This window comes from Microcoleus sp. Pol8_D6 (assembly GCF_036700965.1).
GTDB lineage: Bacteria > Cyanobacteriota > Cyanobacteriia > Cyanobacteriales > Microcoleaceae > Microcoleus.
The window spans coordinates 57672-115342 of the sequence record NZ_JAUBPW010000006.1; the positions used below are offsets into that span (position 1 = coordinate 57672).

General features: G+C 45.8%; 44 protein-coding genes and 1 pseudogene (1 of these 45 only partly in view). 29 read left to right on the forward strand and 16 right to left on the reverse strand.

All coding sequences use genetic code 11. From position 1 onward, the window contains the following. From QUA10_RS04195 to QUA10_RS04205, 3 genes are all read left to right on the forward strand, one after another. Positions 1-1003 carry the 3' portion of an ATP-binding SpoIIE family protein phosphatase gene (locus QUA10_RS04195; RefSeq protein WP_333081359.1) on the forward strand. The gene continues 17 nt to the left of window position 1, outside the view, so only the last 1003 of its 1020 coding nucleotides appear in the window; its start codon lies off the left edge, out of view; its stop codon occupies positions 1001-1003. Further along, entirely contained in the window at positions 1000-2583 is a 1584-nt protein-coding gene (locus QUA10_RS04200) for an ATP-binding protein (protein ID WP_333081360.1), read from the forward strand. The genes QUA10_RS04195 and QUA10_RS04200 overlap by 4 nt, the downstream gene beginning before the upstream one ends. A 556-nt stretch (positions 2584-3139) precedes the next feature. Continuing rightward, positions 3140-4612: an MBOAT family protein gene (locus tag QUA10_RS04205; protein WP_333081361.1), complete on the forward strand. Its 1473-nt coding sequence runs from the start codon at positions 3140-3142 to the stop codon at positions 4610-4612. A gap of 264 nt (positions 4613-4876) precedes the next feature. Here the strand turns inward: QUA10_RS04205 and QUA10_RS04210 are convergent, their stop codons facing one another. Together QUA10_RS04210 and QUA10_RS04215 are read right to left on the reverse strand one after the other, a co-directional pair. Continuing rightward, positions 4877-5701, reverse strand: a complete 825-nt coding sequence (locus QUA10_RS04210) for a sulfurtransferase (RefSeq protein WP_333081362.1) — start codon at positions 5699-5701, stop codon at positions 4877-4879. Between the two features lie 26 nt (positions 5702-5727). Continuing rightward, a complete protein-coding gene (locus QUA10_RS04215) occupies positions 5728-6693 on the reverse strand; it encodes a hypothetical protein (protein WP_333081363.1) in 966 nt (321 codons plus the stop codon). A 485-nt stretch (positions 6694-7178) separates the two neighbouring features. On the opposite strand from QUA10_RS04215, the gene glmU reads away from it, so the two are divergent. Then, the gene (gene glmU / locus QUA10_RS04220; RefSeq protein WP_333081364.1) at positions 7179-8567 is read left to right on the forward strand and encodes a bifunctional UDP-N-acetylglucosamine diphosphorylase/glucosamine-1-phosphate N-acetyltransferase GlmU; all 1389 of its coding nucleotides are present in this window, start codon (positions 7179-7181) and stop codon (positions 8565-8567) included. Between the two features lie 174 nt (positions 8568-8741). On the opposite strand, the gene QUA10_RS04225 is transcribed toward glmU, so the two are convergent. Beyond that, positions 8742-9494 (reverse strand): hypothetical protein, encoded by a 753-nt coding sequence (locus tag QUA10_RS04225; protein WP_333081365.1) that lies wholly within the window; start codon positions 9492-9494, stop codon positions 8742-8744. Positions 9495-9959: 465 nt separating this feature from the next. On the opposite strand from QUA10_RS04225, the pseudogene QUA10_RS04230 reads away from it, so the two are divergent. Further along, positions 9960-10730 (forward strand): annotated as a pseudogene (locus QUA10_RS04230) (IS1 family transposase). Here the strand turns inward: QUA10_RS04230 and QUA10_RS04235 are convergent. The 3 genes from QUA10_RS04235 to QUA10_RS04245 all read right to left on the reverse strand — a co-directional run bounded on the left by QUA10_RS04235 (position 10694) and on the right by QUA10_RS04245 (position 12417). Next, positions 10694-11020, reverse strand: a complete 327-nt coding sequence (locus QUA10_RS04235) for a hypothetical protein (RefSeq protein WP_333081366.1) — start codon at positions 11018-11020, stop codon at positions 10694-10696. The pseudogene QUA10_RS04230 and the gene QUA10_RS04235 overlap by 37 nt on opposite strands. A gap of 233 nt (positions 11021-11253) precedes the next feature. Next, on the reverse strand, positions 11254-12189 hold the full coding sequence (locus tag QUA10_RS04240; protein ID WP_333081367.1) for an isoaspartyl peptidase/L-asparaginase: 936 nt from the start codon (positions 12187-12189) through the stop codon (positions 11254-11256). 72 nt (positions 12190-12261) lie between these two features. Beyond that, positions 12262-12417 carry a DUF2256 domain-containing protein gene (locus QUA10_RS04245; protein ID WP_333081368.1) on the reverse strand — a complete coding sequence of 52 codons (156 nt, stop codon included), beginning with the start codon at positions 12415-12417 and terminating at the stop codon, positions 12262-12264. A 158-nt stretch (positions 12418-12575) separates the two neighbouring features. On the opposite strand from QUA10_RS04245, the gene QUA10_RS04250 reads away from it, so the two are divergent. The 7 genes from QUA10_RS04250 to QUA10_RS04280 all read left to right on the forward strand — a co-directional run bounded on the left by QUA10_RS04250 (position 12576) and on the right by QUA10_RS04280 (position 17681). Continuing rightward, positions 12576-13568: an RNA methyltransferase gene (locus QUA10_RS04250; protein ID WP_333081369.1), complete on the forward strand. Its 993-nt coding sequence runs from the start codon at positions 12576-12578 to the stop codon at positions 13566-13568. Positions 13569-13880: 312 nt separating this feature from the next. Continuing rightward, positions 13881-15467 carry a serine hydrolase gene (locus QUA10_RS04255; RefSeq protein ID WP_333081370.1) on the forward strand — a complete coding sequence of 529 codons (1587 nt, stop codon included), beginning with the start codon at positions 13881-13883 and terminating at the stop codon, positions 15465-15467. A gap of 65 nt (positions 15468-15532) precedes the next feature. Then, positions 15533-15934: a hypothetical protein gene (locus QUA10_RS04260; RefSeq protein WP_333081372.1), complete on the forward strand. Its 402-nt coding sequence runs from the start codon at positions 15533-15535 to the stop codon at positions 15932-15934. Between the two features lie 113 nt (positions 15935-16047). Next, positions 16048-16404, forward strand: a complete 357-nt coding sequence (locus QUA10_RS04265; protein ID WP_333081373.1) for a hypothetical protein — start codon at positions 16048-16050, stop codon at positions 16402-16404. Next, on the forward strand, positions 16401-16829 hold the full coding sequence (locus QUA10_RS04270; protein WP_333081374.1) for an HNH endonuclease signature motif containing protein: 429 nt from the start codon (positions 16401-16403) through the stop codon (positions 16827-16829). Before QUA10_RS04265 ends, QUA10_RS04270 begins: the two co-directional genes overlap by 4 nt. Positions 16830-16922: 93 nt before the next feature. Beyond that, positions 16923-17183 (forward strand): hypothetical protein, encoded by a 261-nt coding sequence (locus tag QUA10_RS04275; protein ID WP_333086177.1) that lies wholly within the window; start codon positions 16923-16925, stop codon positions 17181-17183. 255 nt (positions 17184-17438) lie between these two features. Further along, the gene (locus tag QUA10_RS04280; protein ID WP_333081427.1) at positions 17439-17681 is read left to right on the forward strand and encodes an HNH endonuclease; all 243 of its coding nucleotides are present in this window, start codon (positions 17439-17441) and stop codon (positions 17679-17681) included. 139 nt (positions 17682-17820) lie between these two features. On the opposite strand, the gene obgE is transcribed toward QUA10_RS04280, so the two are convergent. The 4 genes from obgE to QUA10_RS04300 form a co-directional block, all read right to left on the reverse strand. Next, on the reverse strand, positions 17821-18861 hold the full coding sequence (gene obgE / locus QUA10_RS04285) for a GTPase ObgE (RefSeq protein ID WP_333081375.1): 1041 nt from the start codon (positions 18859-18861) through the stop codon (positions 17821-17823). A gap of 517 nt (positions 18862-19378) precedes the next feature. Then, positions 19379-20113: a Mo-dependent nitrogenase C-terminal domain-containing protein gene (locus QUA10_RS04290; protein ID WP_333081428.1), complete on the reverse strand. Its 735-nt coding sequence runs from the start codon at positions 20111-20113 to the stop codon at positions 19379-19381. Positions 20114-20688: 575 nt separating this feature from the next. Continuing rightward, positions 20689-21828: a class I SAM-dependent methyltransferase gene (locus tag QUA10_RS04295; RefSeq protein WP_333081376.1), complete on the reverse strand. Its 1140-nt coding sequence runs from the start codon at positions 21826-21828 to the stop codon at positions 20689-20691. A gap of 419 nt (positions 21829-22247) precedes the next feature. After that, complete coding sequence (locus QUA10_RS04300) at positions 22248-22559, reverse strand: 30S ribosomal protein PSRP-3 (protein WP_333037125.1); 312 nt, start codon at positions 22557-22559, stop codon at positions 22248-22250. Positions 22560-22736: 177 nt separating this feature from the next. Between QUA10_RS04300 and QUA10_RS04305 the strand changes: the two genes are divergently transcribed. Both QUA10_RS04305 and QUA10_RS04310 read left to right on the forward strand, forming a co-directional pair. Next, positions 22737-23537, forward strand: coding sequence for a TIGR01548 family HAD-type hydrolase (locus QUA10_RS04305; RefSeq protein ID WP_333081377.1), 801 nt, complete (start codon positions 22737-22739; stop codon positions 23535-23537). Positions 23538-23996: 459 nt separating this feature from the next. Then, positions 23997-24233 (forward strand): hypothetical protein, encoded by a 237-nt coding sequence (locus tag QUA10_RS04310; RefSeq protein WP_333081378.1) that lies wholly within the window; start codon positions 23997-23999, stop codon positions 24231-24233. A 314-nt stretch (positions 24234-24547) separates the two neighbouring features. On the opposite strand, the gene QUA10_RS04315 is transcribed toward QUA10_RS04310, so the two are convergent. Further along, positions 24548-25366 (reverse strand): tetratricopeptide repeat protein, encoded by an 819-nt coding sequence (locus QUA10_RS04315; protein WP_333081379.1) that lies wholly within the window; start codon positions 25364-25366, stop codon positions 24548-24550. 81 nt (positions 25367-25447) lie between these two features. Here QUA10_RS04315 and QUA10_RS04320 point away from each other — a divergent pair, with 81 nt between their 5' ends. Continuing rightward, positions 25448-26227 (forward strand): cobalt-precorrin-6A reductase, encoded by a 780-nt coding sequence (locus QUA10_RS04320; RefSeq protein ID WP_333081380.1) that lies wholly within the window; start codon positions 25448-25450, stop codon positions 26225-26227. Positions 26228-26517: 290 nt separating this feature from the next. Here QUA10_RS04320 and QUA10_RS04325 read toward each other — a convergent pair whose 3' ends face one another. From QUA10_RS04325 to hpsA, 4 genes are all read right to left on the reverse strand, one after another. Beyond that, on the reverse strand, positions 26518-27150 hold the full coding sequence (locus QUA10_RS04325) for a prepilin-type N-terminal cleavage/methylation domain-containing protein (protein ID WP_333081381.1): 633 nt from the start codon (positions 27148-27150) through the stop codon (positions 26518-26520). A 58-nt stretch (positions 27151-27208) separates the two neighbouring features. Beyond that, positions 27209-28246, reverse strand: coding sequence for a hormogonium polysaccharide secretion pseudopilin HpsC (gene hpsC, locus QUA10_RS04330; RefSeq protein WP_333081383.1), 1038 nt, complete (start codon positions 28244-28246; stop codon positions 27209-27211). Between the two features lie 63 nt (positions 28247-28309). Beyond that, positions 28310-28921 carry a prepilin-type N-terminal cleavage/methylation domain-containing protein gene (locus QUA10_RS04335; RefSeq protein ID WP_333081384.1) on the reverse strand — a complete coding sequence of 204 codons (612 nt, stop codon included), beginning with the start codon at positions 28919-28921 and terminating at the stop codon, positions 28310-28312. Positions 28922-28961: 40 nt separating this feature from the next. Continuing rightward, entirely contained in the window at positions 28962-34022 is a 5061-nt protein-coding gene (gene hpsA, locus QUA10_RS04340) for a hormogonium polysaccharide biosynthesis protein HpsA (RefSeq protein WP_333081385.1), read from the reverse strand. 351 nt (positions 34023-34373) lie between these two features. Here hpsA and QUA10_RS04345 point away from each other — a divergent pair, with 351 nt between their 5' ends. Together QUA10_RS04345 and QUA10_RS04350 are read left to right on the forward strand one after the other, a co-directional pair. Beyond that, positions 34374-34514, forward strand: a complete 141-nt coding sequence (locus QUA10_RS04345) for a hypothetical protein (RefSeq protein ID WP_333081386.1) — start codon at positions 34374-34376, stop codon at positions 34512-34514. Between the two features lie 108 nt (positions 34515-34622). Next, on the forward strand, positions 34623-35387 hold the full coding sequence (locus QUA10_RS04350) for a sulfotransferase domain-containing protein (RefSeq protein ID WP_333081387.1): 765 nt from the start codon (positions 34623-34625) through the stop codon (positions 35385-35387). 139 nt (positions 35388-35526) lie between these two features. On the opposite strand, the gene QUA10_RS04355 is transcribed toward QUA10_RS04350, so the two are convergent. Then, complete coding sequence (locus QUA10_RS04355) at positions 35527-36675, reverse strand: succinylglutamate desuccinylase/aspartoacylase family protein (RefSeq protein WP_333081388.1); 1149 nt, start codon at positions 36673-36675, stop codon at positions 35527-35529. A gap of 59 nt (positions 36676-36734) precedes the next feature. Between QUA10_RS04355 and QUA10_RS04360 the strand changes: the two genes are divergently transcribed. The 12 genes from QUA10_RS04360 (at position 36735) to QUA10_RS04415 (ending at position 57612) form a co-directional block, all read left to right on the forward strand. Then, positions 36735-36944 (forward strand): hypothetical protein, encoded by a 210-nt coding sequence (locus QUA10_RS04360; protein ID WP_333081389.1) that lies wholly within the window; start codon positions 36735-36737, stop codon positions 36942-36944. 76 nt (positions 36945-37020) lie between these two features. Then, complete coding sequence (locus tag QUA10_RS04365) at positions 37021-39759, forward strand: DEAD/DEAH box helicase (RefSeq protein ID WP_333081390.1); 2739 nt, start codon at positions 37021-37023, stop codon at positions 39757-39759. Between the two features lie 368 nt (positions 39760-40127). Continuing rightward, positions 40128-42869 (forward strand): family 10 glycosylhydrolase, encoded by a 2742-nt coding sequence (locus QUA10_RS04370; RefSeq protein ID WP_445243555.1) that lies wholly within the window; start codon positions 40128-40130, stop codon positions 42867-42869. A 450-nt stretch (positions 42870-43319) separates the two neighbouring features. After that, a complete protein-coding gene (locus QUA10_RS04375; RefSeq protein WP_333081392.1) occupies positions 43320-47264 on the forward strand; it encodes a PAS domain S-box protein in 3945 nt (1314 codons plus the stop codon). A gap of 7 nt (positions 47265-47271) precedes the next feature. Next, complete coding sequence (locus QUA10_RS04380) at positions 47272-48696, forward strand: response regulator (protein ID WP_333081394.1); 1425 nt, start codon at positions 47272-47274, stop codon at positions 48694-48696. A 380-nt stretch (positions 48697-49076) separates the two neighbouring features. Beyond that, positions 49077-49469, forward strand: a complete 393-nt coding sequence (locus QUA10_RS04385; protein ID WP_333081395.1) for a response regulator — start codon at positions 49077-49079, stop codon at positions 49467-49469. Then, a complete protein-coding gene (locus QUA10_RS04390; protein ID WP_333081396.1) occupies positions 49466-52024 on the forward strand; it encodes a response regulator in 2559 nt (852 codons plus the stop codon). The genes QUA10_RS04385 and QUA10_RS04390 overlap by 4 nt, the downstream gene beginning before the upstream one ends. After that, positions 51999-53657 carry an adenylate/guanylate cyclase domain-containing protein gene (locus QUA10_RS04395; RefSeq protein WP_333081397.1) on the forward strand — a complete coding sequence of 553 codons (1659 nt, stop codon included), beginning with the start codon at positions 51999-52001 and terminating at the stop codon, positions 53655-53657. Before QUA10_RS04390 ends, QUA10_RS04395 begins: the two co-directional genes overlap by 26 nt. A gap of 188 nt (positions 53658-53845) precedes the next feature. Next, positions 53846-54361 carry a DUF1499 domain-containing protein gene (locus tag QUA10_RS04400; protein WP_333081398.1) on the forward strand — a complete coding sequence of 172 codons (516 nt, stop codon included), beginning with the start codon at positions 53846-53848 and terminating at the stop codon, positions 54359-54361. A gap of 395 nt (positions 54362-54756) precedes the next feature. Next, the gene (locus QUA10_RS04405; RefSeq protein ID WP_333081399.1) at positions 54757-55620 is read left to right on the forward strand and encodes a DUF2382 domain-containing protein; all 864 of its coding nucleotides are present in this window, start codon (positions 54757-54759) and stop codon (positions 55618-55620) included. A 221-nt stretch (positions 55621-55841) separates the two neighbouring features. Next, positions 55842-56735: a DUF2382 domain-containing protein gene (locus QUA10_RS04410; protein WP_333081400.1), complete on the forward strand. Its 894-nt coding sequence runs from the start codon at positions 55842-55844 to the stop codon at positions 56733-56735. Positions 56736-57126: 391 nt separating this feature from the next. Continuing rightward, positions 57127-57612 carry a glutathione peroxidase gene (locus QUA10_RS04415; RefSeq protein ID WP_333081401.1) on the forward strand — a complete coding sequence of 162 codons (486 nt, stop codon included), beginning with the start codon at positions 57127-57129 and terminating at the stop codon, positions 57610-57612. Positions 57613-57671 lie beyond the last annotated feature (59 nt).

A 57671-nucleotide genomic window follows, 5' to 3' on the forward strand; every position in this document is an offset into this window, starting at 1 on the left:
CTTGCCCGTAACAGAAGAAAGTCAAGTCGGAGAAGCGCGGCGAATCGCAGTCGCCCTGGCGGCCGAAGTCGAATTTAACGATACCGATCGCGGTAAAGTAGCAATTGTTACCACCGAAGCAGCAAAAAACGTGGTCAAACACGCCCGCGAAGGAGAAATTTTGCTGCGAACATTAAAAACAGCGGCAGGATATAGCATTGAAATAGTAGCGCTAGACCGGGGGCAGGGCATGGCAAATGTCGCGCTGTGTCTGCGGGACGGTTTTTCTACAGCGGGAAGCCCTGGAACTGGATTGGGGGCAATTAAACGCCTCTCTACTTTTTTTGATATTCATTCTGTACCAAAACTCGGGACAGCCTTATTAGCGCGGCTGGAACCGACCCAAAATAGCCGGGAAGCCTTCCAAAACAGCAATTACTTGGAATTTGGGGTCATCCACTTGCCCAAAGTAGGAGAGCAAATTTGCGGGGATTCCTGGGCGGCGGTAAATCACCTTGACAAAAACCTGATTTTAGTTGCAGACGGGCTCGGCTACGGGGATTTGGCGGAGGAAGCGTCTCGCGAAGCAGTGCGGGTATTTCAAGAAAACGCCAAACTCGGGCCGAAAGCAATTTTAGAGAAGGCGCACACTGCTTTAAAAAATACCAGAGGAGCGGCTGCGGCGATCGCCCAAATAGATCCTACCCAACAAACAATTTGTTTTGCCGGAATTGGCAACATCAGCGGTGTAGTTGTCACAGATAACCAAAACCGCAGCATGGTTTCCTACAACGGCACAGTTGGACATATGATGCGAAAAGTAGCAGAATTTGTCTATCCTTGGTCGCAGCAGTCCCTACTCATCATGCACTCCGACGGTTTGGCGGCGCAGTGGAATTTAAACCGCTACCCGGGTTTAGCCTCCAGACATCCTGCTTTAATCGCAGCCGTGCTCTACCGGGACTTCAAACGCACTCGCGATGACATGACAGTTATAGTAGCCAAGGTGAGAGAAGCAGCGTGAGTTACCCAATCCTGACGACGGAAGTCCGCTTTGAACAAGACATCGTACAAGTACGCCAAAGAGCTCGCCAAATTGCTAAAGGGCTGGGATTCGATTCCCAAGTACAAACCCGCATCGCCACAGCAGTTTCCGAAATTGCCCGCAATGCTTTCAAATATGCAGGCGGTGGCAAAGTAGAATTCATTGTGGAAGGGGAATCGCCCCAAATTTTTCGGACTCGGATTTCTGACACCGGGCCGGGAATTGCTGATTTACCGGCTGTGTTAAGCCCCAATTTTCGATCGCAAACCGGCGCGGGACTTGGTTTAGCTGCAGCGAAACGGTTGATGGACGAAGTGAAAATCGACTCTGGGCACGATCGCGGAACGGCTGTACAATTAATTAAACAGTTTTCCAAAAATATGCCTGCGCTGAGTGCGATCGAACTAAATCAATTAGTTGACAAACTAGCGCGCCAAATTCCCGAAGATCCCTATGCCGAAATTCAGCAGCAAAATCAAGAATTACTACGCACTTTAGACGAACTCCGCCAGCGTCAAGAAGAACTCGTACAATTAAATCAACAACTAGAAGATACCAATCGCGGAGTTCTGGCACTCTATGCTGAATTGAACGACAAAGCCGAATCTCTCCGGCGCGCCAGCGAACTCAAAACCAGCTTTCTCTCCAATATGAGCCACGAGTTTCGCACTCCGCTAACGGCAATTATGAGCCTTTCCGAAATATTGTTAAATCGTCTCGACGGAGAACTTTCAGCCGAACAGGACAAGCAAGTAAATTACATTTACAAATCCGCCGAGTCTCTCGCAGAACTTGTCAACGACTCGTTAGATTTAGCCAAAGTGGAAGCCGGAAAACTAACTGTTCGCGTGGCTGATTTTGAAGTCGAAGATTTGTTCAGCGCCCTGCGAGGAATGATGCGCCCCCTGCTTCCCCCAAACTCTGCCGTTTCTATAATTTTTGAAGATCCTATCGAACTTCCAATCCTTACAACCGACGAGGGAAAAGTTTCTCAGATTTTGCGAAATCTGATTTCTAATGCCCTCAAATTTACCGAAGCAGGTGAAGTTCGAGTTGCTGCGGAAATAGGAGAGGAGGAAACAGTTACTTTTTCAGTAGCAGATACCGGCATCGGCGTTGCCCCAGCCGATCAAAGGCGGATTTTTGAAGAATTTGTCCAACTCGAAAATCCCTTGCAGAAGGGCGTCAAAGGCACGGGATTGGGATTGTCTTTGTGCAAAAAACTGGCGGAATTTCTAGGGGGAAGCATTGAAATCACAAGTTCACCCGGAGTGGGTTCGACTTTTTTTGTTACACTGCCGATTCTGTATCCTGGAGAGGAAGAAAACCCTTTGGAAATGTCGGCTGCTAAGGGAGATGAAATATCGCTGGCAAGCTCAAATTCTCGTAGCTTGCGGGGTTCCGGGCGCTCGCCAGCGGCAGATTCAGCAGCAAAAGTTTTGATTGGGGATGATGAAGATAGTTTTTCGGTATTTGCTGAAAAACTTGCTGGCAGAAATTCATTGTACTGCGATATAAACACCCACGGTGCTGCAAATTTGCGCTCGGCAGCTCTTTGAGCAACCGCCAGCAATTTTTATCGACATTATGATACTGACTCTGACCGAATTTGAGGTTTGAGAAGGGTTGAAATGCGATCGAACTACTTGTCAAATACCTGCTATCGTGATGAATTCAAAACATTTTGGGTTACATCACTTTTTTGCTGTACGGGATACTAGGCTTGCACGGTGAAAAATATTATTCCGATGCGAAGGGAAACGATATCAGGAATTGTAGCTTTTGAGAACTGAAGTCGGATGCTGCGAACGTAATTATATTTTTTTCACCAAATTTTATATTGTTCGTAACAGAGTTAATTTATAGCAAGCAAGATTTATTTAATTTGCAACAGAATTTAACTTTGTGCTGTAAAATGTAGCAGTTCTCAGTTGCAGACTATATAGTAGGGACTTACCGAGGGCCTATTTTCGTGTCGGCGATCGGCTAAAATCCCTGATAAATCTCGTTCTTAGCAAAGTCTCGATTAATAAAAATAATGCCACAGTAGACCCGTAATCCAAACCCATACAAAATAAGCCATTCCCAATTCTAAAATCTAAAATCTAAAATGGTATGACTTTCATCTCCCTTCAATATGCCCTGTTTCTGTTAGTTTTGTTCGCGGCTTACTGGTTGGTTCCGGTGCGGTGGTGGCGGCTGTTTATCATGCTGGCGGGTAGTTTAATTTTTTACGCTTCGCTGCAAATTTGGTATATTCCTCTGCTGTTAGTCGGGGCTTTGTTTAATTACTGCTTGGCGATGGCGATTGGGGAACCTCTGGATTGGCGGATTGCTAATGAATCTTGGAACCGCCGCCGTTTGTTGCTGCTGTGGATAGGTATCTGCCTGAATGTGTTGCTGCTTCTGGGCTTTAAGTATGTGCCTTTTTTATTGAGTTCGATCGGCACTTTGTTCAATTGGCCTGTAGCTATCGACGGGGCTGACTGGGTGAAAAGTCACGTCATTGCACCTTTGGGATTGAGTTTCTTTTGCTTTGAGTGCATTGCTTATTTGATTGATGTGTACCGAGGCGCGCCTGCTGCTACTTCGCTGCTGCACTTTGCGGCTTACAAATTGTTTTTTCCCAAGTTGATTTCCGGCCCGATTACTCGGTATCACAACTTGATCTATCAACTGAAAACCCAGCAATTTCCGACGCCCGATCGCATTTCTGAGGGGCTTTGGACGATCGCCTTTGGTGCAGTAAAAAAAGGTCTTTTCGCAGATAACTTAGGAATCTATGTCGATTTAAGTTTTACCAACTTGCAGCGGGCGGGTAGCGAGGATTTGTGGCTGGCTATTTTTGCTTACGGGCTGCAACTTTATCTCGATTTTAGCGGCTATGTTGACATGGCGCGCGGTACTGCTTTGCTGCTGGGTTGGTATTTGCCACCAAATTTTGATTTTCCTTATTTTAGTGCCAGCATAGCTGATTTTTGGCGACGCTGGCACATGACTTTAGGCGATTGGCTACGCAATTATTTGTATTTTCCTTTGGGCGGTTCGCGAGTCGGTTTGTGGCGCACTTGTCTGAATTTGTCGATCGTCATGTTAATTGCGGGAATTTGGCACGGGGCAGCTTGGGGATTTATTGTGTGGGGGGGTTTACACGGTTTGGCTTTGGCAGTTCACAGGCTGACTGATGTGCTGTTTAAGCGGTTGCGGATCGAGTTTTTGTGGGAAAATCCGATCGGTATTGCGATCGGTTGGCTGTTGACTCAGGCGATGGTTTTTGGTAGTTGGATATTTTTCCGTCTTCCAGATTTAAAGGATTCTGGATGGGCGATTTCGCATTTATGGGGACACACTGCTGACGTGCAGTTTGCTGAGAAAGTTTATGGCGAAGCTTTGGGTTTGGAAAGAGTGCATTTAACTTGGATGTTGGCGGCTTTGGCTGCAGCGATGCTGGGGAATTATGCGTTGAGTCGGGGTTTAAAATTGGAGTTAAATTGGCCGCTGAAATTGGTGTTAGTGCCGCTTTTTTTGTATGCCGTTTGGGTGTTGGCTCCCGAAGGGGGTTTACCTTATATTTATTTTGATTTTTAGGGTATTATAGCCGCAGGAAGAAGGAAGAAGGAAGAAGGAAGAAGCAATAAAATCAATCGTTTCAGGCATTAACAACGTCCTAACGGTCTTGGCGGTTGCTATATTTGATTTTCCTTTTATTGCCCGTAAAGTGCGCTAGGCGCACCATACAACTACATTGAGGAGCGCCGAAGTGATTCCCCGCTTTGGTGCTCGGTGCCCACCCTACAACTCACAGTCAACAGTCAACTGTCAACTGTCAACAATCATCTCGATAAGTGCACCCTATAACTGATAAGAGCACCAGTCGCTCCAGCTACCCACATAAAGTTTAGCATTGGGAATCCCAGTGATTTCTAAAGACAGTAAATTAACGCAAGCCGTCACCCCGGAACCGCAATAAACGATGATTTCTTCCGCTTTTTCTAATTCCGTCCACCGGTGTTTTTGTTCCGAGGTCGATCGCACTTTTCCAGTTTCATCCGTCACCCCTTGCCAAGGATAGTTAACCGCACCCGGAATGTGACCTGCAATGGGGTCAATCGGCTCCCGCAAACCTTCATATCTCTCGCTTTCTCGCGAATCAACCAAAACCTTTCCCGGCAAGTCTTTACGCTCTTTTACCGCCTCAATATCTACCGCCAAATCCGGCTGCAAGTGAGCAACAAATAGACCCTCGCGGGGGTCTGGCAAAATATTTGTTACCGGATAGCCCGCCGCTTTCCATGCGTTGAAACCGCCGTCTAACAAAGCGACGTTGCTGTGTCCCATATATCGCAGCAGCCACCACAAACGAGCGGCAAAAGCCAGCCGCGAATCGTCATAAGCTACGACTAAAGTTTCTTGTGAATTAATACCGATCGCGCTCAATTTCTCAGCTAATTCTTCAATATTTGGCAGCGGATGTCTACCGCCATGTTTGCCAACTGAACTGGCAAGATCGCGGTTTAAATCTAAATAGAAAGCTCCCGGAATGTGACTTTCTTGATATTGTTTTTGTCCCAATTCAGGGTCGGCAAGGGAAAACCGACAGTCAATAATTACAACTTGCGGATTGTCGGTATTGGTGGCTAACCATTCAGGAGAAACGATTAAAGTATTGTCAGTCATGATTTTTCACATCTATCTTTTAACATTTATCGGGAAGGAGCTTTTTTATCTGGTTCTGCTTTGTCGGTACGAGATTTTTTAGAATTTGCTTTCTCCGAAGCTCTTTTTTCAGAATTTGATTTTTTAGGAGTTGCTTTTTCCGAAGGTGATTTTTCGATGGGTGCGGGAGTTGGAGTTGGCAGAGGGGGAGTTACGGCTGCTTCTTGAGCGTAAAGCAGATATTTCTGATACTCGATTACTTTTGATTGAGCTAGTTGATGGTTGGGGCTAGAAACTGGTACTCTTCTCATTAATGAGACGGCTTCTTGCCAACGATCAATAACTGTAGTCCAATCGGCCTTGGTTTTTGCCGATCGCCCTAACTCTGCTGCTTTGAGTGCGCTGTTAACGGCTTCTCGAAAAGTATCTGGTGCAGCATCCGGTGCAGTTGCTAAATTTGCTGTTTCATCGGGATTATTCCCCGCAGTTGCTGTCGGCTCGTTTAAAATCTTACCGACAAACGCCGCCACGGCGATCGCCAACATACCCGTTACTAGCCCGACTACAATGAAAGTCGATCGTAGCCGATTCTCAAATGCAGCAAGTTCCGGCGGTTTTTCCTCCTCAAAATTGTTCTCCATCTCTGTGCGATCGTCCATATTAGCAACAGCAGTATTTTGTACAGATTCTCCTGCAAAGCTCTGTGGTTCAAAAGTGCTATTCTCCAAACTAAACTCTTGACTCCAAGCAGCAGCAATCTGACCGCTTTCTCGCCCCTCAACCTTCACTTTACGAATCGAATCCGGCTGCAAATTCGTCAGCTCGGTGCGAAAAAAATCAACTAATGTATCTTCTTTCGGTACTTGCTCGGCCTCAAAAATTACATCCAAACAGTCGCCGTCGAGATTCGCCGAGGCTGTGATGCCTTCAGATTGCAACTGGCTATTGAGCCAAGATGCGATAGCCTGCGGATTTCCCTGCTTGGCAAGTTCCTGAAAATTAAGCTCTGTCATAGCTCGACACCTGATAACACAGAAGATAGAAGGTAGAAGGAAGAAAAAATGAAAAAGTCAGAAATAGTTTTTTGGAGTTTAAAACACAATAACTGAAATTCAACAAATAGTATAATGTATCGTGGCAAATCCCAGCCCACAGATGCAAATTATCACTCTCGCTAGGCCTGGCATCCCTTGGGGCAGGACTTGCATTCCTTGCTAAAAACCGAATTCAGGTTTTTGGTGATGAATCCAAGTTCTCTCCCTCAGCCGTCAAATACTGCTGCTGCAACCAGGTTTTTGATACCGGGCGCGCCAGTCCAGATATTGCAAGCATCGCCCCTAAAACCAGCATCCGCCTGGAAAAATTCTTGATCGCGCGGATGCGAGATGGGAAATTTTAGATTAAAAAATTGTGCGATCGCAGTGCCATCGGCGGACAGCGAGTGATATCATCAGTTAGTCAATATTCAAGTTTTTATAGCAAATAACTCGATCGTACAATGGTAGCAATAGCAATTTTAGCGGCTGGACGCGGCACGCGCATGAAATCTGACTTGCCTAAAGTTCTACACGAATTAGGCGGTCGATCGCTGGTTGAGCGAGTCCTCCAAAGTTGTCAAGAAATTCAAATTACGAGGCGACTTGTCATCGTCGGTTATCGAGGTGAACTCGTTAAAGAATCCCTGATTCGAGGTCAAGAAAGATCAGGAAAAAATATTCAATCTCCTCCCCTAGAATTTGTCGAACAAACCGAACAATTGGGAACAGGTCATGCCATTCAACAATTGCTGCCTCACTTAGAAGGATTTCAAGGAGACTTGCTGGTATTAAATGGGGATGTACCTTTGCTGAGGGCAGAAACTCTTAAACAATTGATGGTAATTCACAAACAGCACCAAAACTCTGCTACTTTATTGACAGCTAATTTGCCTAATCCTCAAGGGTACGGCCGAGTATTTACCGACAGTCAAAACTTAGTCCAGCAAATTGTAGAAGACCGCGACTGCACACAAGCTCAAAAGCAAAATCACCGAATTAATGCAGGTGTTTACTGTTTTCACTGGCCGGATTTAGAGAAAATTTTGCCAGAATTGAAGGCAGACAATGACCAAAAAGAATATTACCTAACTGACACGGTAAATTTTCTCAATCCGGTGATGGCGGTGGATGTGGAAGATTATCAAGAAATATTGGGAATTAACGATCGCAAACATTTAGCTACAGCTTGCGATATTTTGCAAACGCGGGTAAAGGACAAGTGGATGAAGGGGGGAGTGACGCTGCTAGATCCCAACAGCATTACGATCGACGATACCGTAGAGTTGCAGCCCGATGTGGTAATTGAACCGCAAACTCACTTGCGGGGAAATACTTCGATCGCCTCTGGGAGTCGCATCGGCCCCGGCAGCTTGATCGAAAACAGTCAGATTGCAGAAAATGTGACTGTGCTTTATTCGGTAGTTTCTGACAGTATGGTTGCTGAAAATTCCCGCATTGGCCCTTACGCCCACTTGCGGGGACACGCAGAAATTGGGGCGAACTGCCGCGTCGGCAATTTTGTAGAATTGAAAAATACTCAAATCGGCGATCGAACTAATGTAGCTCACTTGTCTTATTTAGGCGACGCGACTTTGGGAGAAAAAGTCAACATCGGTGCTGGGACAATTACGGCGAATTATGACGGAAAAAACAAGTACAAAACTCAAATAGGCGATCGAAGTAAAACTGGTTCTAACAGCGTGCTGGTTGCACCGATAACTGTGGGGGAAGATGTTACTGTAGCGGCGGGTTCTGTGGTGACAGAAGATGTGCCGAATGATTGTTTAGTAGTGGCCCGTTCCCGGCAAGTTGTCAAACCAGGTTGGAAGTTGAAAGAACCTAAAAAGTGAACCATTGTTCACTTTTTAGATGATCAGTTTCCACCCAATCGCGAGTTTCGCACTGGATACCAAAGAAACCGGGTTTTTATACCGGAAGCGATGCCAATCTAGAAGAGATTTTGGTGAAAAACCCGGTTTCTGCGTAAGTCCGCCACCTTGAGAAATCGGGTTGATCGCGATCAGCTATTTTTGGTTATTTTGCTGGTGCAAATAGTTGTTAATCGCTTTAGCGATTTTTGCTTGCTGGTATGGGTTCATCGTGCGGGGTAGGGAGATGCGAGAGCCTCCACAAACTAACAGTCTGATTTCGTACCAAGTGTCATTATCCCGATCTTTTGTTCGATCGACTTCCACGCCATAAATCTCGCACAGAGAGTATTCCGTTACTTTACGTGCCAACAAACCCCGCTGTTTAACAGTCAAGGTGTTTAAAGTTCCATCGAAGCTGTAGATTTCATTATTTCTCAAGACGATCACTGCGATTCCTGCGAGCAAAAATATGCCTCCTGTCCATCCCAACCAGCGATCGTCTTGGCTTAAGCGCAGCAATCGATTTTTTGCATTTTTAACAAAAAAATTAATGTCAGAAGCCACAGCGTTTTGGGTTCCCCAATTAGTGGAGTTAGCAGTGAAAGGAACATTGCCAACAGAAGTCAAAAGTACAACTCTGGTTTTATAGCCACATCTTTCAACTTTAGCTCCCCGCAAAGAATCCAGCTCAATTTCTTTGATGTTCGATCCCAGTAAATTCGATCGCACAATCTGGCACTTTCCTTGTTTTGCCTGCAATCGCTGGCAGCTCAGACTTGCTGCATGATAGTCAAAAGTCAGCGATATCAGTCCCAATGTCATGAATAAACAACTAGGGAACCAAAAATCAAATATGCTTTGAGTCTGAATTATTAATTCACTTGCTGTTTCCTTGATTTTTTTCATTTATCTCACCTTTTGATTCCCAAAATGAGGCTACAGATCGACTTCCTGACCTGGATGAGCCAAATTGTTAACTTATATATTATTTGAAGTCGTTTTTTGCCATGACCCCTTTTATTTTGCTAATAGATTAGCACTAAAATCTCTGGCCGACAACCAAGGTCGCGAGTTTACCTGTGGCTGAGTTTAAAATAGCTTTCCATGATTTAAAGTACATGAATCTTAAAAATATATTAATTATGTTATGGGTAATGAAACGTTAGTTTCGCGCTCCGTAGGAATGTAATCACCCAAGTGAGTAGAGGTTTACATTTTGTTACATAGTCAGGTTTATTTGCGCCTACTGAATTATCGTTAAGCTAATCCGCATTTAAATTGCATGGTCAAATAAACTTTCAGTGGCGTTGCATAATTATAGTATGAATATAGGGAATCACCATGCAATGTCCTGAGTGTAAATAAACCAATATCCGTAAAAACGGTAAGAAAAAAGGAAAATAGAACCACATTTGTGTCAAATGTGGCCGTCAATTTATCGATGATTATGAGTACCAGCGAGGTTACAGTGAGACTGTGAAACGGGAATGCCTAAAAATGTACGTCAATGGTAAGCTGTTCTACATTTAAATTGTCTGTTAAAAAACAATCAAAGTCTTGTGGGGTGGGCGTCCCGCTCGCCCTGAATATACAATTTAAATGCGCGACAGCTTATGGGTTTTCGGGCGATTAGCGAATCAAGGGAGTTCATCACACCACCCTAATAACTTAGGTAAGACTTGTGGGAAAACTATTACCAGATGTTTATGACCCCGAAGTTATGCCAGAAGTCGGTGAGCTTGATGAATTACAGACTTATATCAAAAAAACACAAAATCTGGCTGTGGACAGCCGTTGACCACTTTCGGTCAGGAATTTTAGGATGGGTATTAGGAGATCATAGTTCCGAGACGTTTGAATCGTTGTGAGACAGGGTAAGTGCCTGGAAATACTATTTTTAGGTCACGGATGGATAGCCAGTCTATCCGATGTTTATTCCTGATGAAGATCACATCATTAGCAAGACTTATATGACACTCATTAGAAGATGAAAATACGAGGTTGAGACATTATCTGGCAAGACTACATCAGAAGACTCTTTATTATTCTAAGTGCGCGGAAATGCTCAGGCACTCTATTAAAGTATTAATACATTACCTAAAATTTCAGGATGTTCCCGTTCCGGCAGTATTTATACCTTGATTCAGCAACGCCGAAAATGTATAGAATGCCGTAGCAGGAAGCGTACTGCCATTCGGGATTTCTCTGGGAAAAACTATGAATAAAGTCAATACAGCCATCAAACTACTAAGCAGCAAAGCAATATAACAAGCAATTCGTCGTTTAGTGTAAAAGTAGGCAACAATTGGAACTGTAAAGGCAAGCACAGCACTTAACCATAGACTGCGCCTAGATAACTTGACCAACTTTTCTAATTTCTTTGGAGCGATCGGAGGTTGAGCGATCGCATTGAGAGTCTCCTGTTGAGTCATCGGTAGTGGCGGTGAGGAGGGTTTAAATTAACCTACCACACCGCCAATACATATATAGCGATCCTAAATGAATTGTGTAATTGTTGTAGGGGCCAACCCCCCGTGGTTGCACCGATCCTTGGGGGTAGGCATGGGGGCAATACCCCTACATATTGGTACTGACTTAGGATTGCTATATTCAGCAATTTGTCAACAATTTCCTAACTTTTAGGAGGATAATTTTGATCGCCATTTTAAGCAATAAAAATCAACGTTCCCTTGCTCATTTCCAAAGTATCACCCATTTCCATACCATTGTGAAAAGCACCCAAAATCACCTCGCTAGTTTTGCCTAAAGCGATCGCCCCGCTAGCATCAATTCCAATTGCGCCAAAATCCCGTTGACGTTCGTCAGCTTCAGTAAAAGAACGCTCAAAAGCAGCTTTCAAACTCAAACCATCCGTTACCCGAATCACAATTCGCGCGGCCAAACACTCGTCCATAATGTGCTCGCCAATCCCCGTACAGCTTACCGCCGCACTTTGGGCCGCGTAATTTCCCGCCGGCATCGCCGAGTCGCTAACCCGGCCAATGCGCTCAAAACCCTTGCCACCAGTAGAAGTCCCAGCAGCCAAGCGTCCATGCACATCCAAAGCTACGACTCCGATGGTCCCAACACCGGCCGGTTCGGCCACCACGTCAGCCATTGCTTTACTAAAATTGCCTTGGCGTTCCTGCATCCACTCGTGCAAACGCAAATCCGTCATCGGATCGTAAATCGGCAATTGAAGTTCTCGCAGCAATTCCGCCGAACCAAAATCAGAGAGAACTCGATCGTCCGAATGCTGCAAAAATTGAGCAAGTTCGATCGGATGTTGAACGCGAGAAACATTAATCGCCCCGCTGAAACGCTGCATCAAACCATCCATCAGCGAAGCACTCATCCGAATTTGACCGTCCGACTGCACCACAGAACCAGTACCGGCATTGAATCGCGGGTCATCTTCCAACAATTGGCACCCCCGCACCACTGCATCTACGGCACTTGCACCGTCTTTCAGCAGCGGATAAACTTCCTCCAAAACATCGTAAAGCGATTTCCGCACCGCCTCAATTCCGCCTTTACTGTGTAGAGAACTGCCGGCACCGCCGTGAATAACTAATTTTGGTTGCACTTGTTGCGATGCCATAATTTATAACCTAATAACCTAAAATTTTTCCTTTGCAATCTTAGCTTTGTTCGAGCAACTTGCCCTAAATTCTTAATCTTGAGCCGCCAAACGGCGGCGACGACAACGTTCCGAGCAGTATTTGACCTCATCCCAGCAGTCCGCCCATTTTTTGCGCCAAGTAAAAGGTCGATCGCACACTGAGCACATTTTTGTCGGTAAATCAGATTTCGATCGTTGCTTAGCCATGCTAATTTTGACAATAGATTAACTAATTCACATCTTGTACCATTTTTATGAACAGGCAAGAGGGGTGTTCCACAAGAGTTAAATTTGATTGTGGAACACGCATCTTGCCTGTTGCTAAGGAAACAACCTAATTTCTGCCAAACACCTCCCAAATAAAAATGCTCGAAAAGGCCGACGCCAACATCCGAATAGTCTTAGTCGAACCAGCAGGGCCCTTGAATGTGGGTTCTGTTGCCCGCGTGATGAAAAATATGGGTTTGCACCAATTAGTTTTGGTAAATCCCCAATGCGATTATTTAGGGGAAGAATCCCGACTGATGGCAGTTCGCGCCGCCGACATATTGGAAACGGCGAAAGTAGTCGAGAGTTTGCCCGCTGCTTTGGTTGGGTGTGTCAGAGCGATCGCAACTACAGGAGATGATAGTCGATCGTTGCCAACACAACTAGAAGAACCCGCAGAGGCATTGCCTTGGATCCTAGAAGCCCCCAGCGCCCTCATTTTCGGCCGAGAAGACTGTGGCTTGACCAATGCCGAATTAAACCGCGCTCAACGCCTGATCCGCATTCCCAGCAGCGATGCCTACACTTCCCTAAATCTCGCTCAAGCCGTCGCTATCTGCTGTTACGAAATATACCGGGAAGAAGGAAGAAGGAAGAAGGAAGAAGGAAGTTCGGCAACGGATTCTGTAACGGATGTAACGGATGTCAGTCCGATGTCCGTCGGAAGAGGGAAGAGGGAAGAAGATGCCTCGTTCCCCGGCTCAGCCGGGGAACGCATATCCAGAGGCTCTGCCTCTTCAATACCCGATGTCACAGATAATTTATCAACTTGTTACCAAGAACAACTTGCAACCCGCCAGACAGAAAATCCCTCAATTCCCCTCGCCAGTGCTCCCTTGGAAAATTTAGAGGGATATTACCAGCAACTAGAAACGCTGTTACTCAAAATAGGATATTTGCAGCAGCACACAGCAGCAAGCCGGATGGAAAAATTTCGGCGTTTGTACAACAGAGCCTATCCGACAGTGGATGAAGTCGCCATGCTGCGGGGCGTCCTCCGCCAAACAGAATGGGCAATCAAAACTTACCCACGAGAAGCAAATTCTGATACTCTGAATGGGGCGTTGCCGGAAAATCCAATGGATAGCTAGGAGAAATGCTGATAATTGGGGATGTGAGATTGACGATTTTTTTCACAGAGAACTTTCCTGCACCCACTTGTCACCTTCATAACAGGGTTTCTTGACTAAAAACCTAAGCTTTGCGATAATTTGCGAGCAATAAACCCGGTTGCTGATACCATGCAGCGTCTGGGGCAAATCTAAAATCTAAAATCTAAAATCTAAAATCTAAAATCTAAAATTGATTGGCTGGCAAGCTGAAAAATCTTAAACTTGAACTTTACATTAGTGATGAAGGAGTAAGACGTGGCAGAGCGGTTTCCCAAAGGATCGATATTATCCGTGATATCCTCGATATCTTCTCCCAACTCCGGCTCCAAGCAGCCTAAGTCCGGCAAAGCAAGTCAGTCTGGCAAATCGGGCCGCCGCCGCCCTCCGCAACCGCAAAACGGCAACCCAGAAATCCGATCGCCCGAACCTGCGACTTTGCCACCGCAACAGGGCCGCGGCAGCAGAAATGGAGCCAATTCTCCCACATCTTCGGAAGAATTTACTACACAAGACTTTTTATCCGATCCTCGATCGGCAATTAATCCCAGAAAACCCAGAACCAGCAAAACTCCGCAGTCGAAGACTCGCCAACCGCGCAAAAAAGGCCTCGCTGCTGTTGATATGTTTGAGTTTCCCGATCCCAATCAGGAGCGGGAAAATGTGAGTTCGATCGCCAGCAATCCCAACACCCAGATCCCAACTGCCACACCCCCTACCACCCGTGGAAGTCTTCCCAGTTCGCCCCCAGTTCGCATTTCAGACACGGTAATCCCCGCAGATGCCAAAAAAACCCCCGTGCCTAAACCGCGCCCAAAAGCGAGTGAGAGACCGGGTAAACGCTCTGCACCTCGGAGCGTGCCACCGTTGGTGTACGCTACTCGCTTGCTGATTTTAGGAGTTGGGATAGCGGTGATTTGCGGTACGCTGCTGTCGGTGGTAAATGCTGTGAGTCGAGCATCCACTGTAGCGCCAGAAGAACAAACCACCGCAGGGCAGAAAAACCCAGCCGATAGCGCCTCTGCAGAATCGGCAACCCCAGAAGTGCTGCAACTGAATCAAGAATTAGGAGCTTTGAAAACCCAAGTTCAGGTTTTAGCAACAGAAAATCCTAGCTTGACAGCCGGAATATTTCTAGTCGATTTAGATACTGGAAGCTACCTAAATTTTAATGGCGATACTGCTTTTGCTTCAGCTAGCACAATTAAAGTGCCAATTTTAGTAGCTTTTTTCCAAGCAGTAGATGAGGGCAAAGTGCAGTTAGATCAGGTGCTGACGCTGAAGTCCGAACACATTGTCGGCGGTTCTGGGGATATGCAAGACGACTCTCCTGGCAAGAAGTATTCGGCTTTGGAAGTTGCCCAAAAGATGATTGTTGTCAGTGACAATACGGCGACAAATATGATGATTGAGTTGTTGGGAGGTGCTGAGGTGTTGAATCAGCAGTTTGCCAATTGGGGTTTGAGGGCGACGGTTCTCCGCAATAATTTGCCTGATTTGGAGGGAACTAATACTACCAGTCCGCAGGATTTGATTAATATCATAGCCCAGATTGATCGGGGTAATTTGGTATCCGTCAAATCGCGCGATCGCATTTTGCAAATCATGCGCCAAACTAGAAATGATTCTTTGCTGCCGAAAGGTTTAGGCGAAGGTTCAGTTATTGCTCACAAAACCGGCAACATTGATACAATGCTTGCGGATGCGGGGATGGTTGATTTGCCGAATGGTAAGCGTTATTTGGTGGCGGTGATGGTGAAGCATTCACCGGAAACAGAGAAGCCAGCTCAAACATTGATTCGGGAGATTTCTCGGATGAGTTACCGCTATTTGTACGGTGGGGAAACGCCAGCCGATTCACAAGTGAAAATTAAAAATTGAAAATTCAACCGGGTTTTTTCGGACAAGTCTCGTAGAGTTTATCAAACTATAAATCAGTTTGTATTATGAAACTAAGCATCCGTCTTGCTTGTCTGGTAGCGCTCTCAACTTTAGCCGTTGGAGTCTTCCCCACCTTGAGTAATGCTAATCCTGCTCCTGAATATCAGACCGACGGCATGACAGTGATTAACAATAATATCGAACTCAATCGGGCAAAAAACTTAGCCCGTCAAGCAGCAGAAAGGGCTAATGGGGGTTTAGGCAACTATCGAGCTGAAGCTTCTATGCACGGTACTTCTAAGGAATCGCCGTTTGTTGACAATGGTGATGGGACTTGGACTTTTACTTTTAAGGGTTCCAGGCCTGGTTCGTCTGTCTTTACTGTAGAAACGGTTGTTACGGTTTCTCAAGAGGGGAGGGTGAGAGTCGATTACAATGGGCCAATTCGCCAGTTATCTCCATTGTGAATAACTGTGCAAATACCGGGCTATGCAGTTTCAATCCTTGATCGGGATTTAAGTTAACGGCATTTTTTCCGTTTGTTACAATCAAGGGAATTCCCATCCTCACATCAGCACTAATGCAAATTATCCTAGAAGTTCCCGAGAGCCTTGGCGAAAAACTGCAACAATTGGGCGATCGTCTCCCGGAAGCCCTGGATCGCGCACTTCGGGAACTCGCCCCCGCAGAAACCATCCCCTACCAAGACGATCGCCAAATCGTCGAACTGCTAGCCAGTCAACCCAGCCCAAAAGAAATCCTCGCAATCCGCCCCACACCTGCGTTGCAAGCCCGCATGAGCGAACTGCTCGATCGCAATAAATCCGGCACTCTTTTGGCCAGAGAGGAAGTCGAACTCGATCGCTATTTGCTGTTAGAACATTGGGTGCGTTTAGCCAAAGCTCACGCCTACAAACGCTTACAGACAGAAGCATGAGTTATGTACCAGCCACTCTGCGTCGGCTAGTGAGCCAACGCGCCGGAGAGCAATGCGAGTATTGTCGATTTCCCCAAAAGGCTTCACTCTTTGCCTTTGAAATGGAACACATCATTGCTGAAAAACATGATGGGCTCACCGAAGCTGAAAACCTAGCGTTATCCTGTCCTTGCTGCAACCGTTTCAAAGGAACTGACCTAGGTTCCATCGACCCTGAGACACGACAGCTAACTCCTTTTTTTAATCCCCGTGTCCAAGAATGGTCTGACCATTTTCGGCTAGAAGGAGGAGCAATCGTCCCACGGACACCAGAAGGGCGCGTAACCGCTAAAATTCTGCAATTTAACCTTCTAGAACGCATCCTCGAACGCGAGCAACTTATCAGTATTGGGGAATATCCAGCACCCTACCCACAAACCACCTAAACAGTAGGTGATTATATGAAATCAACCCAACGATGCAGATTGTAGCAATGATTTAGAGAATTTATATTACAAAATAAATGAATAATTTTAATTGTGAAAAAACCTTATAACTGGAATAGTCTTATAGACTCATTGGGTGATTGTAATTCCCCGTATGCTTATATAGTAGCTTATTATCTTTCAAGATTTGATAGAGAGGTTTATCAGAAATTGGGATTTGGTAACATGACTGATACCCATGAAAAAATAGGCTCTCTACTTGGAATTTCCGCTAATACAATCAAAAATTTTAGAGATGCCTTTGATCCTTATCATAAAAATAGGCGGAGAGGCTGGTGGCAGAGAGACTTATGACGCTTTGAGAAAGAAATTTATGAAGGATTTAAAGAATATTCTGAAGAAGAACTCTATGTTTTAGTTTGCAAAATTTTAACCACACCAAAGCTTGATTTTGAACAGCTTTTCGATTCTTTTAGTGTATCAGATGATACGCTAATCTTTCCTGATGAAGTCGGAGAATTAGAGCAAACTCAAACTTTTAAAGAAGGTTCTATCCGTCAAATACAAGTTAATGCCTATGAAAGGAATAATCCCGCTCGCAAAAAATGTATTGAATATTATGGGCTAAATTGTTATGTTTGCCAGTTTAACTTTGAAAAAGTTTTTGGAGAAATAGGTAAAGGTTTTATTCATGTTCACCATATAATACCTTTATCTGAAATCAATCAAGAATATGAAGTTAATCCTATTCAAGATTTACGTCCACTATGTCCTAACTGTCATGCAATGATTCATAGGAAATATCCTCCATTTACTATTGAAGAAATTAAAGATTTACTTAGTAAAAACTGACTTCGTAGATAGATGTCCAAGATATTCTCTGAGATACGAGAGGCTCAAACCCTTGTCGCACAAGCTATACAGCCGAAAGATTTGACCCCCTCAAAAAAACACCTACCCATTCACGGAAATTCCACGAACCGGAAAGCGATTAAACACTCGCGACTGCTAACTGCTCTGCCGCCTCTTTTTCGTTCATCTCGTCGAGTTTCTGCCAAACTTGCTGCATCAATTCATCCAATCCAAGTCTACTAACGGCGGAAATCAACAAAACAGGAGCGCCGCTAATTTCTTTAAGTCGGCTGATTAAATTACCGATTTCTTCGCTTTCGAGGTCGATCGCATCTACTTTATTAAAAGCCAAAATCTGCGGTTTATTGGCTAAACCACGCCTGTAAGCCTTCAATTCTTCCTGAATTGTGACGTAATTGGCGATCGGATCTTCATCGGTAATATCGATCAAATGCAGCAACAACCGAGTCCGCTCAATGTGCCGCAAAAACTCGTAACCCAAACCCGCGCCTTCGTGAGCCCCCTCAATCAATCCCGGAATGTCTGCAAAAACAGTACCGTCTCCAGTCGGTTTTCTGACTACGCCCAAATTCGGGACTAAAGTTGTAAACGGATAATCTGCTATTTTGGGGCGAGCCGCAGACAAAGCTGAAATTAAGGTGGATTTGCCAGCATTTGGCATCCCCAGAATTCCCACTTCAGCTAATAGCTTCAATTCCAAACGCAAAAATTTGTGTTCTCCTTCTTTTCCCGGCATCGCATAATCTGGAGCCCGGTTGGAATTGGTCAGAAAACACTTGTTTCCCAAACCGCCTTTGCCGCCTTTAGCTACGCAAAAAGTCTGTCCGGGCGTCACTAAATCTGCTAAGATTGCCTGAGTTTCCGCGTCGTAAACTACTGTACCGCAGGGAACTTCGATCGTGCGATCGTCCCCACCGGCACCAGTCATATTTTTCGGCGCGCCCCGCTTCCCGTCATCGGCTTTAAAAATCCGGTTGTACTGAAAATCTAGCAGCGTTTGCAGGCTTTCCACCGCCACCATATACACGGAACCGCCTTTGCCGCCCGTCCCGCCAGAGGGGCCGCCGGCCGGTACATACTTTTCTCTGCGAAAAGCTACCATACCGTCGCCGCCTTTGCCGGCTGCGACTTGAATATCTGCTCGATCGATAAATTGCATAATTTAGTCAGTAGTCAATAGTCAGTAGTCAATAGTCAGTAGTTATTATGATACCAGATCCAAGTACCATATTTCTCTTTTTCTTTAGTCCGGCTCGGCAGACGCCAACCAAGTTTAGTTGCGACTTACAGTTGCCCGATAATTATAATTATACCAATTTTTAAAAGTAGTGCAGAGCGAGAGATTGTAAGCGAGCATTTGTAGAGAAACGGCAATGCTGTGTCCGGATCCAAAATTTGCGATTTTTAATAATTTGTATAAGATTGAGGATTGTACTAAGACTTTTATTGAAGTAGTATCAACGCCGTTTTTCTCTTAGCAAGACTTACCTACAAAAACTGAATAAACCGGGTTTTTCTACGGGTGCGGATGGGTGTAACGATGTTTTTTCCTAGAAAAACCCGGTTTTTGCATCCGGGACTAATTAGTAGTCATTGGTTAATAGTTACAGTCATTAATCCAAGATTTCACAAGAATGAACAATGACTAATGACTACTGACTAATGACTACTAACTACTAACAATATGACGATACATCTTCCTTACATTCATCTGCCAAATAGCAGAGAGCTCGAAAGCGCATCCCGACTAACTGTTCGTAAAGCGGATTAATCTGGCACATCGCCGGAATGTGGACGATTTTGCGACCAAATAACACGACATCTCGCTCAAATGGACACTGGGGCGGAATAATTTTACAGACAAAGTGTGCCAATTTTGGGTCGTGAATTTCCCAGCCGTCAAGCCAGTCTTTGACGGGTTGCAGGACATCTTTGTGGTGAGGTTTAGGTAGCCGAGATGAAAGGGGTGTTCCGGCGGCGGGGACATTCGCATCAAAAACTATTTGGCTGCTGGGCCCCTGCGGATCATCGCATTTGCTGTCTTCGATGGTGTGTCGCAGAGCTTCGATCGCCTCTACATTGTGCCCCAAAGCTGTGCAAAACTTATAGATTACCTCGTCTTCGCTGAGCGAGTAGGTACCGTCTGCCAAAGCTACCATGACTGCTGTCCTCAAAAAATCCTCGCCTTTGGCGGTGTCTTTCCCTAACACAGCGGCTAATTCCTCTGGGGCAATAGGTTCAAAGCCCTCCTCAAAAGATACCGGGTGTAGTTCATCCTGAGTTAGATTTGCAATCATTTTTTGCTCGTCTTCGTCAAAGTTGCCGTCTGCCCAAGCAATTGTCAGCAATCCCCGCAGCCAAGCAGTAATCTCTTCATTGGTGCAGGAAGATTTAGCGTTACTCATTAGCATTTCCACTTGGATGTACCAGTCAATTTGTTCGTTTACAGCGGACTCAATATTCCCCTCCCAATAATTTTTACTGGTTTTTTGGTCGATGGATGATCTATTTGTGGAAGGTTTGTGCCTGAAGATTGCTCCAAACGCTTGTAGTGGACGTGTTAAAAGCATATTTGTTTCTCAGCAGCATCGCTGACTAGCGAGCTAATCTATTGGCTAATCCTATTCCCTAAAAAGTCATCTATCGAGAGGAATAGGTTTGTTGAATTCATCTTAACTTTAGTTGCACCCATCAAGATGACGATCGAATTTTATGCAAGCCCGATTGCCATTAGCCACCCAATTTTTCGCAAGAAGTCAAAGGTTGGCAAGGGTTGGATCTAATCAGACACTGGGTTTGTCACCCAGGGGCGATCGAACTTCGCTCTCTTTACATTTTAATATATATTTTTGTAAATTTTTCTGTGCCGGCAGCGTCATATTAACAGCTAGCCGGATTTAAGCTGTTGAAATAAAAATATCTGAGGAAACTGTTACTGCCGGTTAACAGTTGTGATTGCTGTGTCCGCCTAAAAATGAGAAAAATTTTAACTTCGGCGGCACAAAATCCAGCGCAATTCCATGGGCGGACGTGCGTTTGCCATTGGGAAGACATCTCGACCGGTGGCCCAACTTGGAAACCAGGGCGTCGGTGGCCAGGCTCCTTCCGGCAGGTGGTGGCGTTCATATTCAAACACCAATTCGTCGGATATTTGGACTAATGGCAACCCTTCCATTGCGGTGGCGAGTTCTTGGGGGGTAAATAAAGTAGACCAGGAGAGTTGGGCAACTTGTCGCACGAGGGCATCTGGCTGGTAGTCGCCGACGGTTAAAAAGGTGCTGAACAGCAACAAGCCTCCGGGAGACAGGGAATCGCACATTTTAGCGAGGAAAAGCCGTACTTGATCGCTGTCTCGAAAATGTGAGATGACTTCGGCGGCAACTGCCAACTGGTAGCGGGCTGGTTTCATCCGCATTAAGGGGTCGAGCACGTCGCCTTCAGTCACTGTCACGGGAAGGTTTTCGGCTGTTACTGCGGCTTTCAATTGTTCTGCAAAAGCTGGAGCTAGTTCGATCGCATCTACAGAATAGCCCAATCTCGCTAGGGGCAAGGTATTGCGGCCGGTACCGGCCCCCACGTCCAAAATCCGCACTCGATCGGGTGTACCCAATTTAGCAGCCGTGGTCATTAATTTTGCATCGGGATGAGAGCCGAAAAGCGGAGGTTCTCTGGTGTCTACCCAGCTTTTGTACTGTTCTCCAACTGTTGAGCTAGTAACAATGACTTTGCAAGCTAAACCGGTTTGCGGCGGCTGCACTGATTCGTATTGCAGGATCAGCATCGATGCTGTAGAGGTGCGGTAGCCTTGTTCTAACTTGGTGGCTAAAAGCTTGCTGAGTTCGTCTCTGCGGTCTTCGGGCAGGGGTCTGTCGAGAGTGCTAAATAGCTTTTCTATGGACTTGAGATAGTGGTTTAGCATTCCTGGGATGCAGGGGAAAATTAATTCTCCGCGAGCGTTTATGCGAGTATTAATTTTGTAGAGGATTGCTTGCTGGAGAATGTCGGGATTTACTACCAGCGGTAGCTGTTCGGTCTGGTCGATCGTACTTTCGGCGCCCATAGATTCCGCGAAGAAGGAAGAAGGAAGTTCGGCAACGGATTGTGTAACTGATGTAACGGATGTCACGGATGTCAGGAAGAAGGAATCCGTGTACAAGATTTAACGGATTTAACCGATGGATTTTGAGGCTTGAGGTTGGAGGTTCGGGGGAATTACGTTGAGAGCTGACTGTACAATTCAAGAGTATAAAAAAGCCGATTTTAGATTTATTTGGTTTGGTTGCTCAGTCTTTTTAGATTGTATTAAATCAGATTTGAGAGCTTTATTTTGGATAAATCTCAAGTCTAAAATCTCAAATCGACCTAGCCCAAAACCCCAGTAGGTTCCAAAATCGGAGTTAGTATCAAGAAAAGCTGTAGCGGATTTAAATTGTATTTTTCACGGCGAGGTGGAAAAAGCGTCAAATCCTCTCGCCTTCTCCCCTCTCTCCTTCCCCTTGTCAGCCATAACAGGCAATGTATCTGGGTAGCAACTTAAAGCTGTGCTTAGTTGCTGCCGGTAAAAGTCACTAGGGGAAATCTTGACTGAGCTTCAGTCATCGGGCGCCGTCTGCCTTCCTCTTGCCAGTAGTTGATTACTTCTGTGGCTTGGTTGAGGATTTCGACGCGATCGTTATCAGCAATCCAGTGTTTGGCTTCGAGTTCGTTTTTGAGGTCTTCCCACGCATCTTTGCGGGGCCAGAAAAAGTAGGATGTCAGCGGGCTAGTTCCTTTGCCGACAACTTGGTCAACGGCGAGGGCAACATTCTCTTCTAGCCAGAGAACTTTTAAGATGAACTTGGACAAGCAAACCTCCAGGGTTCTGATCGAACTTGTTAAAAATTTCTACAATCGCTAAGCGTAGCACATTCTGTTCAATAATGAGTCATCAGTGATTAAAAGTTTTGTGGCGCGGCTGGTTTTAGCGCCACTGAGGGGCTGGGAACAGATAAAATTTGGGTTCTCACGCGCCCTAGGTACAAGGATGGTTAAGTTGTGAACAGAGTTATTGTAGTTTTTGACATTGACGGTGTGGTGCGGGATGTGTCCGGTTCCTACCGGCGGGCAATTGCGGATGCGGTGGAACATTTCACGGCGGGCGCTTTTCGCCCGAATTCTCTCGATATCGACTCTCTGAAGTCTGAGGGAGTGTGGAATAATGACTGGCAGGCGTCTTTCGAGTTAGTTTGCCGTTATTTTGAGGGGATTGGGCGATCGAGAAACGAACTCGCTCTCAACTATGACGAATTAGTGGCTTTTTTCCAAAGTCGCTATCGCGGGCCTGATGAGAAAAATTGGACTGGTTACATTTGTGATGAACCGCTGTTGTTAAGTCCGGCTTACCTGGAAAATTTAACGGTTGGGGGCATGGTTTGGGGCTTTTTTAGCGGGGCGATGCGGGATGAAGCTGCTTATGTTTTGTCGGGGAAACTGAGTTTAAATTCTCCGGTGTTGGTGGCGATGGAAGATGCACCGGGAAAACCCGATCCGGCTGGACTTTTCGCGGCAATTGAACAGTTGGAAACTCTGCACGGTTTAGAAAAAAATTTGCCGGTGATTTACGCGGGAGATACTGTTGGGGATATTTACACGGTTGTGAAGGCGCGGGAAGTGCAACCAAATCGGGTTTGGCTGGGAATCGGAATTTTGCCGCCTCATGTTTTGGATGATGCTGTGCGCTGCGAGGCTTATGCTGCAGGGCTGGAAAATGCGGGTGCTGCAGCGGTTTTCAGGAATGTCGAAGAGTTGACGGCTGCGCGGATTCGAGAGTTAGTTCTGTTGACTGTTGGCTGTTGACTGTTGGCTGTTGGCTGTTGGCTGTAGAAGGAGGGGGCATACCAATTTTTTATAAGGTTGCATAGAATCCGATCCCCCCTAACCAAGGGCGGGCACGGGGGCACCGCCCCTACTAAGGGGGGGACAAGATTCTTCTCAAAGTCCCCCTTATTAAGGGGGATGCGAGGGGGATCGAGATATGTGCAACTTCACATTAAATTGGTATCAAAAAAATGAAAATTGCGCGAATTATTTGTTGGCAGCTTGATTCGACTTGACGCCCGACTTCGGAGCGCGGATTTGACATTGATTTTATTGACAAAAAAAGGTAGTTTTGTTAAATAATATTGCACCTTATTTTATTGACAAGTAAATGTAGTTTTGTTACATTTGTTTGTCAATTTTTGCATCTTTGAGTTGACAATATCTGCTGCGGCGGCTTAGTACAGAAGAGAGGTCAATCTCTAGGAGAGTGCCACTATGTTAGTTTCACGATCGAGTGATAAACAACCTACGCCGGAAGAAACGCGGCAACTAGAAAGGCTCCAAGTTCAAATCGAGCGAGCTGTTGCTGACGGTAAGATATCTAAGCATGAAATGGAAGACATTAAGAGAGCGATTTGGGCTGACGGAAAAGTTACTGTTGAAGAACTGGAACTATACAGAATGTTGGTGACAGATAGGATTTTTTCTGGAGATGTGGAATACGAGTTTTGAGAAGATAATTAAACGGAGGAAACGATTTTTTTAAGGGATGAATATTGAGGAAAGAAGAAACAGGGAAGAAGAGTTTAAATTGTTCTTCAATAGTTTGTTTTCTGCTATAGCGATTCTAAATAAATTGTGTAATTTTTGTAGGGGCAAACCCCCCGTGGTTGCCCCGATCCGTGGGGGGTAGGCACGGGGGCACTACCCCTACATATTTTTACTATATCTTCGGGTGACATTTGACCATTATTTGGAGCATCCCTTTTAGGAAAAATACCCCACAATTATCGGGATACTCGCAATTTTTCATTGGCTTTGTGAGATTATTTTAAGTGCAAGAATTTGTCTAGTGCGCTGACTGCAAGTGGTGGCCAGCGGCGGGTATTGGCAACCCAATCGAGGTCTTTGTAGCGGGAGTCGAGGCCGATGGCTGCTACCCAATTGCTCTCAGCTTCGCCGCGATTTCCTGCTTCCCAAAGACAGGCGGTGAGGGCGGCTCTCATGTCGGCAAATTGGGGGTATCTGCGGACGATGTTTTTCATGTTGCGAATTGCTTCTTTGGTTTGCCCGTTTTGATAAAGTGCGAGGGCGTGGTTGGCGCGGGCAAAGGCGTATTCGGGGGCTAATTCAAAGGCTTTGTTGTAGTCGGCAATTGCTTGTTCCCATTGTCCTAAACCTGCTTCGGCGTTGCCTCTGTTGTTGTAGGCGGCTGGATCTTGGGAGTCTAATTCTAGTACATGATTGTAGTCGGCGATCGCTTCTTGCCAGCGTCCTAAACCTTCTAAGGCGGTGCCACGGTTGAGGTAGGGATCGGGGGCGTCGGGTGCTAGCTCGATCGCTCTTTCGTAGTCTAAAATAGCTGCTTGTAGTTTGTTTTGGCTGACTCTAGAGTTGCCTCGGTTGCTCCAAGCGGCGGCTTGTGAGGGAAATTTGTCAATGATTTGAGTCCAAAAAGTTTCTGCAGCGAGAAATTTGCCTTCATTTGTAGCTTCAAAAGCTTTTTGAACGAGTTCTCCCAATTCCTGTTGAGGATCGGCGATATCTGTTGCTTGTACTTGTGCGGCAACGGGGGCGATATTTCCCAACCATACTAACCCGGTTACAATTAATACTGTAAAAAATGTCAAAAGTGAGCGAATCATTGTTGTTGGCGGTTTAAACTTTATTAAACATATTATTAACCGAATTTGCGGGCGTTGCTTGGATAAGTTAGGAGTGATTTGGTGAAAAAACGGTTGCTAATTTTGGGGGGGACGGGGGATGCTGCTGAATTGGCGGTAAGAGCGTCTCAAATTTCTGAAATAGAAGTGGTTTCTTCGCTAGCAGGACGCACTCAACAGCCTTTTACCCCAAAAACGGGTACGGTGCGAATTGGGGGGTTTGGTGGGGCGGCTGGGCTGGCGGAGTTTTTGCTCGTTAGCGCAGCCCTCGGAGAGGATCGCCCGATCGACTTCTTAATCGATGCTACTCATCCGTTTGCGGCTCAGATTTCTGCTAATGCTGCTGTTGCTGCTGCTGAGTGTAATGTGCCTTATTTGATGCTGGTGCGTCCAGCTTGGGAGAGGGTGGAGGGCGATCGCTGGATTGAGGTTGCGGGCCACTCGGAGGCTGCAAGGGCTTTATTAGGGCTGTCTCAGCGGGTGTTTCTGACTATTGGTAGGCAGGAATTGGCTGCTTTTGCTGGTTTGGATGCTATTTGGTTTTTGATGCGGGCGATCGATCCTCCGGCACTCAATTCTCCTATTCCTAATGGGAAATTGTTATTAGCAAGGGGGCCTTTTTCTTTGGAAGATGAGCGTCAATTATTATTAGAATATCAGATTGATACGATTGTTAGTAAAAACAGCGGGGGGGGTGCTACTTATGCGAAAATTGTGGCGGCTAGGGAACTAGGAATTCCGGTGGTGATGGTGCAGCGGCCGCCGATTGGGGATGTTGAAAAAGTTGCTGATGTGGAAGGGGCGATCGCTTGGTTAGTTAAGCAGTTATCAGGACTTGGGTAACTTGGTGTTCGATTAGCGGAACCATGATTTCTAATGTTTTTTTGCTGTATGAAAGTCTGGATGCGCGACTTTCTCCTAATTCGGTTTGTAGGGTTTCAAACATCGGCCAGGTTATGTGTTTGAGTTAATAGTTGATTTCCTGGCTGGATGATTATTTGTTTTAGTTCTAGCTGCACATTTTGACTGTTTTAATGGGATTTGAAATATAAAATAATTTAAGTTAATAGATTTTAGCAATTCTGCATTTATGCGGAATTGTTGTTAGAGACTAAGATTAAATTTATTGAAAACTAGGGTGGTGGTGGGCAATCATTTCCTTCAGCAGTTCTCATTCCTCCTATGATAGTTTCCACGATCGCACATTGCTTAGCACCACCATTAACAGGAGAAACAGTGACTTGAAAAGGCAGGGTGGGTGGACTGTTTGGATCGAAAGCACCATCAAACTTAAAAGTGAGCGATTTTTGAGTAGCAGTAAGAGTAGGAGCAGGAGGAGCAGGAGGAGGAGTTGTATCTCCACCAATAACAGCAAGTTGAACCTGTCCAGCTTTAACTTCACCTCCTGCATTTAACTCTTGTGTAGCACCACCCGTACTTAGTGGCGGGTAAAAAGTTACTTTTAGCGGGTCATTTGTATCAAATATAATAGTGGTATCGCGCTTAGTTCGTTTTGCTTCGCTTTGTGCAAGTCGTAATGATTGGAAAACTCGATCGTTCACAGTGCGAACTCTTTGTCTGTTGATGAAGGCCACCCAGCTTGGAGCGGCGATCGAGCTTAATATACCTATGATTAATGCTATCACCAGCACTTCTAGAAGGGTGAAGCCCTGATCGGCTTTTCTGGAGGCAGTTTTGTGGAAATTATGGCTGGGCTTGGTAGCCGAGTTATGCAAAACTTTTAATAATATTGGTGGGGTTTTCATGGTATTATCCTATTGTTTATCGGCGGGCGGCAATTCGGAAATGTGTTTCAGGCATCAGTTACTTTCCTATCGCACCTAGACCTTTTACTTGAACGGTTGCTGTTGGGAAAAATGCCGATTTGTTGGGGTTGTAAGCAGTATCGTTGGCTTGAAGACGACGCAGGCTGTTTCCTCTGATAGTAACTCTGGCTAAGTTTTTAGATGTATCTACACAAGCGTAGAAGCTGTGGGTTGAGCCGTCTGTTATTCGTAAATCTGCGGCGTTGATAGGAGTTGATCCTGCTGCGGTTGGATCTACTACGCCCAGAGCAATTTTGCAATCTGGCGGTTGTGGAACATTAGGGTTAGTAGCCGTAGTAGTGTGGTCGATATAATTAACCAATACTTGAGGATCGGGAAAATTGCTTCCCATGGTCAAATCTGTCACTTCTAATGTGGGCTTACTAAAGTCAAATTTTTCATTAAAAACTGAATCTTTTCTTTGCTCCTTAGTAGTTTCACTATCATCCTGTTTATAGTATGCCTGAGTTAAAGGGTTTTTGATTCCATCCGTAATTTCATAGCGGGCAATACGGGTAGGACAATCGTTTGGGTTTCCTGAAGGCTGACACCAAGTATTGACCGGATCTTTAAAGTGGTAGTAAGCAACTAAGGATCTTAGGTAAGTGTCGTTGCATGTATTAGGGCCGCAATCTTTTGGTTTTAGGGTAGAAGCATCAACTGGAATCGAGTTTTTAATTAGCTGTCGCTTCCAGAATACGAGAATCGGAACTTTATTAGAATCTCCATTATTTGGAAGTTGAGATCTAATTGCATTAATACCCTTGCCATCGTAAATATAAATAGCTTGACTCAAATCTTGGGCGATGAAATCAACGGCAGCCTGAAGGTCTTGCTCAGTGTTTGACTTGACTTGTTCCCTCCTGTCGGTATTCAGCATATCGACTACAAAACCCAGCATTGGCGTGATGATTAAAAATGCCATAATTGCTCCGACTAATAGCTCGACCAGAGTCATGCCCTTATCTGTTTGAGCTGGTCCGGAGCGGTTTTGCTGGTGCTGAGTTTTGAGAAGCAACCTGAGTAAAGTTTTCATTTTGACTGTTTCCTTTGTCAAATGGGGGAGCGATTTTAAATTTAATTACGGGGACTTTGATTATTACTTACAGCCAGTGGTGTTCTTGAGTCGATCGCACAAAGATCGATATGCAGACGCGGCTCCTTGTGTAGTAGGGGGAATTTCTGTTTGCATTACCACCAAAGGCGCTTTAGGATTGCCCAGGCCGGAATTAGCGACTGATTGCTGTGTAGTTGTCAGTTGGCCCGAAGAAGAAAAAGCATCGGCCCGGTAAACCCGCACAGTCAGCTCGTAGCCTGTTGTTGTCGGATCTGTCGGATTAGCTGGATTTTCCCAAACACCTTGAACCAAAAACTCTTTGCTGCCAGCACAACCTGGCGTTTCATCTAAGTTAACGCAGTACAACTCAGCAGGGTCGGTAGGAGCGGCAGGAGTATTAGAAGGAAAACCTTCAGGGCTTGTTGTATCATCTCTGATTGCCCCCACTCTCAGGGCGTCGATGTAAGTTCTCGCCGCCATCGTAGCAAGTTCAATCCGCCGCGCTTGTACGCGAGTCGCTACTGAGTAAGCCATCACAGGGGCGATCGCAATCATGAGCACCGAAACTACAATCATCGCTACCAATGACTCGATAATCGTGTAGCCACCATCTCGTGACTGGGATAAATTTTGGTGTTGTTTTTGCTTAGTCATAAATAGGACTCCAGTAGTTGCGCGACGGAAAGTTAGAGGGTTAAGTGGAGCATTTAGCTCGATCGGCAGTTGTGAGGGTTTCGGTGGCGTTCGTTTTGTCCTTTTCTAAGGTAGAACACATCAAAGTTTTTATCCAATCGTCATTGCGAGGTACTTCCCGGAAATACTCGTCCGGGGTTCGTCGTGAGGGAGGGGTTGTGAACTTTTGGGTAAACAAGTCAGGCGGCTGAGATAGCAAGCCCACGTCATAACCCCAGTTCCGGGTGGGCGGGGTGAAGTATGGAATCTGACCACCTGCTATGTTGTATGTCGTTATGAGTGGCTCTGTACCTGCAAGAGCAGTAGCGGCTGTAGTAGGACTAGATGATTGGGCGAACACCGTTTTTAGCCCATCAGCCGGTAGTGGCGGATAGCCCGTCGGCATAGTTGGCAGATAAGGTGCAGTATTAAATGCGCTACGGGTTAGCTGGATGAAAGACCCTTGGATATTAGTAGGAATTGCAGGTGAAGCTCCTTGGCGCCAGATTTCCAAGAATCGGGGCAAGTTTTGCAAACCGCCGTTAAAGTCACCCGACGTAGGGTTTAGCGTCCTTGAGGGAGTGTCGCCTGCTCCCACAATCATATTGAATGTAGTCTCTACACCCACGGGTATCCACCCTGTTGTATCTACGGAAGCAGTACCTCGTGGCTGCCCGGGGGTGGCTGTTGTTACACCCTCAATCTGCGAGACTGGCATCAATAGCGGCTGCGACCCCTTTAATGGACTAAGTGTGCTTTGTGCGGCGAGGGCTGGTAGAGGTACTTTGCTGCCGTCTGTAGTGGCAGTGGTAGCGTTGTTGAGCTGATACGGAGGATTGGTAGCATCGTAAGCCACCACATTAGTCCCACTCTTGGCTGCAAACCAAAGAGCGTTAATGTTATTAGCTCTTACACCGCCAACACCTGGTGCGATAGTTGTTCCCGTTATCCCCAAAGGCTTTGGATCTGCCGGGTCTGTCAGACCGAAAGGTGCAGTAGTGCTTCTAGAAAAAGCTACGCGGCGGGCGAATCGCTGCAATTCTGGCACTGGGGGATCGACAGTGGAACCAGCTTGAAAGGAGGCATTGTAAGTTGTGCCTGCATCGGCTGCCCTCAGTGGTACGCTGGCTAGCGGATCGACGTACCAATCGCTATCCGTACACGCAGAAACTGGCAGTTTTGTACAAACTTCCATTACATACTCTGGGAAAGGCCCCCGGCGCTGAACGGGGGTGACAAAGTTGTTGAAGTATGAACTCCAGAGCGGCTTGGAAGAAGAAGTTGGTTGAGGTACATAGTTAGCATCTCTCACAGTTACCGGATCTGCTTGTGGCTTTAAATTGCCGTTAGCTAAAAACGCCCCGCTGGAAAGTCCGTTAGTAACAAAGTTGTTGTTGAAAAATCCTTGCTGTCTGCGAGGTAATACAGCAGCAGCGCCGGCATTGTTTCTGAGGTCAAAATCTCCCTCGTTGCGGAAGCCAAAACGGTAATTTGTTGAAAGCAGGGTGACAGCATCTGCGAGTATGTTTGCAGGACGCCAATTGTCGCCGATATCACATTTACCATTTAGTCTGGGGTCGTTTGGCCGACAGGCAAAGTTCTTATTGAGGTCGTTTTTGTTGCGAGTGTAAAACTTGTCCCAATCAGCCAGAGTTTTAAACTCTGCTTGGGAGGGAGATTTAAACTCGTGTTGGGTGTGTAGGTTAAATTCGCCTTTGATGTAAACGGGCAAATTAGATGCCAAAGTCAGCCCTTTTTCCATAACTACATTCGCAATAGTGGGAGGGAGACTGGGAATTCTGGCTAGCTCGCGACCATTAACCAGTAGAATTCCGTTAGGTTTGCGAGTCGGGTCTAGTAAGGAGTCAGTAGGGCTAACTCTGGCACTAATACTTGAATCTGAGTCTCTCTTACTACGATCGGGCAGCGCATCATCTCGGCTAGCATATATAATCCCGCTGTAGGGCAGTAAAGGCTCTCCTCCAATTGAGTTTTTCCGCAATAGATCGAGGTTTATCTGAGTGGCGCGAATTTCTAAGGGTTGACGTTCTTCTAAGGGCTGGTTGTAATAGCCTGTTAGATTTGCTGGTTTTGCTGTCCCAATAGTTGTTAGGGGACTGCTCAGCGTAAAGGCTTCGTTGACGTTGGGGGTAGTCGGGTCGTCACGATCGATCGCCTTGACTTCTCTGCCATTCAAAAATGCTACTTCTTGGATAGCTCCGTCAGGAATAATCGCATTGGGTGTCAGAAGCGTTGGGGTCGGGCCAATAATCTGTAAGGCGCACATTGTGGAGTCGATCGCTGCTTTGTCAGCCAGAGTGCGATCGCCCGGTTCTTTCAGTAGCGCGTTTCTCAAAGGCTCGTTGGCAAATCTACCGTCAGGAAAAACGTAATTAGCTTGCCTTTCTAAAGCAGTTGGCGCTGCCCCGCCTAACAAGCCTAGGGTAGCCGGAACTGCACTTGGAGTTGATTTTGCTTCTTGTGTCTTATCGACCGGTGGGCCGTAAACTACTCCATTGTTGGAGCCAATTTGAGTTCCAGGAACCCCTAATGCGGGTGGGTTTAGGGTTGCGTTCTGGCCACTTACATCAGGAAGTGTAGATAAATTTTTGGCTGTGGAAGCGTTGCTGGGGTCGTAGTAGCTGCTGACGCAGGCAAATGGCTTAACGCTATTGAGGTTTATTGGGTTTACATTTGGATTGTAGCCGCCGTCTTTTTTGTAGTGATAGAGTGCTGTCGCCCGCATCCGTAAATCGCCTTTGGCATATTGGGGAGTGGTGGGGTCAATGGCAGATCCTGTTCCTACTACGAGCGTTGCTGGCCGGGGAACCCATTTGGCAGGATCATAAGCGCCACCAGCACTATTGTCATAAACTTTAGACCCTTCCCCCAGGGGTGACATCGGCATCGAGTCCGGCCAAACAACAGGGTATTTCTCAACAGCAGCACCTGTAGTTGTTGGGTCGTCGTAAGTATCACGAGGATCACTAGGGGATGATTCCTTGCCTTTGGGCGCACCAGTTAAGGGATCTATCCAAGTAGGGGGCGGCAGAAAAGAATAGGTGCGCTCGTAAACTCCTGCACTGGTGATCACCCGAAGACCCCCAACGCCATCCAGAGGATTTTTAGGTATTTCCGCTGCTGCTCCTTCCCAGAAGCCGCTGCGCTCTGTTGCTCCTACGTCGGCTAGCTTTGTTACCTGGGGCGATCGGGTACGGGGAATGCCACTGGTGTCGGTAGCATTCCACTTGCCGCCTCCTGGGATTGGGTCTGGCTCACTCGTAAATTGATTTTTGCTGTCGTCCCATCTCTTGGCTGGTAGGTTGTTACCCGCAATCACGCGATCGCCCAGCAATAGTTCTTCAGGTAGCGGTGAGCCATCTGCTGTTGGTGGTGTTGTTTCTAACTTACCTTTTTCTAGTTCACTTAAGACTGAGATACCGGTTTTACTATCATCCGGGATGCTCCACGTGTTCCGTGCAGGTCGCAGCTCGTCCTGCGTTTTGGTAATCACCGGGTTTGGTAACGTGAGGTCTGTTTCCGCAAAGGGAACTTTGCGGAGCATCTGTTTAAAATATTCTTCCAGCGCTTGTTCCCTGGTTTGGGTGGCTGGTTTATTTTGCACAGAAAAGGGGTCGCTAGGCTGCGGGTTGGGGTCTGGCTTACCGTCGGCTAAGGGTGGCCCCATCTGTGCTGCCACTAGGGCAGAGAGGCGAGCGGTGTAGGCAGCATTGTTGTAAAGTACCTGCAAGCTGCTATTGGTCGTGGTGGATTCAGCATCTGCGTTGCTAATAGTTTTTGCCCCAGCTAGCATGGCTGTGTTTCTATCACCTGTAAGTGATGAGGCATTTTTGAAAAGATGCACGCCCACTGGATGAATTTGTGTGGGTTGGCTAGTACCCGCATTACCCGCCCACCCATTAACTACATTGCCTCCCACCACAATTTTGCTATTTTCTTGTTCATAAAAACAAGAATCTGGGCTACTAACTTGATAGAATCGTGTCCTATTTCCTCCATTTAAGTTAGTCACCAACAAATTACTATTTGTGAATATCCGCCCGTTTAGATTCAACTCAGGCCCTGGCGATATATCCAAGTCGTCTTCATAAACTACCGCGTTATTAGCGAGGGGAATGCGGCTTTGGTCTTGCTGGTATTCGAGAGCCGATGTGCTGGCAGTTCCTGTTAGCGGTTTATAGTTAGCGCCCAAACTGCTCGCTTCCGAGGCTGTAATCGGTACATTAACTGTGTCAACAAAAAAACTTTTTTTAAGTTGGCCGTCTATCCTGTACCACCCCGAGTTGCCGACCAAACTAGCGACAGTACCTCCACCCTGCACACATTCAGGATTGAGACTTTTCGCCGATGTCGGTGGCGTTCTCGCCTCCACCGACTTTCTGGCCCTTGTGAAGTTGCCTAAAGTTGGGCCTGGAACATTACTGCGCTTCGGACTGCGGAAGAATATGCCGTAAATAGTAAAAGTGTCAAATTTCCCATCATTATTAGTATCTACGGGATATCTCCACGCAGTGTTGATCGCTTCATTTTCTACTTCTGCAGGTGCCGGCCCAATCAGCGCGCCTTTAGGATCGGCGTTGGGATCTGCGGTACCGTTTTGATCGAGGTCTGCTCTGAGTACCAGACGTTCCTCGTCTCCGAAGCTATAAAGATCCGTAGCTGCGCCCGTAGCATTCGCCATCCGGGCGTACAATTCTGGATCGGATGGAGTACCCGTCGGTCTTTGCGGGTCTTCCCACAGCAGGAACTGAATTTTTGCTTTCGCCCGATCGAGCGCGGGAGTCGCGGCCGCCAGCACCTGCTGGTTCACGCGCACGTTACGCGCCGTATTAGCCCGATCAAACGAGCGCAGGGTAATCGCCACTGTCAACAATATAACTACCAGCAACACCATCGTCACCGTCGGCAGCACAAACCCCGCCATCGGTAGTTTAGCCCTGCGGCCCATAGCCATCAGCGCTTGCAGCATTGCTCTCATCAGCCGCTTGGCCCCGGATCTGGTAACACCAGCAATCCGCCGCAGCAGGGACACGATAACTTTGGATAATTTGCTCTTAAACATTGACGCCTTCCTGAATAATTTCAGTGATGGTATTGCAGGTAGTTACTGCTCGACAGTACAATCCCATCTTTATTGTTCCCATTTTTTGCCACTTGCATATCAGCCTCTTGCACAAATTTAAATCTGTACTTTGGCTGAAAAATAAAACCCACAAACCCCTAACCAAAATCGCCGCCGATAATATTTTTTTCAGCGAAAGATTTGCCCCGCAGGAATTAGATCTTCCTAACTCCACTCTAATCTAGTTAAATTGAAATGTCAGTGGCCAGAGCGAGAGTGAATGCGATCACCCAAAAACAGTGATTGCGATCGTCTTCGATGTATTTCCTAGCCCGCCCCGGCAGGCATTGTTTGTCTAGGCTCAGTTTCCACCACCGGAATCTAGAATGTAGAGAGGGCGATCGAATTTGGGTTAAGCCTGTCCGTGCGATCGAATCTAAATTGGGCGATCGAATTGCCGTAATTCCCCAAAGTGCGATCGAATTGCCGTAATCCCCCCAAGTGCGATCGAATTTTCCTTTGCCCCCCGGCGGACTATCGGTACAAATGCCAAATCCGAAACACTGTCAGTACAAGTGCAAAATATAAAACATAGAACCCATGAAACAACCCTCCAAACCCCCCGACTTCATCATCATCGGTGCCCAAAAAGGCGGCACAACATCTCTGTACAATTACCTAATCCAACATCCCCAAATCGCCCCCGCCGCCCAAAAAGAAATTCATTACTTCGACTTCAACTTCGACAAAAGCCCAGACTGGTACTGTTCCCAATTTCCCCAACCCCAAACAAGCGAAAATCTACTAACCGGAGAAGCCAGTCCCTACTACATCTGTCACCCCCAAGTTCCGCAGCGAATTTATGATTTATGTCCTAAAGTTAAAATAATCGCCCTGCTGAGAAACCCAGTAGAACGCGCAATTTCCCACTATTATTACTATATCAAAATAGGCTACGAAACTCTCTCATTAGAAAGTGCGATCGCCGCCGAACCCGAAAGACTCAAAGGCGAAATAGAAAAACTCCAAACCAACCCAAACTACTACAGTTACGAACACCAACACCACAGTTATCTAACCCGCGGCATTTACGCCGATCAACTCCCAGCCTGGATGAAACTTTTTCCCAAATCACAACTTTCAATCCTCAAAAGCGAAGACTTGTATACCAATCCTTTCGGCACATACAACAGCGTCTTAGAATTTCTAGAATTGCCGCCGCACCAACTACAAACCTACGAAAAATACAACGCCACCCAATATCCGCCCATCAGCGAGACAATATACGAGCAATTGAGAGCATATTTTCGATCGCACAACCAAAGACTAGCCGAATTGTGCGATCGAGACTTCGGCTGGGATTAATCTTGAGGGGGCGGGCACGGGGGCACTGCCCCTACAAAAGCCTGATTTTTGTGAGAATGAAACCGCCCTGCTTAATATCAAATCCGTTAGCATCGGAATAGTAAATTCGAGTTGAGTGTTGACTGTTAACTGTCAACTGTTAACTGTCAACTACCGAAAATGATATCACAGACAATACATACTCTCCTTGATTTACTGAGTGATTGGTCGAAACATCAAAAATGAAAAGATCCGACTCAGCACAAACATCAACCAAACTCGGAAATTCCCCATTCTTATTAAAGCTGAGAATTTGATAAAGTCGATCGCCCTTTTTGACATAACTTCCCAATAGAACTCGATTTTGAATCATCCCGCCCGCCGGCGCGTAGTATTTTATCACGGCATTCTTGGGGGTGAAAATAACTTGATGATTCGCAGTTTCCGGCACAGGAAATCCATCTATTTTCAATAAACCCTTACTTGCTAAGTAATTTTTGATTCCCCGCAAGCCATTCGCCACCGAATCGGGATTCATTTCCATCCCCGAACCTAATTCTAAAGTCCAAGCTTCCACGTCAAATTTGAGTGCACTTCCCAACTGAGCAAAAACCTTCTCCAAAGCCAGCCAAGGCTTGAGAAACGCCTCGTCAAAAGCATCGCCGTCGTACTCGTTCATCAAGATTGCGCGATCGAGCAAAAAAGCTTTCGCACTCTCCTCGCGGGAACTAAAACAGTAAAGGTAATCTAAACTTTGATTCGTAGAACTGTGCAAATCCAGCACATAATCCGCATCCAAACACAAAGATTGTAGCTGATATCGGTAAAGTTCGCTGTAGGGGCAGCAACTAGGAGCGTTAATTTTTGCCAACTCTTTCGCAAAACTCAAAGCAATCGCTTTTCTGTAATTAACTTTGACAGTCTCGGCATCGAGATGAATGTGAGAATTAGCAAAACCCAGAATATCTTCCCCTTGCTTTTCAAAATCCCAAAAAATTCGGTTCCAATTTACCCCATCATAAAGATTGTAGCGACCAGGAGAAAAATGGTGCGATCGCTGACTTACACCCACAGGATTGCAAACAGGAACCAGCCAAATTTCCCCGCTTAACTGACTGCTGTCCAAAGACATTAAAAACTCAATTAATTGGTGAATCACAGCATTACCGCTAATCTCAGCGCCGTGGAGGTTAGATTGCAGATAAGCTTTTTTGCCGGGAATCGCACCTTGGAACTGATAGACTTGCAGTGAAAGCCGATCGCCCGAAGCAAGCTGCACCACAGGAATAGTCGAAATAACTGGAATCATAGAGAAGGAAGAGGGAAGTTCGGCAACGAGCAATGTACGGGATGTAACGGATGTAACGGATGTCAGGAAGAAGGAAGACGGAAGAAGGAAGAGGGAAGACGGAAGAAGTCAAGCGTGAAGAAGGCAAAATTTTTTTCTTTCTTCTGCCAACAGTCAACTGCCAACTGCCAACTGCCAACTGCCAACTGCCAACAGTCAACTGCCAACTGCCAACAGCCAACTGCCAACTGACTTATTCCTTAATAGCCGATTTGCGGGCGTTGGTCTAAAATCAGTACAGTCCTCTGCTGACTTGCTTTCAGCAAGATTTAAGCATACTTACCCTGCAACTTTATAATAATCCTTGTGCCAGACACTGCCCAGAACCGCCCAGAGCTGGATCTGAAGACCATATTTCCCTTCGAGCTAGATAACTTTCAGAGAGAGGCGATCGCCGCCCTCGATGCAGGTAAATCCGTTGTCGTGTGCGCTCCCACAGGCTCCGGGAAAACATTAATCGGGGAATACGCCATCCATCAAGCACTCTCCAGAGGGCGGCGCGTCTTCTACACCACACCCCTCAAAGCACTCTCTAACCAAAAGCTGCGCGACTTCCGCAGTCAATTTGGAGACGACAACGTAGGTTTGCTCACCGGCGACATCTCCGTCAATCGAGATGCGCCGATTTTGGTGATGACTACCGAAATATTTCGGAATATGCTCTACGGTACGCCGATCGGAGAAGTCGGCACTTCCCTCACCGGAGTCGAAACCGTGGTGCTCGACGAGTGTCACTACATGAACGATCGCCAGCGTGGTACCGTCTGGGAAGAATCCATCATCTACTGTTCCAGCGAAATTCAACTGCTCGCCCTCTCAGCAACCGTTGCCAATAGCGAGCAACTCACAGACTGGATTAACAAAGTCCACGGGCCCACAGAGCTCGTCTACTCAGACTTTCGGCCAGTGCCGCTGCAATTCCACTTCGCCAACCAAAAAGGGATATTTCCCCTGCTAGACGAGACCGGCAAAAGAGCCAATGTCCGGTTAGTCCCCAAAAAGAAGCAGCAAAAAGTAGAAAGAGGCAGCATCCCCACTCCGAGTTTGACCGATGTTTTGGCCCGGTTGGACGATCGAGATATGCTACCAGCAATTTACTTCATCTTCAGCCGTCGCGGGTGCGACCAAGCAGTAGCAGAAGTCGGCAATTTCTCCCTAGTTAACGAAGCCGAAACAGCCGAACTCAAACGCATCATTGACGATTTTTTACAGCGAAACCCAGAAGCAGAACGCTTCGGTCAAAAAGAAGCACTTTTAAAAGGCATCGCCGCCCACCACGCAGGCATTTTGCCCGCTTGGAAAGGTTTAGTAGAAGAACTCTTTGGCAGAGGTTTGATCAAAGTCGTATTTGCCACCGAAACCCTAGCAGCCGGGATTAATATGCCCGCCCGCACCACAGTCATTTCCACCCTGTCCAAGCGCACCGACAAGGGACACCGACTGCTAAACGCTTCAGAATTCCTGCAAATGGCCGGTCGGGCTGGTCGGCGGGGCATGGACAAGCTGGGGCACGTCGTCGCAGTTCAGACGCGCTTTGAAGGCGCAAAAGAAGCCTCGTATTTGGCAACAGCCAAAGCCGACCCCCTCGCCAGTCAGTTTACGCCCAGCTACGGCATGGTGCTGAATTTGCTGCAAACCCACACACTCGACGAAGCTCAAGAGTTGGTAGAACGGAGTTTCGGTCAATACCTATCTACCTTGTACTTGCAGCCGCAGCAATCAGAATTAGACCGATTGCAAACAGAATTGGCGGTACTCGAAGAGTCCCTGGCAGCCGGAGGAAATGTCTCCACCCTGGAAAAACACCTCGCCCATTACGAAAAATTGCAGGCAAGACTCAAAGAAGACAAACGTTTGCTGAAAATTCTCTTGCAGCAAGCTGAAGAAGCCAGATTTAAGGAGATGTCCGTAGCTGTGGCTTTTGCAGTGCTAGGCACGGTTCTGAGCCTCAAAGGCAAGCACGTTCCGACAGCCAAACGATCGCACACAAATCCTGTACCCGCCGTACTGGTTGCCAAAATCCCAGGTTCTGGCCAAGCACCAAATTTGGTGTGCTTGGGCAAAGATAACCGTTGGTATGTCGTCGCCATTAGCGATGTCGCTACCCTGCACGCCGAATTACCCCGCTTGAGCGTTGCAGATACCTTGAACCCGCCGCCCGAAATGGCTCTGAGACTCGGCCAGTGCCGCTTGGGAACTGAAGAAACTGCTTCAATTGCTGCATCGATCCCACCATTGCCCGCACCAGAACCGAGCCCAGAGGCGATCGAGCAGCAACAGAAAATCGCCGCCGTAGAAGCTAAGCTAGAAATTCACCCGGTTCTAGAATGGGGCAATCCCGGTACTTTGCTCAAACGCCAGCGCCGCCGGGAAGAATTGAAAAAAGAAGTTCGCAAAAGCGAACAAGACTTAGAAAAGCAACGAGCTCGCTACTGGGAGCAATTTCTCAACTTAATCGACATCTTGCTGAATTTCGGCTGCTTGGAAAGAGTAGTTTCGGCAACGGGAAACCGAGATGACTCCTCCGACAGGTTGGTGCCCACAGTCTTGGGCCAAGCTTGCGCCGCCATTCGTGGCGATAACGAACTGTGGCTGGGTTTGTCCCTGATGTCTGCCGAGTTTGACGAACTCGACCCCCACCACCTCGCTGCAGCTTGTGCGGCCTTAGTTACAGAAGTTTCTCGGCCCGACAGTTGGACTCACTACTCGCTGTCGCCGGAAGTTTTGGCACCTTTGGACAATCTACAAAAAGGCCTACGCCGCCGATTGTTTCAAGTGCAGTACCGCCACGAAGCTGCGATCCCGATTTGGCTGGAACGGGATTTAGTGACTTTGGTCGAACAGTGGGCTCTGGGCGTTGAATGGCTGGAATTGATTAGCCATACGAGTTTGGATGAAGGGGATGTGGTGCGGATTTTGCGCCGGACTTTGGATTTCTTGTCTCAGATTCCTCATGTTCCTCATGTTTCCGATTCTTTGCGGAGGAATGCTTGTCGGGCGATGCAGTTAATCGATAGATTCCCGGTGAATGAAGCTGCAACTTAGAAAATTGTTGACTGTGGGCTGTTGACTGTTGACTGTTGACTGTTGGCATCTAAATTGTATTTTTGGTTTTTCAACCCAAATGCACCCAGGTTTTAATCTAAAATCGTTTCCGGTGGCATCGGTATTGTTCAAATGCCAAAATGTCCAAACAGTCAACTGTCAACTGCCATGAGGAATAGATCCAAAATCTAAAATCCAAAATCTAAAATCTAAAATCGATCGATCGCACTTTTTCCTGATTCAGGTTGCAGGGCAGGATAGAAAATTGTATGGTGCGGATCGATCTTAATTGTTATTGAAATTTTCCGAAACGGTGCGCTGGGTAATTCTCCTATTTTATGATGCAACAAATCAAAAAGCCCGCTCAAATGCCTGATGCCTGCTCCCAGGTTCAAAAAATTCGCTTTTTCACTTTCTTGCAAAAAGTCTTAATTGGAACTCTAGCGAGTACATTACTCAATCTCTTCATCCTATTTCCCTCTCCGAGTTTCGCAGAAGTAGTTCTGGGCGTTGTTCGCAGTTCCGAGAATTCTCCCGACTGGGTAAAGATTACCACGCGCCTCTGGGAAAGCGGCATTGCTTACAAACCAATCAATCTCGAAGCAATCAAAAGTACGGCGGATTTAACAGGCGTGAACGTGCTGTTTTTGCCCAACATTGAAACTTTGACTCCGGCACAAATTAAAGTTTTAGAAGCTTGGGCCTCCCAGGGCGGCCGCTTGATTGCTTCGGGCCCCGTCGGCCGCAGTTCCCCTGCCTTGGTGCGCCAATCTTTGCGATCGCTCCTTGGGGCCTATTGGGCTTTTCCGTTAACCCAGCCAGCGACGCCACAACCACGCAGTCGCTGTCGGGATATCGCCTGCACCGCTTCTAGCAATTGGGTGCCGACTGCACAACAAAATGCCTCAGTCCAAGGCGGTGTATTGATTCCGGCTGATGCGAACAGTCAAACTATTGCTACTTGGAAAGATAGTTCCGGTTCCTCAGCAGCCATCGCCACGGATCGCGCTACCTATCTCGGCTGGCGCTGGGGTAGCGACGGTTCGGCAAATGTAGATAAGGCTTGGCTGCAAGCCTCGATCGCCCGCTGGGGAGGCACAATCGCTTCTGCGCCCTCCGCGCCACCCCCTGCTGCCGCGACCCCACTGCCAACTCCCCCTTCAAGAGTCACTAGAAACAGCCCTAGTTTGCCGCGTACTACCCCGCTGAGCCGACTTTCTCCCTCTGGCTCGCTTCCCGATCCAGTACCTGCAACTTTTACAGACCCTTCGGATCAGTCGGCGCCGGCGGGTTTGGACGTGCAGCCAAATTCCAATAAGCCGATCGTCAGCATTGAAGCGTACTTGATGCGCCAAGAACTCACTAACCTCCTCGGCCGGTTTGAAAGCGCCCTGACAGCATCTAATTCAGCCAATACCGCCATCAATCTCAATGCAGCTACCTCCCCTCAACTGGTGGCTGCAGAACAGGGCGGAGGTGGCCCGGCAGCCAGTCGCCCCCCTGTTCTGCAAGCGATCAGGGTACGGGCGATCGCCCAAGCGCGGCAGGTGTTGCAAACTTTCGACCAACTCCTGCAACAGCAAAACTACGCGGAGGCTAGAAAGCAGTGGGTGGAAGCGCGGCAGTTGCTGTGGGAAAATTACCCGAAGGAAGGACAGCGCGTTGGGGCGGAAATTCGGGCGGTTTGGCTTGATCGCGGGACGATCGTCGCAGCGCGATCTGAACAGGGTTTGGCCTCGGTGTTCGATCGGCTCGCCGCCGCCGGTATCAATACCGTTTTCTTTGAAACTTTGAATGCCGGATATACGATTTATCCCAGTCAAGTTGCACCGCAACAAAATCCCCTGACTGTTGGCTGGGACCCGCTGGCATCTGCGGTTAAATTAGCTCACGAGCGAGGCATGGAACTGCACGCTTGGGTTTGGGTTTTTGCCACAGGAAATAAGCGCCACAATACTTTAATTGGCCAGCCTAGCTCTTATCCAGGCCCGGTACTTTCCGCCCATCCACAGTGGGCAAATATTGACAATAAAGGACGTACGCAAAATCCTAACGATGGTAAATTTTATCTCGACCCTGCGAACCCGGAAGCGCGGAATTATTTGCTACAAATAGTCAACGAAATTGCCAATAACTACAAAGTAGATGGGGTGCAATTAGACTATATTCGCTATCCTTTTCAAGATGACAATGCGAATTTTACTTACGGTTACGGTATTGCTGCGAGGCAGCAATTTAGGCAGTTGACTGGTGCAGATCCCGTGAATATTTCCCCCAGAAACGGCAGTTTGTGGCGGCAGTGGGTTGAGTTTAAAACTAATCAAATTAATAGTTTTGTAGCTGAAGTTTCTCAGCTTTTGCGGCAGAATTATCCGCGCACAATTCTGTCCGTGGCAGTGTTTCCGCACCCGGAAAGTCAGCGGATTTACAAAATTCAGCAAAATTGGGAAGTTTGGGCTCGTCAAGGTATTGTAGATTTGATTGTGCCGATGACTTATGCTTTGGATACGAACCGACTTCAGCGCATCACCGAACCGCTGGTAAATGAACAAATTCTGGGTTCGGCTTTGATTTCTCCGTCGGTTAAGTTGTTGACTCTCCCGGAAGTTGTGGCGATCGACCAAATCCAAGCTTTACGCGATTTGCCAACAGGGGGCTATGCTATTTTTGCGGTGGAAAGTATCAGCAGCGGGATGCAGGGATTTTTTAACCGCACTCAAGGCACCCCAGTGCGTTCCACTTCTGCTGCAGAGCCGATTCCTTACCGACAGCCGTTTGCTGCGGCGGCTTCGCGGTATACTGCTCTCAAGCAGGAATGGAGTTTTTTATTGGCTAACAATCAGTTGCGGGTGTCCGAATCTGAACTGAAAGTTTTGCAAAGTCGAGCGGATGAATTGGCGCAAGCTTTGAGCAAGTTGGCGGCAAATCCTTCTACCGAAAGTTTAGCAACTACTAAAAGATTGTTAAGGAGTTTTCAATCTCAATTTCAATCTTCGATGCGCTTGCATTCTGCGGAAAATAGCTATCAAGTGCAAACTTGGCAAAATCGTTTGGAGAGTTTGGATATGCTTTTACGCTACGGCGAAAGGATGGAGTTGAATCGCAGATAAATACAGATTTTTGGGGTGGGTGCTTGTTAGCTACTGTTTGTTCAAATGAGATGTTGCACCATTCTCAATAACCCTTCCCTGGGCGGGCAGGATGCCCACCCCACAAGAAAATGTACTTGTTGTGGAACAGGCCGGAAAGCCTGTTCCACAATAAAATTCATCTCTTGTGGAACAGGCCGGAAAGCCTGTTCCTAAATAAGTAATTGAGAATGGTGCAATAGATCAGATGATTTCGACTTAGGTCGATCGCGCCCAATGATCTGTATCAGTAGTTACGAAAAAACTCTGAGTATAAATACGCTATTTTGATATAAATTGATCGACGGTACTGTCGTCAGTAAACTACAGCATAAGGAGAAAAGGAAGGGCAAAGGGAACATAATTTACACTCAAAACTCCCAACAATTAGCAATGCCCAATTCCCAATGCCCAATTCCTCTGAGGATGAATATGTTTCCTAAACCCCTCAATCGTTTGGCTACAAAAATTATCGGCAAAGTTCCATTACAAACGGTGCTCGTGGTTCCTTTTTTAGTGCAAATTGTCGGCACGGTAGGACTTGTAGGTTGGCTATCTTTCCAAAACGGTCAGCGGGCAGTCAACGATGTTGCCGCTCAGTTGCGGGGAGAAATTAGCGATCGCATTAAAGACCGCATGGAACATTATATGTCAATTCCCCACATTGTCAATCACCTGAACGTTCAAGGCATAAAACTGGGGCAGTTGAACCTAGAAGACAAGCAAAAACTAGAACATCATTTCCTAGAACAAATTCAATATTTTGATTCGATCAGCATCATTTACACAGGCAAAGAAAATGGAGAACACTCTGGAGCAATCCGCACTAAAGATGGGATTTTGATATCGGCTGCTGACAGCTCTACTGGCAATAAATTAGGTCGATATACTGCGGACTCTCAGGGAAACCGTGTTCAACTAGTGCAAATTTCACCCAATATTTACAACCCGCGAACTCGTCCTTGGTACCTAGCTGCCGCTGCCGCAAAAAAACCTATTTGGACTCCAATTTATACAGATTTTTTGACGAGGGAACTGGCAATTACTGCTGCTTTGCCTATCTATGACGATGCTGGCAAATTGTTAGGAGTAGCTGGCAGCGATTTGCTCTTTTCCAGAATCAAAGAATTTCTGGTGAGCCTAAAAATAGGAAAATCAGGACAAACTTTTGTCATGGAGCGATCGGGGATGTTAATTGCCACTTCAACGGCGAGTCCAGAATTCGTGGTGGAAGGTCAAGAAACAAGGCGCATTAAAGCTTCAGAAAGCGAGAATCGGGTAATTAGCCAAACTGCACAATATTTAGATAAATCCTACGATAGCTTAGCTAAAATCAATAATTCTCAACAACTTACTTTTGATGTTGATGGTAAGCGACATTTTATTCAGGTAGCTCCTTTTAAAGACGATCGAGGGTTGGATTGGCTGATTGTAGTAGTTGTGCCAGAATCGGACTTTATGGAACAAATTAACGCCAATACGCGCACGACTTTTTTGCTGTCGGTTGCAGCTTTGATTGGGGCAACAATTCTGGGGATTCTTACTGCTAAATGGGTGGTGCAGCCGATTTTAAGATTGAATGCTGCGGCGAAAGCTTTGGCGCGGAATGAATGGGATACAAAGCTCATTCTGAATCGTCAAGATGAACTCGGAGAACTTGCCACTGCTTTTAACAGCATGGCCGAGCAATTGCAGCATTCATTTACTTCTCTCTCGGAAAGCGAAAACCGAGTAAAACAATTCTTCAATGCAGTACCGCTAGGGATTTTTATTGTAGAGCCAAACGGTCAACCTCACTACATTAATCCTACTGGAGAGCAACTTTTATCTCAAGGAATTGTCGCCGCAGATTCCGAAAGTTTACGTCAATCCTACCGAGTTTATTTAGCTGGTACTCAGGAAATTTACCCGGCAGAACGCGACCCAATTTTAAATGCTTTGCAGGGTAAAAGTGTAACTGTTGATGACATTGAAATCTTCGCGACTGACAAAACTGTTCCCCTGCAAGTTTGGGGAACTCCTATTTATGACGCTCACGGAAATATTATCTACGGGATGTGCGCTTTTCAAGATATTACAGAACGCAAACTAGCGGAGAAACTGCTAAGGGAATACAACGACAATTTAGCAGAGCAAGTTGCAGAACGTACCGCCGATCTTGCCAAGGCAAAAGAAAAGTTTTCTAAAGCTTTTCGTTTAAGCCCTAATGCAATTACCCTGACTAGAATCAGCGATGGTCGGCACATAGAAGCCAATGAGAGCTTTTGTCGGATGATGGGGTACAGTCACGAAGAAATCATTGGCAAAACAGCGGTAGAACTCAATTTTTGGGCGAGTTTAGCAGAGCGCGATCGCATGATTCAAATGTTAAAAAACAAGACGGCTCTTCACAATTATGAGCTGAGGTTTCGCAATAAAAATGGTACAGAAAGAACAGCACTGCTGTCTATAGAAACCATCGATATTGACGGAGAAGCTTGTTTTTTGTCGATTTCTAGCGATATTACCGAGCGCCAAAAAGCAGAAACTGCCCTTCGAGAAGCAGAAGAAAAGTACCGCAACATTTATGAAAATGCTTTGAATGGAATTTTTCAAACTGCTATTGACGGGAAATACATCAGCGCTAACCCCGCTTTAGCTAACATCTACGGTTACGAGTCGCCGGCAGAATTAATAGCAGCACAGCCGAATTTCCATAACCAGCTTTATGTAAAACCCAACCGCCGCGAAGATTTTGCAGCCCTGATGAACGAGTACGGGATACTATCAAACTTTGAATCGGAAATTTACCGCAAAGATGGCAGCATAATCTGGATTTCGGAAAATTGTCGCGCTGCCTGCGATGAAGCAGGAAATCTACTTTACTACGAAGGTTTTATTAAAGACATTACTGATAACAAACAAGCGGAAATCAAACTGCAGCAGGCGAAAGAAGCAGCCGAAGCAGCAAACAAAGCGAAGAGTACGTTTCTCGCCAATATGAGCCACGAATTGCGATCGCCCCTGAACGCGGTCATCGGCTTTGCTCAAGTCATGCTTCGCAGTAAAACGTTGTCTCAAGAAAATCAAGAAGATGTTGGAATTATCCTGCGGAGTGGTGAACATTTACTGGCTTTAATTAACCAAGTTTTAGACTTGTCAAAAATCGAAGCCGGACGCACGACTATTAATGAAAAAAACTTCGATTTTTACCAACTAATCGACGATTTAGAAGATATGTTTGCTCTCAAAGCTGAGCAAAAAGGTTTGCAGTTAATCTTCGACAGAGACGCCGAAGTTCCCCATTACATCTGTACTGATGAAGTTAAATTGCGACAAGTCTTAATTAATTTGCTCAATAATGCAATTAAATTTACTTCAGAAGGGGGAGTGTCGATGCAAGTCAAAGGAGGAAGACGGAATATACATAAAAACAGCACTGACCAATTACCCGGTCGCTACTGGCTGCATTTTGAAGTTCAAGATACTGGTGCAGGCATTGCTGCTGAGGAAATCCATCAGTTGTTTGAAGCATTCGTGCAGACAAAAACAGGTAAAGATTCTCAGGAAGGAACGGGTTTAGGTTTAGCTATTAGCCGCCAGTTCGTGCAATTAATGGGAGGTGAAATTACTGTTAGCAGCGAGATCGGAAAGGGTGCAGTATTTCAGTTTGATATCCAAGTTCATCTGGTTGAAGCTGCTGATATTGAAAGCAAAAAAACTCAACGTCGAGTTGTTGCCCTCGAACCGAATCAGCCGAGTTATCGCTTGCTAATTGTGGACGACAAACCTTTGAACCGCCAACTGTTAGTAAAACTTCTCAGTCCACTCGGATTTGAGTTGAGAGAAGCGAATAACGGTAAAGAAGCGGTTGATATTTTTATGGAGTGGGAACCCCATCTGATTTGGATGGACATGAGAATGCCTGTCATGGACGGCTACGAGGCTACCAAACAGATTAAAACTACAACTGGCGGGCAAGCAACGGCGATTGTAGCCCTAACTGCTAGCGTTTTGGAGGAAGAACGGGCGGTGATTCTTTCGGCGGGTTGCGATGATTTTATGCGGAAACCATTCCGAGAGGAGGACATTTTTGTGGCAATGGGAAAACATTTAGGAGTACGCTATATTTATGAAGATCCAACCGCAGTAAGTGCCACAGGTGTAGAGGAGTCAAGTCAAGAGGTGCTGACACCGGAGGCTTTCGCCTCTCTTTCTCCAGACTGCATGGCCCAATTCAAGCAAAATATTTTGAGTGTGGACATGGAGGCGATCGCAACTTCGATCGCACAAATCGGCACTGTCAATCCCTCTCTTGCGGGCAAGCTTCAAGATTGCATTAATAATTTTGAATATGACAGAATTTTGAACATAATAGAACTCAGCGAGAAACAGTAAATACCCGATGACTTCAACTTCACCTAAAACCAATCGAGCTAATATTTTAGTAGTGGACGATACGCCAGAAAACCTGCGGTTGCTGGCAGGAATTTTGAGCGAAAAAGGCTATCAAGTTCGCCCCGTTCCCAATGGCAAGCTAGCATTGTCTGCTGCTCAAAAAATACCCCCGGATCTAGTGCTGCTGGATATTATGATGCCGGAAATGGACGGCTATCAAGTTTGTCAGCAACTCAAAGATTCTGAAATTACCAAAGACATTCCTGTTATTTTTATTAGTGCGATCAATGACGTGCTGGATAAAGTTAAAGCTTTTGCAGTGGGCGGAGTTGACTTTATTACTAAACCGTTTCAGGTTGAAGAAGTTTTAGCCCGGATAGAAACTCATTTAAAAATTTGTTCACTGCAACAAACTTTACAAGAAAAAAATCAAGATTTAGCAGCGGCGCTGCAGGAACTGCAAGCCACCCAAGAGCATTTGATTCAATCGGAAAAAATGGCAGCCCTGGGACAACTGATTGCCGGCATTGCTCACGAAATAAATACCCCCCTGGGAATTATAGGTTCCTCTATTAATAATATAGCTAATTTTTCAGAGGACTTTTTAGAAAGTTTTCCTGAAAGTTATCAACAACTTTCTGAGGAAAGCAAAGCTTATTTTTTAGCTTTACTGTACAGAGCAACCCATCAAGAAGTTTTATTTACCAGCAGAGAGAAACGCAAATTTAAGCAGCAGTTGGCAGCGGATTTGATGGCAAAATCTGTTGAAAACTTCGAGGAAATTGCGGATACTTTAGTTGATATGGAAATCTACGAAAAAATAGAAGAGTTTTTGCCGCTTTTTCAATCACCGAATTGGGAAGTAGTGTTAAATAGTGCTTACCAGTTTGCAAGCTTTAAAAAAAGTATTAGTCTGATACAAAGAGCGACAGCGAAGTCTGGAAAAGTAGTATTTGCCTTAAAAACCTACGCTCATTTTGATAGCAAACCAGAAAAAGTCCAGGCGAACTTGCATGATGGCATTGAAACCGTATTAACCCTTTATCAAAATCAGCTAAAACACGGTATAGAAGTAGTGAAAAACTATGGAGATTTACCCCAAATTATGTGCTATCCCGATGACTTAAATCAAGTTTGGACTAATCTCGTTCATAATGCCCTGCAAGCAATGGATTATAAAGGTATTTTGACAATTGAAACTCGGCAGCAAGAGGCAAATATTTTCCTCAAGTTTACTGATAACGGCAAAGGTATTCCCTCAGAAGTTATTACCAAAATTTTTCAGCCGTTTTTTACGACTAAATCTGCGGGCGAAGGTAGCGGTTTGGGATTGGATATTGTGAGAAAAATTGTGGCAAAACACGGAGGCACAATTGCTGTAGATTCTGTACCGGGGCAGACAACTTTTACAGTCTCGCTGCCAATTTATTAAACAAAACTTACCTGTAGGGGGCAGATTCCCTCTGACCGAAAGCATCCAGGATGCCAGCCCCCGGATTCATTCCTTCGCCGACTCAGGACCCAGAAATAAAAAACCTGTATCCGATGAAACTTGCCCCCCGAATTTATCCGTGAGGTCAATGCTTAAAATCTAAAATCTAAAATCTAAAATCTAAAATCGATTGACGCTCGTTGTTGTCTCGCTGACAAATACAAGATTTATTACAAGAAACCGGGTTAATCTTCGGAAGTCCTATTAAAATAAGATAGGGGACAGATATTCTGCATCCTTCCCCGAAATCAATAATGTAAAAGCAATGTAAAAGCAAGTCATGTCGGTAAACCTACTAAAATTTAAGCAGAGAGGAAAAGATGAATAAGCCTATAATTCTTTGCGTTGATGATGAACCAGATATTTTGAATACTCTCAAGATTCAGCTAAAGAAGGAATTTAAAAATGATTACTTTTATGAATTAGCTGAAAGTGGTGATGAAGCTTTAGATTTACTCGAGGACTTTCAAGAAAAAGCTCAGGTGATTGTGGTTGTTTCTGATTGGCTGATGCCGGGAATTAAAGGTGACGAACTTTTAATTAAAGTTCACCAAAAATATCCTAAAATTATTAAAGTGATGTTGACTGGACAAGCGGATGCAGCGGCTGTTCAGCGGGCAGTAGAAGAAGCAGATTTATACTGTTGTTTGTACAAACCCTGGCAAAGCAAAGACTTAATAGAGACTATAAAATCTGGGCTGGCTAAGTTATGAAAAAACCTGTGATTGTTTGTATTGATGATGAACCTGATGTTTTGAACAGTTTAAAAATTGAACTGAAAAAGGCGATCGGCGATCGGTGTATAATTGAAACCGCTGAAGGTGGGGCTGATGCCTTAGAGTTGCTGGCCGATTTGCAGGCAGATGAATACGAGATTGCTTTGGTGCTTTCCGATTATATCATGCCGGATATTAAAGGGGATGAACTGCTCAGAAGAATTCACGAAAGCTCGCCGGAGACGCTGACCATTATGCTAACGGGGCAAGCAGATTTGGAAGCCCTGAGTAACGCTATCAAGTATGCTAAATTGTACCGTTATATTCCTAAACCTTGGCAAAATGAAGACTTAAAATTAACGGTAGTAGAAGCAGTTCACAGTTATTTGCAAGATCAAAAGTTAACAGATGAAATTCATAAGCGCCAAGAAGTAAACGAGGAGTTAAAGCTAGTAAATGAGGCGCTGTCTGCGAGTGAAAGCCGCCTGAGTCAATTTTTAGAAGCTTTACCCGTGGGGGTATCTGTTTATCATCCCGATGGCTCGATCGCCTATTTCAACCAGACAGCGAGGGATTTGCTGGGTGCAGACACTATCCCGGAAAGCACTGCGGAACAATTAGCTGCCACTTATCAACTTTATGTTGCCAATACTGATGAGCTGTACCCGCCGGATAATCTGCCAATTTTGCGCGCACTGAAAGGAGAATCTGTCAAGGTTGACGATGTAGAAATTCGTCAAGGTGGCAAAAGAATTGCGATCGAGATCAATACCACGCCGATTTTTGACGCTAGCGGAAATATTGTTTATGCGATCGCAGCTTTTCAAGATATTAGCGATCGCAAACAAGCCGAAAAAATACTAGCAGATTACCACCACACCTTAGAAGCCCAAATTGACGAACGCACAGAACAACTGCAACAAGCCGTCTTAGCTGCTGAAGCGGCAAACAAAGCTAAAAGCACGTTTCTGGCCAATATGAGCCACGAGTTACGCACCCCTCTCAATTCTATACTCGGCTTTGCACAAATCATGGAACCCAGCCCGGATCTGACTGTCGAAAACCGAGAAAATATGAGAATTATTCGCCGTAGTGGCGAACATTTGCTGACCTTGATCAATGAAGTCTTAGACTTGTCAAAAATCGAAGCGGGGCGGATGACGCTAAACCCGAAAAACTTCGATCTCTACCGCTTGCTTGACGATTTGCAAGATATGTTTCAACTGCGGGTAAACAATCAAGAATTGCAGTTGCATTTCCAGCGCGATGCTGACGTTCCTCAGTACGTGCGAACCGATGATATTAAACTGCGGCAAGTGCTGATTAATCTTCTGAGTAATGCGATTAAGTTTACCCAAACAGGCGAAATCATCTTAAGAGTTATAAAGTTAGAAAAATCGGGATTTCTGGATTTATTGGATAGTCCCACAGCTTGCTTTGATACTACAAGAAGCATTCGGGATTTTTCGAGAACTAGCAGTGATTTTGCCAATGTTGAATGCAGCGATCAGGCTGAGGATTCAACTGTGCCTAGTTTTTTCCTTCTCTTTGAAATTGAAGATACAGGATTGGGCATTGCTCCCGAAGAATTGGGAAATATTTTTAAGGCTTTTGTACAAACAACTTCCGGTCAAAAAACTCAGAAAGGCACGGGTTTAGGATTGAAAATCAGCCGTCAATTTGTCCGCCTGATGGGAGGAGAAATTGTCGTAGAAAGTCAACTGGAACTTGGCACCACTTTTAAATTTGAAATTCCAGTCAGTGCAGTTGATGTTGGTGAGATTCCCGATCCGGAACTTAACCGCGAAGTTAGTGGGTTGGAACCCAATCAACCGTGCTACCGGATTTTAATTGTGGACGATCGCGAAGACAACCGCCAACTTTTAGTCAAAATGCTTTCTCCTTTGGGTTTCGCAGTGGAACAAGCCACCAACGGTCAGGAAGCAATAGAAATGTGGGAAAATTGGCATCCGCATTTAATTTTGATGGATGTGCGAATGCCAGTGATGGACGGCTACGAAGCTACTAAACAAATTAAGGCTAGAATCAAGCAGAGAGAGCAAGAGGGGGAAATGAATATTTCCCATCCCGACTCCCCGATTCCGAAGATTATTGCTTTGACAGCTAGTACAATTGAAGGAAGGCAAGCGTTTGCTTTACTGGTCGGCTGCGACGATTTTATTAGCAAACCTTTCCGCAAAACAGATATATTTGATACCCTGACCAAACATTTGGGGGTTAAGTATCTCTACTCTAACTCAATGGATTTTATCTCAATAGGCGATCGCAATAATTTATCTGGCTCCCTCCCTAATGCTGCGCTTGCTTATTTACCTACACTTCCCGCAGAATGGATAGACAACATAAAGCAGGTAATCCGCAGTGCTGATTTTGACTTAATTGTCAGGACAATCGACGAAATAAGGGAGCCTCATCCTGAATTGGCGGAAATCCTCCAGGGTCATCTCGATAATTTTGATTACCAGAAAATTCTCAATTTAATTGCCGAGGCGGAGGAATCAGATAATGCAGATGAAGGCGGAAAAAACTGAAAACTATCAAGCAGATATTTTAGTAGTTGACGATACGCCAGATAATCTGCGTTTGTTGATTAGAATTTTGCAAAAAAATGGCTATAAAGTTCGACCTGTTACTAATGGTTTTTCTGCGTTAGATGCAATTCAATCTAGCCCCCCCGATTTGATTTTGCTCGATATTATGATGCCGGATATTGACGGCTACGAACTATGTAAAAAATTAAAAGCACAATCGCAATTTAGGGAAATTCCCATCATTTTTCTCAGCGCGCTAGAAGAAGGAATAAATAAAGCAAAAGCTTTTGAAGTTGGCGGAGCCGATTATATCACCAAACCTTTTCAGGTGAAAGAAGTATTGGCTCGAGTGAGCAATCAACTTACTGTGCGTTCATTGCAAATGCAATTGCAAGAAAAAAATCAAAAATTGACCGCTCAAAATATCCAGTTGCACCAGGAAATCGCTGAACGCCACCAGGTAGAAATGGAAACAAGATTGCTGCTGCAGGCAACTCAAGCTATTAGCAAATCTGAGGATTTTGAGTCGGCTATAGATGTGATTTTAGGTTTAATTTGCCAAACTATTGAATGGAATCTGGGCGAAGCTTGGATTCCTTGCAGTGAGGGCTTTTTAAAATGCGCTACAGGCAGGTATGTCAGCGACTCAAGTTTTGCCGAATTCCGACAAACAAGTTGGCAGTTGATTTTTGCTCCCGGTGTGGGACTCCCAGGTAGGATTTGGCAGTCGCAGCAGTCTGAATGGATTGATGATGTGTCTACTGCACCGGAACAAGTTTTTTTACGCGCGGAAATTGCTGTTAGTGTGGGATTAAAAGCGGCTTTTGGTGTGCCCATTTTGGCGGACAACCAAGTGTTAGCTATTTTAATTTTCTATCGGGAAAAAGTCCTGAAATGTCAGCCGCGCTTGTTGGAATTAGTGAGTGCGGTTGCTACGCAGCTAGGTTCACTGATTCAGCGGAAACAAGCTGAAGCAGCGCTGAAAGTGCAGCAAGAACAAACCGAGAAATTGCTTCTCAATATTTTACCTAAACCTATTGCATATCGCTTACAAAAAGAGCAAAAGTTGATAGCTGATCATTTTGATGATGTGAGCGTCTTGTTTGCTGATTTGGTGGGTTTTACAGAGTTTTCGGCTCACAAAAGTCCGACGCAGTTGGTAGAAATTTTGAACGGGATTTTCTCGGAGTTCGATAGGTTGTCTGAATTGCACGGGTTGGAAAAGATTAAGACGATTGGGGATGCTTACATGGTGGTTGGGGGTTTGCCGACGCCGCGGGAGGATCACTCTGAGGCGATCGCACTTTTAGCTTTGGAGATGCAGGCAGCTTTGAGGAGGTTTAATGCAAAAATGGGAGAAAATTTTCAATTGAGGCTCGGAATTCACAGCGGTTCGGTGGTGGCTGGAATTATTGGGATTAGTAAATTTAGCTATGATTTGTGGGGTGATACTGTTAATGTTGCTTCACGCATGGAGTCGAACGGATTGCCGGGTAAAATTCAAGTGACGGCTGCGACTTATGAGCGTTTGAAAGAGCAGTTTGTTTTGGAAGAACGGGGTCATATCCCAGTTAAAGGTAAAGGAAGAATGCTGACTTACTGGTTAATTGAAGAACAAAAAAAATCTTTTTAAATTTTAGAGGTCAATTTCAATTAATATGAAAAGTAGACCCAATCTGGGTTTGCCATACCCTTTATGATTCGGCGGTTGAAACCGCTACTATACAAACGAAGTCTGCCTTCGCAGACTAAGAAATAAAGGGGGTATTTAAGCCGGATTTGGTATTATATCCAACTTGCACTTTCTGGAGGGCTAATCCTTTGCAAACAGTTGAAACAAAATCGCCGACAGCGTTGAAAAGAGTCCTAGTTATTTTAATATCACTGCTAGCAGTAGCGGTACTGTCGATCGCTACTTTTATCGCTATACCCGGAGAAAAAACAATGTTTGCTGGAACCAGACCTGCCAATATCGGGATTCAGTCAGGAAAACTCGCAGCGTGCCCGAGTTCCCCCAACTGCGTCAGCAGCTTCAGTCAAGATTCCGAACACAAAATTGAGCCTTTGGCATACACTTCGTCCCAGAGTGAAGCGATGGTAAAGCTAAAAGGGGTAATCGACTCCTATGGAAAAACTCAAATTATCACGGCAACTGATAATTACCTCTATGCGGAGTTTACCAGTGCTTTGATGGGGTTTGTTGATGACGTTGAATTTTTGGTAGATGATGCAGCAAAAGTCATCCATGTGCGATCGGCTTCCCGTCTGGGACAGTCGGATATGGGAGTTAACCGCAGTCGAATAGAAGCTATCAGAACTCAATTCAATCAACTCTGAACTGAAAATTTCTAACTTTCCCGAAGCCCCTCTCCTGTAAAATGAGGGGCTTTAATTTTTGCCTATTACTATACTATGTAATGTTGATTTGTCACCACATAGTTAACAATTATTAACAGTAGGCACACCACAAAGGAGTCTGCGGCAGAGGGAGTAGGACACAGCAATGCCCTGTTCCTACGGATGGCTTTGAGTTTTAATACTTGTTATAAAATTGACGATTGTATAGTTTTACAATCTTTAAAATAGCTGAGCGCGCTAGCACAGAAGCAGAGATGCCGTAGTATTCCTATAGTATTAAACAACCTAAATTATACACTTCTGACTTTAGGGAGAGGGAAGTTAGCGAATTAATTTCTACTATTAATTTAAGTAGAGCAAAGAGGAAAAAACACATGGCACTTCAAAGATTAGCAGAATTTTATCCTAACTATCAGGAAGAGATTTTTGCTGGAGACGACATCAAGGGATTTGATGTTTATGCTGGCGACTCGGATGAAAAAGTAGGCACCGTTTATGATGCTTTGGTTGATGACACTGGTCGTTTCCGCTATCTGGTAATTGATACCGGTATTTGGATTTTTGGCAAAAAAGTATTGTTGCCAATCGGCTCGGCCCGCTTCGACTACGGAGCCCGTCGCGTCCACGCCACAGGCCTTCGCAACAAAGCTCAAGCAGAACAATTGCCAGCTTACAATGAATTAGAAGCAGTAGATTACGATCGCGAAGAACAGGTAAGAGGCGTGTACCGCAATCAAGGAACTGCCGCCGCTGCAAGCACTGCAACTCCTGCTAGCTACGATCGCAGCAGCTACAACTACGATATCGACCGCCCCCTCTACGAAACCAACGAACAGCAGCACCAAAATCTCAAGCTTTATGAAGAACGCTTGATTGCCAACAAACACCGCGCAAAAACAGGCGAAGTAGCAGTTGGCAAGCGCGTGGAAACTGAAACAGCGCGAGCTTCAGTACCCATTGAAAAAGAACGAGTTGTAATCGATCGAGTAACCCCGGTAGAAGCGGGTCGAGTAGTTTCAGTCGGTGAGGCTGACTTCCAATCAGGGGAAGTTGCACGCATGGAAGTCTACGAAGAAACTGCCGACATCCACAAGGAAGCTTTCGTGCGCGAAGAAGTCAATATCAGAAAAGAAGTTGTTCGCAGCACGGTTGAGGGCGAAGAAACCTTGCGTCGTGAAGAATTAGACGTTAAGACTGATGGAACTGCGGTTGTAGATAATACAAATCAAAAGATCTAAACCAACCGCAACAGCTATTGCATAGGAATTGCGCCTTAATGACATAATTCTGTCACCGCGCAGGTTTGATTGGATTGGTAGCGATCGCACAATTCCTATGTGAGCGGCGGGGGGGGTACAAAACTTGTCTAGTTTTGGCAACGTTTATGCACTTTCCCCGCCTTTACCAATTTCCCCTTACCAATTCATAATAAAAATCCCTAAGCAGGAAAGTTTAAAAAATGAACGGTCAAGCATCAGCAGAAAAGATAGCAACTGCTAAATCAATAACCCGTCTCAACCGGGTTCCTGAAAAAGTCAGAACTAAGCTAAAAAGTTTTACCGTCAAAGACAACCAAGGTCACTTGGTCGGCAAAGTTAAAGATGTCTATTTTGATGCTAACGGTCAGTTGAATTTTGTGGTGACCGGGTTAGGTAGCGAAAATACCCGCACTTTTTTATTAAGTATTAAGCTGCTCAAAAAAGTCGATTATCACCAAAAGTCGCTGTTCGTAACTATTAATTCGGATCAAGTCGATATGCTGCCGGTAATGTCGGCTAATGGCGCGCATCCGTATTTAGAAAATGCCTCTGAAACGCATAGTGAATTTAGCAACAGTGAGTTAACAAATCCCTCAATAGATATGTCAAATCTAACAGATGCCGATCTCACAGATCCCAATTTGGAGACAGATGAGGATGAGGAAAACTTCGATATTGTCGATCAAGAAGTAATTCGCCTGCTAGAAGAACGATTGGTGATCAATCGCAGCAAGCGCAAAGTCGGCGAAGTCATAGTGCGTAAAGAAATTGAAACTCGGATGGTACAAGTACCCATCCAGTGGGAAAAGCTGATTGTCGAACAAGTCGGCGACGATCCGAAGGTGTTGGCCGAAATAGATTTAGGAGAGGGAAACATCACCGGTATAGATTTGACGGAGATTAAGAGCGATCGCCATGAACCGACAGTTAAGGCTGAATTTACCTCTGTGCAGAAAGCTAGCAGGATCTTAAATTCGATCGCATCTCAACCCCGTCACGGTTGCGTCAAAGTCCGCCTCGAACTCGTTCTCGAAGACAAGCAACTTGAGGATACTTACCAAAAATGGATGACGGAACACCACTCAGAGAGTTAAATTTTTTGTGCTTTTCCCTGTAGATTTTAGCTATTAGCGAGAAACTTAAATCTAATAGCTGACTGGGGGGATATAGTAATCCTTGCAGGAGTCGTAAACTTTTTACCCCACCCCAACCCTCCCCTTATCAAGGGGAGGGAGTAAGAAATTCACCAATGATTTAGGATTGCTATAGATGCTGTGGCGAAAGTTCACCGCTATCTACTAAGATAGTGTTGGGTAAATTAACCGGAATTTTGATACGGGCGGGTTCACTAATATCTATAATGTAAGCCTGATATCCGTCAGCCCGCCCCGACCAGGATATTGAAATTTTTAGCGATCGGCATCTAGACAAAATTTTACCGACTTGGGGTAAAATTGTGGTGGTAAAATTTAAAAGTATTTGAAAATGCCAAGCACAATCTCCGACATTAAAGTAAAAACGATCGCAGGCGAAGACAAGCAGCTAGGAGAGTACGCTGGCCAGGTACTCTTGATAGTTAATGTAGCCTCGAAATGTGGCTATACACCTCAATACAAAGGGCTCGAAGAATTGAGCAAGAAGTACAGCGAGGCTGGACTCCGTGTTTTAGGATTTCCCTGCAACGACTTCGGAGGTCAAGAACCCGGAAGTAATCCAGAAATCGTCAATTTCTGTACTACCAAGTACGGCGTAACCTTTGAATTATTTGACAAAGTACGGGCTAAAGGTACTCAGCAGCACCCGCTGTACGCTAAGCTTACGAATGCAGTCGATCCCAAGGGTGAGGTTTCCTGGAATTTTGAGAAATTCTTAGTTAGCAAACAGGGTGAAGTGGTTGCCAGATTCCGCAGCAGTGTTGGCCCCGATTCGCCAGAACTAATCGCTGCTATCGATCGAGAATTGGCGAAATAAGAAGTTCGGCAACTAAGCAGTGTACAGGATTTAACTGATTTAACGGATGGATGTTTAGG

Bases quoted from the DNA above. Each gene is read 5' to 3' on its own strand.
- QUA10_RS04205 (WP_333081361.1), top strand. From the start codon at position 3,140: ATGACTTTCATCTCCCTTCAATATGCCCTGTTTCTGTTAGTTTTGTTC.
- QUA10_RS04210 (WP_333081362.1), bottom strand. From the start codon at position 5,701: ATGACTGACAATACTTTAATCGTTTCTCCTGAATGGTTAGCCACCAAT.
- QUA10_RS04215 (WP_333081363.1), bottom strand. From the start codon at position 6,693: ATGACAGAGCTTAATTTTCAGGAACTTGCCAAGCAGGGAAATCCGCAG.
- glmU (WP_333081364.1), top strand. From the start codon at position 7,179: ATGGTAGCAATAGCAATTTTAGCGGCTGGACGCGGCACGCGCATGAAA.
- QUA10_RS04225 (WP_333081365.1), bottom strand. From the start codon at position 9,494: ATGAAAAAAATCAAGGAAACAGCAAGTGAATTAATAATTCAGACTCAA.
- QUA10_RS04235 (WP_333081366.1), bottom strand. From the start codon at position 11,020: ATGACTCAACAGGAGACTCTCAATGCGATCGCTCAACCTCCGATCGCT.
- QUA10_RS04240 (WP_333081367.1), bottom strand. From the start codon at position 12,189: ATGGCATCGCAACAAGTGCAACCAAAATTAGTTATTCACGGCGGTGCC.
- QUA10_RS04245 (WP_333081368.1), bottom strand. From the start codon at position 12,417: ATGGCTAAGCAACGATCGAAATCTGATTTACCGACAAAAATGTGCTCA.
- QUA10_RS04250 (WP_333081369.1), top strand. From the start codon at position 12,576: ATGCTCGAAAAGGCCGACGCCAACATCCGAATAGTCTTAGTCGAACCA.
- QUA10_RS04260 (WP_333081372.1), top strand. From the start codon at position 15,533: ATGAAACTAAGCATCCGTCTTGCTTGTCTGGTAGCGCTCTCAACTTTA.
- QUA10_RS04265 (WP_333081373.1), top strand. From the start codon at position 16,048: ATGCAAATTATCCTAGAAGTTCCCGAGAGCCTTGGCGAAAAACTGCAA.
- QUA10_RS04270 (WP_333081374.1), top strand. From the start codon at position 16,401: ATGAGTTATGTACCAGCCACTCTGCGTCGGCTAGTGAGCCAACGCGCC.
- obgE (WP_333081375.1), bottom strand. From the start codon at position 18,861: ATGCAATTTATCGATCGAGCAGATATTCAAGTCGCAGCCGGCAAAGGC.
- QUA10_RS04290 (WP_333081428.1), bottom strand. From the start codon at position 20,113: ATGCTAATGAGTAACGCTAAATCTTCCTGCACCAATGAAGAGATTACT.
- QUA10_RS04310 (WP_333081378.1), top strand. From the start codon at position 23,997: ATGTTAGTTTCACGATCGAGTGATAAACAACCTACGCCGGAAGAAACG.
- QUA10_RS04315 (WP_333081379.1), bottom strand. From the start codon at position 25,366: ATGATTCGCTCACTTTTGACATTTTTTACAGTATTAATTGTAACCGGG.
- QUA10_RS04325 (WP_333081381.1), bottom strand. From the start codon at position 27,150: ATGAAAACCCCACCAATATTATTAAAAGTTTTGCATAACTCGGCTACC.
- hpsC (WP_333081383.1), bottom strand. From the start codon at position 28,246: ATGAAAACTTTACTCAGGTTGCTTCTCAAAACTCAGCACCAGCAAAAC.
- QUA10_RS04335 (WP_333081384.1), bottom strand. From the start codon at position 28,921: ATGACTAAGCAAAAACAACACCAAAATTTATCCCAGTCACGAGATGGT.
- hpsA (WP_333081385.1), bottom strand. From the start codon at position 34,022: ATGTTTAAGAGCAAATTATCCAAAGTTATCGTGTCCCTGCTGCGGCGG.
- QUA10_RS04350 (WP_333081387.1), top strand. From the start codon at position 34,623: ATGAAACAACCCTCCAAACCCCCCGACTTCATCATCATCGGTGCCCAA.
- QUA10_RS04355 (WP_333081388.1), bottom strand. From the start codon at position 36,675: ATGATTCCAGTTATTTCGACTATTCCTGTGGTGCAGCTTGCTTCGGGC.
- QUA10_RS04360 (WP_333081389.1), top strand. From the start codon at position 36,735: ATGTCAGGAAGAAGGAAGACGGAAGAAGGAAGAGGGAAGACGGAAGAA.
- QUA10_RS04370 (WP_445243555.1), top strand. From the start codon at position 40,128: ATGCCTGATGCCTGCTCCCAGGTTCAAAAAATTCGCTTTTTCACTTTC.
- QUA10_RS04375 (WP_333081392.1), top strand. From the start codon at position 43,320: ATGTTTCCTAAACCCCTCAATCGTTTGGCTACAAAAATTATCGGCAAA.
- QUA10_RS04380 (WP_333081394.1), top strand. From the start codon at position 47,272: ATGACTTCAACTTCACCTAAAACCAATCGAGCTAATATTTTAGTAGTG.
- QUA10_RS04385 (WP_333081395.1), top strand. From the start codon at position 49,077: ATGAATAAGCCTATAATTCTTTGCGTTGATGATGAACCAGATATTTTG.
- QUA10_RS04390 (WP_333081396.1), top strand. From the start codon at position 49,466: ATGAAAAAACCTGTGATTGTTTGTATTGATGATGAACCTGATGTTTTG.
- QUA10_RS04395 (WP_333081397.1), top strand. From the start codon at position 51,999: ATGCAGATGAAGGCGGAAAAAACTGAAAACTATCAAGCAGATATTTTA.
- QUA10_RS04405 (WP_333081399.1), top strand. From the start codon at position 54,757: ATGGCACTTCAAAGATTAGCAGAATTTTATCCTAACTATCAGGAAGAG.
- QUA10_RS04410 (WP_333081400.1), top strand. From the start codon at position 55,842: ATGAACGGTCAAGCATCAGCAGAAAAGATAGCAACTGCTAAATCAATA.
- QUA10_RS04415 (WP_333081401.1), top strand. From the start codon at position 57,127: ATGCCAAGCACAATCTCCGACATTAAAGTAAAAACGATCGCAGGCGAA.